At 70.1% G+C, this 57395-nt stretch carries 47 protein-coding genes, 1 tRNA gene and 3 pseudogenes (2 of these 51 cut by a window edge); 30 read left to right on the top strand and 21 right to left on the bottom strand.

Going from position 1 to position 57395, the window contains the following annotated elements:
* Positions 1-1078: the 5' portion of a hypothetical protein gene (locus tag ACFWBD_RS17785; protein WP_385667508.1), read on the bottom strand. Its footprint begins 203 nt before the window's first position; 1078 of the gene's 1281 nt are visible here — the first part of the coding sequence; the start codon lies at positions 1076-1078; its stop codon lies off the left edge, out of view.
* Positions 1079-1415: 337 nt separating this feature from the next.
* On the opposite strand from ACFWBD_RS17785, the gene ACFWBD_RS17780 reads away from it, so the two are divergent.
* The 6 genes from ACFWBD_RS17780 to ACFWBD_RS17755 all read left to right on the top strand — a co-directional run bounded on the left by ACFWBD_RS17780 (position 1416) and on the right by ACFWBD_RS17755 (position 9766).
* Complete coding sequence (locus tag ACFWBD_RS17780; protein ID WP_385667507.1) at positions 1416-4076, top strand: SulP family inorganic anion transporter; 2661 nt, start codon at positions 1416-1418, stop codon at positions 4074-4076.
* Between the two features lie 273 nt (positions 4077-4349).
* A complete protein-coding gene (gene acs, locus ACFWBD_RS17775) occupies positions 4350-6308 on the top strand; it encodes an acetate--CoA ligase (protein ID WP_385667506.1) in 1959 nt (652 codons plus the stop codon).
* A gap of 171 nt (positions 6309-6479) precedes the next feature.
* Complete coding sequence (nhaA, locus tag ACFWBD_RS17770) at positions 6480-7925, top strand: Na+/H+ antiporter NhaA (RefSeq protein WP_385667505.1); 1446 nt, start codon at positions 6480-6482, stop codon at positions 7923-7925.
* Between the two features lie 95 nt (positions 7926-8020).
* Positions 8021-8509: a phage holin family protein gene (locus ACFWBD_RS17765; RefSeq protein WP_385667504.1), complete on the top strand. Its 489-nt coding sequence runs from the start codon at positions 8021-8023 to the stop codon at positions 8507-8509.
* The gene (locus tag ACFWBD_RS17760; protein WP_385667503.1) at positions 8506-9456 is read left to right on the top strand and encodes an alpha/beta fold hydrolase; all 951 of its coding nucleotides are present in this window, start codon (positions 8506-8508) and stop codon (positions 9454-9456) included. Before ACFWBD_RS17765 ends, ACFWBD_RS17760 begins: the two co-directional genes overlap by 4 nt.
* A gap of 127 nt (positions 9457-9583) precedes the next feature.
* Entirely contained in the window at positions 9584-9766 is a 183-nt protein-coding gene (locus ACFWBD_RS17755) for a hypothetical protein (RefSeq protein ID WP_351764771.1), read from the top strand.
* 76 nt (positions 9767-9842) lie between these two features.
* On the opposite strand, the gene ACFWBD_RS17750 is transcribed toward ACFWBD_RS17755, so the two are convergent.
* From ACFWBD_RS17750 to nth, 3 genes are all read right to left on the bottom strand, one after another.
* Positions 9843-11042: a MarP family serine protease gene (locus ACFWBD_RS17750; RefSeq protein WP_385667502.1), complete on the bottom strand. Its 1200-nt coding sequence runs from the start codon at positions 11040-11042 to the stop codon at positions 9843-9845.
* A 120-nt stretch (positions 11043-11162) separates the two neighbouring features.
* Positions 11163-11858, bottom strand: coding sequence for a CoA pyrophosphatase (locus ACFWBD_RS17745; protein WP_351764769.1), 696 nt, complete (start codon positions 11856-11858; stop codon positions 11163-11165).
* Positions 11859-12105: 247 nt separating this feature from the next.
* The gene (gene nth, locus ACFWBD_RS17740) at positions 12106-13020 is read right to left on the bottom strand and encodes an endonuclease III (RefSeq protein ID WP_385667501.1); all 915 of its coding nucleotides are present in this window, start codon (positions 13018-13020) and stop codon (positions 12106-12108) included.
* Between the two features lie 329 nt (positions 13021-13349).
* Between nth and ACFWBD_RS17735 the strand changes: the two genes are divergently transcribed.
* Together ACFWBD_RS17735 and ACFWBD_RS17730 are read left to right on the top strand one after the other, a co-directional pair.
* Complete coding sequence (locus tag ACFWBD_RS17735) at positions 13350-14024, top strand: Crp/Fnr family transcriptional regulator (RefSeq protein WP_020129286.1); 675 nt, start codon at positions 13350-13352, stop codon at positions 14022-14024.
* A 364-nt stretch (positions 14025-14388) separates the two neighbouring features.
* Complete coding sequence (locus ACFWBD_RS17730; protein ID WP_385667500.1) at positions 14389-15144, top strand: nucleotidyltransferase domain-containing protein; 756 nt, start codon at positions 14389-14391, stop codon at positions 15142-15144.
* Here the strand turns inward: ACFWBD_RS17730 and ACFWBD_RS17725 are convergent.
* From ACFWBD_RS17725 to ACFWBD_RS17710, 4 genes are all read right to left on the bottom strand, one after another.
* Positions 15141-15983 (bottom strand): MBL fold metallo-hydrolase, encoded by an 843-nt coding sequence (locus ACFWBD_RS17725; protein WP_385667499.1) that lies wholly within the window; start codon positions 15981-15983, stop codon positions 15141-15143. The two genes, ACFWBD_RS17730 and ACFWBD_RS17725, sit on opposite strands and share 4 nt — an antisense overlap.
* A 166-nt stretch (positions 15984-16149) precedes the next feature.
* The gene (locus tag ACFWBD_RS17720; protein ID WP_385667498.1) at positions 16150-17064 is read right to left on the bottom strand and encodes an NUDIX hydrolase; all 915 of its coding nucleotides are present in this window, start codon (positions 17062-17064) and stop codon (positions 16150-16152) included.
* A 178-nt stretch (positions 17065-17242) separates the two neighbouring features.
* Positions 17243-17707, bottom strand: a complete 465-nt coding sequence (locus tag ACFWBD_RS17715; RefSeq protein WP_385667497.1) for a RidA family protein — start codon at positions 17705-17707, stop codon at positions 17243-17245.
* Positions 17704-17862, bottom strand: coding sequence for a DUF4177 domain-containing protein (locus ACFWBD_RS17710; RefSeq protein WP_319299652.1), 159 nt, complete (start codon positions 17860-17862; stop codon positions 17704-17706). The genes ACFWBD_RS17715 and ACFWBD_RS17710 overlap by 4 nt, the downstream gene beginning before the upstream one ends.
* A gap of 120 nt (positions 17863-17982) precedes the next feature.
* On the opposite strand from ACFWBD_RS17710, the gene ACFWBD_RS17705 reads away from it, so the two are divergent.
* Positions 17983-18960 (top strand): ArsA-related P-loop ATPase, encoded by a 978-nt coding sequence (locus ACFWBD_RS17705; RefSeq protein WP_385667496.1) that lies wholly within the window; start codon positions 17983-17985, stop codon positions 18958-18960.
* Positions 18957-20375 (top strand): ArsA family ATPase, encoded by a 1419-nt coding sequence (locus ACFWBD_RS17700; RefSeq protein WP_385667495.1) that lies wholly within the window; start codon positions 18957-18959, stop codon positions 20373-20375. Before ACFWBD_RS17705 ends, ACFWBD_RS17700 begins: the two co-directional genes overlap by 4 nt.
* Before the next feature lie 14 nt (positions 20376-20389).
* Here ACFWBD_RS17700 and wblA read toward each other — a convergent pair whose 3' ends face one another.
* Positions 20390-20728: a transcriptional regulator WblA gene (gene wblA, locus ACFWBD_RS17695; protein WP_020129278.1), complete on the bottom strand. Its 339-nt coding sequence runs from the start codon at positions 20726-20728 to the stop codon at positions 20390-20392.
* Between the two features lie 407 nt (positions 20729-21135).
* Between wblA and ACFWBD_RS17690 the strand changes: the two genes are divergently transcribed.
* Positions 21136-23412, top strand: coding sequence for a transglycosylase domain-containing protein (locus ACFWBD_RS17690; protein WP_385667494.1), 2277 nt, complete (start codon positions 21136-21138; stop codon positions 23410-23412).
* Between the two features lie 191 nt (positions 23413-23603).
* On the opposite strand, the gene ACFWBD_RS17685 is transcribed toward ACFWBD_RS17690, so the two are convergent.
* Entirely contained in the window at positions 23604-24068 is a 465-nt protein-coding gene (locus ACFWBD_RS17685) for a GatB/YqeY domain-containing protein (RefSeq protein ID WP_385667493.1), read from the bottom strand.
* A gap of 94 nt (positions 24069-24162) precedes the next feature.
* On the opposite strand from ACFWBD_RS17685, the gene ACFWBD_RS17680 reads away from it, so the two are divergent.
* The 3 genes from ACFWBD_RS17680 (at position 24163) to ACFWBD_RS17670 (ending at position 26195) form a co-directional block, all read left to right on the top strand.
* On the top strand, positions 24163-25089 hold the full coding sequence (locus ACFWBD_RS17680; RefSeq protein ID WP_385667492.1) for a metallophosphoesterase: 927 nt from the start codon (positions 24163-24165) through the stop codon (positions 25087-25089).
* Between the two features lie 204 nt (positions 25090-25293).
* Positions 25294-26079, top strand: coding sequence for a Pr6Pr family membrane protein (locus ACFWBD_RS17675; RefSeq protein WP_385667491.1), 786 nt, complete (start codon positions 25294-25296; stop codon positions 26077-26079).
* Between the two features lie 42 nt (positions 26080-26121).
* Positions 26122-26195: transfer RNA gene (locus ACFWBD_RS17670), tRNA-Pro, on the top strand.
* 116 nt (positions 26196-26311) lie between these two features.
* Here ACFWBD_RS17670 and ACFWBD_RS17665 read toward each other — a convergent pair.
* The 4 genes and pseudogenes from ACFWBD_RS17665 to ACFWBD_RS17650 form a co-directional block, all read right to left on the bottom strand.
* Positions 26312-26794 (bottom strand): annotated as a pseudogene (locus ACFWBD_RS17665) (tyrosine-type recombinase/integrase); the annotation flags it as partial.
* Positions 26761-26856 (bottom strand): annotated as a pseudogene (locus tag ACFWBD_RS17660) (Mobile element transfer); the annotation flags it as partial. The pseudogenes ACFWBD_RS17660 and ACFWBD_RS17665, both read right to left, overlap by 34 nt.
* A gap of 15 nt (positions 26857-26871) precedes the next feature.
* The gene (locus tag ACFWBD_RS17655) at positions 26872-27585 is read right to left on the bottom strand and encodes a DUF2637 domain-containing protein (RefSeq protein WP_385667490.1); all 714 of its coding nucleotides are present in this window, start codon (positions 27583-27585) and stop codon (positions 26872-26874) included.
* A gap of 87 nt (positions 27586-27672) precedes the next feature.
* A pseudogene (locus ACFWBD_RS17650) lies at positions 27673-28389 on the bottom strand (FtsK/SpoIIIE domain-containing protein); the annotation flags it as partial.
* Between the two features lie 576 nt (positions 28390-28965).
* Here ACFWBD_RS17650 and ACFWBD_RS17645 point away from each other — a divergent pair.
* Positions 28966-29718 carry a hypothetical protein gene (locus tag ACFWBD_RS17645; protein ID WP_385667489.1) on the top strand — a complete coding sequence of 251 codons (753 nt, stop codon included), beginning with the start codon at positions 28966-28968 and terminating at the stop codon, positions 29716-29718.
* Between the two features lie 88 nt (positions 29719-29806).
* On the opposite strand, the gene ACFWBD_RS17640 is transcribed toward ACFWBD_RS17645, so the two are convergent.
* Together ACFWBD_RS17640 and ACFWBD_RS17635 are read right to left on the bottom strand one after the other, a co-directional pair.
* A complete protein-coding gene (locus ACFWBD_RS17640; RefSeq protein ID WP_385667535.1) occupies positions 29807-30268 on the bottom strand; it encodes a hypothetical protein in 462 nt (153 codons plus the stop codon).
* Positions 30269-30273: 5 nt separating this feature from the next.
* The gene (locus tag ACFWBD_RS17635; RefSeq protein ID WP_385667488.1) at positions 30274-30918 is read right to left on the bottom strand and encodes a DUF433 domain-containing protein; all 645 of its coding nucleotides are present in this window, start codon (positions 30916-30918) and stop codon (positions 30274-30276) included.
* Positions 30919-31085: 167 nt separating this feature from the next.
* Between ACFWBD_RS17635 and ACFWBD_RS17630 the strand changes: the two genes are divergently transcribed.
* From ACFWBD_RS17630 to ACFWBD_RS17595, 8 genes are all read left to right on the top strand, one after another.
* Entirely contained in the window at positions 31086-32726 is a 1641-nt protein-coding gene (locus tag ACFWBD_RS17630) for a TIGR02677 family protein (protein ID WP_385667487.1), read from the top strand.
* On the top strand, positions 32723-34048 hold the full coding sequence (locus tag ACFWBD_RS17625) for a TIGR02678 family protein (RefSeq protein ID WP_385667486.1): 1326 nt from the start codon (positions 32723-32725) through the stop codon (positions 34046-34048). Before ACFWBD_RS17630 ends, ACFWBD_RS17625 begins: the two co-directional genes overlap by 4 nt.
* A complete protein-coding gene (locus ACFWBD_RS17620) occupies positions 34045-38301 on the top strand; it encodes a TIGR02680 family protein (protein ID WP_385667485.1) in 4257 nt (1418 codons plus the stop codon). The genes ACFWBD_RS17625 and ACFWBD_RS17620 overlap by 4 nt, the downstream gene beginning before the upstream one ends.
* Positions 38298-39569, top strand: coding sequence for a TIGR02679 family protein (locus ACFWBD_RS17615; RefSeq protein WP_385667484.1), 1272 nt, complete (start codon positions 38298-38300; stop codon positions 39567-39569). Before ACFWBD_RS17620 ends, ACFWBD_RS17615 begins: the two co-directional genes overlap by 4 nt.
* 186 nt (positions 39570-39755) lie before the next feature.
* A complete protein-coding gene (locus ACFWBD_RS17610; RefSeq protein WP_385667483.1) occupies positions 39756-41723 on the top strand; it encodes a hypothetical protein in 1968 nt (655 codons plus the stop codon).
* 8 nt (positions 41724-41731) lie between these two features.
* Complete coding sequence (locus ACFWBD_RS17605) at positions 41732-41902, top strand: hypothetical protein (RefSeq protein WP_385667482.1); 171 nt, start codon at positions 41732-41734, stop codon at positions 41900-41902.
* Positions 41903-42967: 1065 nt separating this feature from the next.
* Positions 42968-43144 (top strand): excisionase family DNA-binding protein, encoded by a 177-nt coding sequence (locus ACFWBD_RS17600; RefSeq protein ID WP_385667481.1) that lies wholly within the window; start codon positions 42968-42970, stop codon positions 43142-43144.
* A 939-nt stretch (positions 43145-44083) separates the two neighbouring features.
* Positions 44084-44569 (top strand): DUF4265 domain-containing protein, encoded by a 486-nt coding sequence (locus ACFWBD_RS17595; protein WP_385667480.1) that lies wholly within the window; start codon positions 44084-44086, stop codon positions 44567-44569.
* An 843-nt stretch (positions 44570-45412) separates the two neighbouring features.
* Here ACFWBD_RS17595 and ACFWBD_RS17590 read toward each other — a convergent pair.
* Positions 45413-45772 (bottom strand): excisionase, encoded by a 360-nt coding sequence (locus tag ACFWBD_RS17590; RefSeq protein ID WP_385667479.1) that lies wholly within the window; start codon positions 45770-45772, stop codon positions 45413-45415.
* A 68-nt stretch (positions 45773-45840) separates the two neighbouring features.
* Between ACFWBD_RS17590 and ACFWBD_RS17585 the strand changes: the two genes are divergently transcribed.
* Both ACFWBD_RS17585 and ACFWBD_RS17580 read left to right on the top strand, forming a co-directional pair.
* Positions 45841-46812: a Clp protease N-terminal domain-containing protein gene (locus ACFWBD_RS17585; protein ID WP_385667478.1), complete on the top strand. Its 972-nt coding sequence runs from the start codon at positions 45841-45843 to the stop codon at positions 46810-46812.
* A gap of 139 nt (positions 46813-46951) precedes the next feature.
* Positions 46952-48067, top strand: a complete 1116-nt coding sequence (locus ACFWBD_RS17580; protein WP_385667477.1) for an FAD-dependent oxidoreductase — start codon at positions 46952-46954, stop codon at positions 48065-48067.
* Positions 48068-48138: 71 nt separating this feature from the next.
* Here ACFWBD_RS17580 and ACFWBD_RS17575 read toward each other — a convergent pair whose 3' ends face one another.
* Positions 48139-48969, bottom strand: a complete 831-nt coding sequence (locus ACFWBD_RS17575; RefSeq protein WP_385667476.1) for a hypothetical protein — start codon at positions 48967-48969, stop codon at positions 48139-48141.
* Complete coding sequence (locus ACFWBD_RS17570) at positions 48959-49507, bottom strand: SigE family RNA polymerase sigma factor (RefSeq protein ID WP_385667475.1); 549 nt, start codon at positions 49505-49507, stop codon at positions 48959-48961. Before ACFWBD_RS17570 ends, ACFWBD_RS17575 begins: the two co-directional genes overlap by 11 nt.
* 263 nt (positions 49508-49770) lie before the next feature.
* Here ACFWBD_RS17570 and ACFWBD_RS17565 point away from each other — a divergent pair, with 263 nt between their 5' ends.
* The 3 genes from ACFWBD_RS17565 (at position 49771) to ACFWBD_RS17555 (ending at position 53848) form a co-directional block, all read left to right on the top strand.
* The gene (locus tag ACFWBD_RS17565; RefSeq protein ID WP_385667474.1) at positions 49771-50871 is read left to right on the top strand and encodes a sigma factor-like helix-turn-helix DNA-binding protein; all 1101 of its coding nucleotides are present in this window, start codon (positions 49771-49773) and stop codon (positions 50869-50871) included.
* A 212-nt stretch (positions 50872-51083) separates the two neighbouring features.
* The gene (locus ACFWBD_RS17560) at positions 51084-52763 is read left to right on the top strand and encodes a transglycosylase domain-containing protein (protein WP_385667473.1); all 1680 of its coding nucleotides are present in this window, start codon (positions 51084-51086) and stop codon (positions 52761-52763) included.
* Between the two features lie 521 nt (positions 52764-53284).
* Positions 53285-53848, top strand: coding sequence for a hypothetical protein (locus ACFWBD_RS17555; protein WP_385667472.1), 564 nt, complete (start codon positions 53285-53287; stop codon positions 53846-53848).
* A 42-nt stretch (positions 53849-53890) separates the two neighbouring features.
* Here the strand turns inward: ACFWBD_RS17555 and ACFWBD_RS17550 are convergent, their stop codons facing one another.
* Both ACFWBD_RS17550 and ACFWBD_RS17545 read right to left on the bottom strand, forming a co-directional pair.
* The gene (locus tag ACFWBD_RS17550) at positions 53891-55174 is read right to left on the bottom strand and encodes a HupE/UreJ family protein (protein WP_385667471.1); all 1284 of its coding nucleotides are present in this window, start codon (positions 55172-55174) and stop codon (positions 53891-53893) included.
* On the bottom strand, positions 55171-56382 hold the full coding sequence (locus ACFWBD_RS17545) for a DUF3500 domain-containing protein (protein WP_385667470.1): 1212 nt from the start codon (positions 56380-56382) through the stop codon (positions 55171-55173). Before ACFWBD_RS17545 ends, ACFWBD_RS17550 begins: the two co-directional genes overlap by 4 nt.
* A 124-nt stretch (positions 56383-56506) precedes the next feature.
* Between ACFWBD_RS17545 and ACFWBD_RS17540 the strand changes: the two genes are divergently transcribed.
* Positions 56507-57247, top strand: coding sequence for a response regulator transcription factor (locus ACFWBD_RS17540; RefSeq protein ID WP_385667469.1), 741 nt, complete (start codon positions 56507-56509; stop codon positions 57245-57247).
* Positions 57244-57395: the beginning of an ATP-binding protein gene (locus ACFWBD_RS17535; protein WP_385667468.1), read on the top strand. Its footprint extends 1330 nt past the window's final position; the window shows 152 of its 1482 coding nt (coding positions 1-152); its start codon is at positions 57244-57246; the stop codon falls past the right edge of the window. The genes ACFWBD_RS17540 and ACFWBD_RS17535 overlap by 4 nt, the downstream gene beginning before the upstream one ends.

The following is a 57395-nucleotide window of genomic DNA, read 5'->3' as shown; positions in this document are numbered from 1 at the left end:
TCTCGACGACCTCCTCGACGGCGCGCATGTACGTGCCGCCGTTCCAGGACTCGAAGTGGTTGCCGATGATCAGCGGTGCGCGGTTGCCGTAGTAGGCCCGGTCGAAGCCCTTGAGCAGACCGTCACGCATCTGGTGGCCCCAGAACTCGCGCTTGTCGGGGTCGCCCTGAGTGGCGGTGCCGGACTGGTTGACCATGAAGTTGTAGTCCATGGTGAGCTGCTCGTAGGAGTGCCCGGGGAAGGGCACGAGCTGCATCGACAGGTCCCACAGGCCTTGCTTCTTGCCGGGCCACACCTGGTTGTTGACGCCGCTGGTGTCGTAGCGGAAGCCCAGCTCGCGGGCGGCCTTCATGAAGTTCTTCTGGCCCTCGAGGCAGGGGGTGCGGGCGCCGATGAGTTCCTTGTCGTAGTCGAAGGGCAGCGGGGCCGCGTTCTTCATGCCGGTGTTGGTCTTCCAGGTCGTCACGAACTGCTTGGCCTGGTCGATCTCCTCCTTCCACTCCTCGACCGACCACTCGCCGACGCCACCGTTCTTCCCGCAGAAGTGGCCGTTGAAGTGGGTGCCGATCTCGTTGCCCTCCAGCCACGCCAGGCGCAGCTGCTTCACGGTGTCGGCGATGCCCTGTTCGTCGTTGAAGCCGATGTCGGAACGGCCCGGCGAGTGCTGCGGCGGCCGGTACAGGTCCGCCTTCTCCTCCGGCAGCATGTACACGCCGCTGAGGAAGTACGTCATCGTCGCGTTGTTGGCCTTGGACACCTGGCGGAAGTGGGAGAAGAGCTTCTGGCTGTCCTCGCCTGCGCCGTCCCAGGAGAAGACCACGAACTGCGGCGGCTTCTGGCCCGGCTTCAGCCGTTCGGGGCGGGGCAGGTGGGGCTGCGCTCCGGTGTACGCGGTGGAGCCGTCGCCGATCAGGCGGACGACACTCTTGGGGGCCGGAACCGGCTTGGCCTTCTGCGGGCCCGGCACTCCCTGCTCGGAACCGTGGGAGCCCCCGGCTCCCGTCGCGCAACCGGCGAGCGATGCGGCGACAGCCGCGGCGGCCACTGCGCCCGCGGCGATCCTCTGGGTGGCGGCCATCTTCCGCCCACCTTCTTCCTTCTCTCGGCCAACGCCGACGAGGGCGTTCTCTGGTGACGCGCCGGGACGAGCCGGCAGCGCCGTCAAGGTCGCATGGAGTCGAGAAGGAATTAATACGACAAGCCGACAAAAAGGCCACTTCACTCTCAGGGGTGATTAACTGCCCCATTTGCCGCAAAAATACAGGCTTGGCCTTTACTCTGCATTACGATCTGTTTACCGAGCGTTGATTTTTCATCCCGCCACTGCACGCCGTGACCCACGGCCGCGACCGCCCCCGCCCCAACCGGGGGACCACATGTTCCGCGACCGCGCTGCCCCGGAGGAGACGGGAACCATGTCCGCCTGTGCCCCCACCCGCACCGACCACTCGACGCGCACCGAGCGCATCCACCAACCCCACTGCCACCCACCGGCCCCGCACCGCCGCTTCCGCATCGCGGGCGCCGACGTGTCCGCCTCGATCGCGGTCTTCCTGATCGCCCTGCCCCTGTCCCTCGGCATCGCCCTCGCCACCGGCGCACCCCTCCAGGCAGGCCTCGTCGCCGCCGCCGTGGGCGGAATCGTCGCCGGATGGATCGGCGGTGCGCCACTCCAGGTCAGCGGCCCCGCAGCCGGCCTGACCGTGGTCACCGCCGACCTCATCCAGCGGTACGGCTGGCGGACGACATGCGCCATCACCGTCCTGGCCGGACTCGCCCAGCTGGGACTCGGCTGCCTGCGCGTGGCGCGCACCGCCCTCGCCGTCAGCCCCGCCATCGTGCACGGCATGCTCGCCGGCATCGGCGTCACCATCGCCGTCGCCCAACTGCACGTCGTCCTCGGCGGCACTCCCCAGAGTTCGGTCCTCGACAATCTCCGCGCTCTGCCCGCCCAGTTGGCCGGGCTACAGCCTGCGGCCGTGGCCATGAGCGCGCTGACCCTGACCCTGCTGCTGCTCTGGCCGCGTATCCCCGGCCGGGTGGGCCGCCTGGTGCAGAGAGTCCCCGCCCCCCTCGTCGCCGTCACCGGTGCCACCACCACCGCCGCACTCTCGGGCCTCACCCTGCCCAAGGTGGACCTGCCCTCCTGGAGCAGTCACGCGCTGGCCGGGCTGCCCGAGGGACCGGTGCTCGGGCTCCTGGCCGCCGTCCTCACCACCACTTTGGTGTGCAGCGTGCAGTCGCTGCTCGGCGCGGTCGCCGTGGACAAGCTGATCGCCTCGCGTCCTGGCCTGCTCAGCGACCGCTCCGCCCGTGTCGGCCGCTCCGACCTGGACCGCGAGCTGCTGGGCCAGGGCGCGGCCAACATCGTCTCCGGAGCACTCGGCGGGCTGCCGGTGGCGGGCGTGGCCGTGCGCAGTTCGGCAAATGTCCGAGCCGGTGCCGTGAGCCGGAACTCCACGATGCTGCACGGCGTTCTCGTAGTAGTCGCCGCGCTGCTGATGGTCCCGATCCTGGATCTCATCCCGCTCGCCTCACTCGCCGCCCTGGTGATGGCCGTCGGCATCCAGATGGTGTCCCTGCACCACATTCGCACGGTGACCCGCCACCGTGAGGTGCTGGTGTACGCCGTCACCACCCTCGGTGTGGTGTTCCTCGGCGTCCTGGAGGGCGTGACGCTCGGCATCGCCGTGGCCGTGGCCGTCGCCCTGCACCGCCTCGCCCGCACCCGTATCACGCACCACGAGCAGGAAGGAGTCCATCACGTACACGTCAGGGGCCAGTTGACGTTCCTCGCCGTGCCGAGACTGAGCCGCATCCTGCATCTCGTCCCTCAAGCCACCCATGCCGTCGTCGAGTTGGACGGCTCCTTCATGGACCACGCGGCATACGAGGCCCTGCAGGACTGGCAGAAGACTCACACCGCCCAGGGTGGCTCCGTAGAGCTGACCGGCCGCCGCTCCGGCACGGGGCTCGACACCGGAACCGACGTCGAGGTGGACGCCGAGGCAGGCGTCGGCTCCCACAGCAGCATGAGCACCGGCATCGCCGTCGGGGACGGTGACTCGACCGCTCCCCCGGCTCTCGATCCCGCTCGCGCCGGCGAAGTCCCGATCGCCGACTGCCGCTGCCGTCCGTGGACGCCGTGGCGCAACCACCAGTGCGAAGTCCCTAGGGAAACGACACAGACACCACAGACATCAACGACACCGACATCGACGCCACTGACAGCACAGCCGGCGGAGGCGACCGATGCAGCCTGCCCGGCGGAGGCGGCAGGGTCGCCCGGGACAGCCCAGGGGAGGGAGACGACACAGTCCACGGAGACAGCGAAGCTCGGCGAGCCGGGGCAGCCGGGACGGTCGGAGCAGGAAGGGCGGCCGGGGAAGCTCGTCGAGCCGGGTGGGCATCAACTGGTGCGTGGTATCAGCGCGTTCCAGCGCAACACCGCACCCCTGGTGCGCGGCGAGCTGGCGCGGCTGGCGCGCGAGGGCCAGCGGCCCACCCAGCTCTTCCTCACCTGCGCCGACTCCCGACTGGTCACTTCGATGATCACCTCCAGTGGTCCGGGCGACCTGTTCGTGGTGCGCAACGTCGGCAACCTCGTGCCGCCGCCCGGCGAGGAGCGCGGGGACGACTCGGTGGCGGCCGCGATCGAGTACGCGGTGGATGTGCTGAAGGTGCGGTCCATCACGGTGTGCGGACACTCCGGCTGCGGTGCCATGCAGGCGCTGCTCGACGCCGAACCGGGCGGTGTGCGGACCCCGTTGCAGCGGTGGCTGCGACACGGTGTGCCGAGCCTGCAGCGGATGGCCGACGACGACCGTCCACGCGCCCGACTGGCCGGGCGGGCACCGGTGGACGCGGTCGAGCAGCTCTGCCTGACCAACGTGGTCCAGCAGTTGGAGCACCTACGGGCCCACGAGTCGGTGGCCCGGTCCCTGCGGAGCGGGGCGCTGGATCTGCACGGGCTGTACTTCCACGTGGGCGAGGCGCAGACGTACCTGCTCACCGAGGCGGCCGAGGGCGACGGCGAGCTGTTCGGTCACGTGGGAGAGGTGGACATGCCGGCCTGAACCGGCGCGGCGCCTCCCCGTCGTCTCGCGGCGCGGGGCGGAGATGTGAAAGGCGTTACACCGGCTGAACTCCTTCCGCTCCGTGTCCGTGGGTACGGATGACCCCTGGGCCGGTCCAGGGGATGGCCTCTGGCCACCGGAAACAGGGTCGAGAAGCGGCGACCCCTACAGGTCTAAACCAATTTCTGGTCGGCCCTTGTCACCGCGCCCTGGGTCTGATGAGCTGTGGCCTGGGACACAACGGACACGGACACCCTTCGAGAGGGAGATGTCGTGAGCAACGAATCCTTGGCCAACCTGCTGCGTGAAGAGCGCAGGTTCGCGCCGCCCGCCGATCTGGCGGCCGACGCCAACGTCACGGCGGAGGCGTACGAGCAGGCCAAGGCTGACAGGCTCGGCTTCTGGGCCGAGCAGGCCCGTCGGCTGGCCTGGGCCAAGGAGCCGACCGAGACGCTGGACTGGTCGAACCCGCCGTTCGCCAAGTGGTTCAAGGACGGCGAACTCAACGTCGCCTACAACTGCGTCGACCGGCACGTGGAGGCCGGGCACGGCGACCGGGTCGCCATCCACTTCGAGGGCGAGCCCGGGGACAGCCGCGCCCTCACCTACGCCGAGCTCAAGGACGAGGTGTCGAAGGCCGCCAACGCGCTGCTGGAGCTGGGAGTCCGGAAGGGCGACCGGGTCGCCGTCTACATGCCGATGATCCCCGAGACCGCGGTCGCGATGCTGGCCTGCGCCCGGATCGGCGCCGCGCACTCGGTCGTCTTCGGCGGCTTCTCGGCGGACGCGCTGGCCACCCGCATCCAGGACGCGGACGCCAAGGTCGTCATCACGTCCGACGGCGGATACCGGCGCGGCAAGCCGTCCGCGCTGAAGCCGGCCGTCGACGACGCGGCCGACCGCGCCGGCAACGTCGAGCATGTGCTCGTCGTCCGGCGCACGGGCCAGGACGTCGCCTGGAACGGCGAGCGTGACGTGTGGTGGCACGAGATCGTCGAGCGTCAGTCGGCCGAGCACACGCCCGAGGCGTTCGAGGCCGAGCACCCGCTGTTCATCCTCTACACCTCCGGCACCACGGGTAAGCCCAAGGGCATCCTGCACACCTCCGGCGGCTACCTCACGCAGACCGCGTACACGCACCACGCGGTCTTCGACCTCAAGCCGGAGACCGACGTCTACTGGTGCACCGCCGACGTCGGCTGGGTCACCGGACACTCGTACATCGTCTACGGGCCGCTGGCCAACGGCGCGACGCAGGTCATGTACGAGGGCACGCCCGACACCCCCCACCAGGGCCGCTTCTGGGAGATCGTGCAGAAGTACGGGGTGACGATCCTGTACACGGCGCCGACCGCCATCCGTACGTTCATGAAGTGGGGCGACGACATCCCCGCGAAGTTCGATCTCAGCAGCCTGCGGGTGCTCGGCTCGGTCGGTGAGCCGATCAACCCCGAGGCGTGGATCTGGTACCGCAAGCACATCGGCGGCGACCGGACGCCCATCGTCGACACCTGGTGGCAGACCGAGACCGGCGCGATGATGATCTCGCCGCTGCCGGGCGTCACCGAGACCAAGCCCGGTTCGGCACAGCGTCCGCTGCCCGGCATCTCCGCCACCGTCGTCGACGACGAGGCGAACGAGGTGCCCGACGGCGGCGGTGGCTACCTGGTCCTCACCGAGCCGTGGCCGTCGATGCTGCGCACGATCTGGGGCGACGACCAGCGGTTCCTCGACACGTACTGGGCACGCTTCGAGGGCAGGTACTTCGCCGGGGACGGGGCGAAGAAGGACGACGACGGCGACATCTGGCTCCTCGGGCGCGTCGACGACGTGATGCTCGTGTCGGGCCACAACATCTCCACCACGGAAGTCGAGTCGGCGCTCGTGTCGCACCCGGCCGTCGCCGAGGCGGCCGTCGTCGGCGCGGCGGACGAGACCACCGGGCAGGCCATCGTCGCCTTCGTCATCCTGCGGGGCACGGCGAACGCCGAGGACGAGAAGCTCGTCTCCGACCTGCGCAACCATGTCGGCACTACGCTCGGCCCGATCGCCAAGCCGAAGCAGATCCACCCGGTCACGGAGCTGCCCAAGACCCGCTCCGGCAAGATCATGCGCCGTCTGCTGCGCGACATCGCCGAGAAGCGTGAACTCGGAGACGTCACGACCCTGACCGACTCCTCGGTCATGGATCTCATCCAGGCGAAGCTGCCGGCCGCGCCCAGCGAGGACTGAGCAGGCCGGGGAAGGGCACCCGGCGACGACCGCGCCGGGTGCCCTTTTCCCACCTAACGTGGAGATCACCGGATCCTCCTTGCGTACTTTAGGTAAGCTAAAGAAACTAGGTGCGCCGGGAAGTCTGGTCGGCATGTGTTCCGTGCTGCCCACCGACCGGAGGCCCCCACCGTGTCCGCGCCCCGCAACACCACCCCCCGCAAGGCCTTCGGACGTCTGTCCCTCCCCGAGCGCAACTTCGTCGCGGAGGCGCTGCGCACCGAGACCGTCGGCGGTGTGCTGCTGCTCGTCGCCGCCGTGGCCGCGCTGGTCTGGGCGAACGCACCCGGGCTGCACGACAGCTACGAGAGCGTCAGCCACTTCCACCTCGGCCCCGAAGCCCTCGGACTGAACCTCTCCGTCGCGCACTGGGCGGCCGACGGCCTGCTCGCGATCTTCTTCTTCGTCGCCGGCATCGAACTCAAGCGAGAACTCGTCGCCGGTGACCTCAAGGACCCCAGAGCCGCCGCGCTCCCCGTGGCGGCCGCGCTGTGCGGGATGGCCGTACCCGCGCTCGTCTACACGCTCACCAACCTCAGCGGCGGTGGCTCGCTGAGCGGTTGGGCGGTCCCCACGGCCACCGACATCGCGTTCGCGCTCGCCGTGCTCGCCGTCATCGGCACGTCCCTGCCGAGCGCGCTGCGCGCCTTCCTGCTCACCCTCGCGGTCGTCGACGACCTGTTCGCGATCCTGATCATCGCGGTCTTCTTCACGAGCACCATCGACCTCGTGGCGCTGGGCGGCGCGGCCGTCGGCCTCCTCGTGTTCTGGCTGCTGCTGCGCAAGGGCGTGACCGGCTGGTACGTCTACGTCCCCCTCGCGCTCGTCATCTGGGCGTTGATGTACAACAGCGGCGTGCACGCCACGATCGCCGGGGTCGCGATGGGCCTGATGCTGCGCTGCACGACGCGCGAGGGCGAGGAGCGCTCCCCCGGCGAGCGGATCGAGCACCTCGTGCGGCCCCTCTCCGCCGGCCTCGCGGTACCGCTGTTCGCCCTGTTCAGCGCCGGTGTGGCCATCTCGGGCAACGCGCTCGGGGATGTGTTCGGCAAGCCGGAGACCCTGGGCGTCGTCCTCGGTCTCGTCGTCGGCAAGACGGTCGGCATCTTCGGCGGGACCTGGCTGACCGCCCGCTTCACCCGCGCCTCGCTGAGCGATGACCTCGCCTGGGCGGACGTCTTCGCCGTCGCGTCCCTCGCCGGCATCGGCTTCACCGTGTCCCTGCTGATCGGGGAGCTCGCCTTCGAGGGCGACCCGGCGCTGACCGACGAGGTCAAGGCCGCCGTCCTGCTGGGCTCGCTGATCGCGGCGACCCTCGCGACGGTCCTGCTGAAGCTGCGCAACGCCGAGTACCGCCGGATGTGGGAGGCCGAAGAGCGCGACGACGACCTCGACGGCGTCCCGGACGTGTACGAGGAGGACGACCCGGCCCATCACCTGCGGATGGCGGAGATCTACGACGGCAAGGCCGCCGAGCACCGCCGCCGAGCCGAGGAGATCGCCCGCGAGAGCGGCCGGGAGGAGGCTCGGGGGGAGGCCGGCGAGGGGCCGACACGCGCCACGGGCCTGCCGAAGTGACGGGCGGGGCAGGCAAGGAGGGCGACCGTCCGGCATGATCTGACGGGACGGTACAAAAGAAGCCAGAACCAGCACAGCAGAAGAGGGAGAACGCGATGAGCGCACCCGACGGCAGCCCGGTCGGTGCCGAACGCAGCATCGGCCAGCTGTTCGCCTCGGCGACGACCGAATTGTCGGCGCTGGTGCACGACGAGATCGCGCTGGCGAAGGCGCAACTGAAGCAGGACGTCAAGCGCGGAGCGATGAGCGGTGGGGCGTTCTCGGTGGCCGGCGCGGTCCTGGTGTTCTCCCTTCCGATGCTCAACTTCGCGCTGGCGTACGGCATCCGGACCTGGAGCGACTGGAATCTCGCGATCTGCTTCCTGCTCTCCTTCGCGGCGAACGTGCTCATCGCGCTCGTCCTCGTCCTGATCGGCGTGGTCTTCGCGAAGAAGGCGCAGAAGGGCAAGGGGCCGCAGAAGGTCGCCGCGTCCATGAAGGAGTCAGCGGGCGTCCTCCAGAACGCCAAGCCGCACCCGCGGCCCGAGCTCCCGCAGGACCGGGTCCCGGAGGCCATCGAGGCTGTGGCACGCTCGTCGTCATGACGGACCCCGCCACTCCTCCGGCCCAGCCCGCTTCGGTCGTACGGCCGGACGCCGTCTGCGGCGTGCAGGTCACCCATCGCGAGGTCGCCGCGAACGGTGCCCGCTTCCACATCGCCGAGGTCGGCGACGGTCCGCTGGTCATGCTCGTCCACGGATTCCCGCAGTTCTGGTGGACGTGGCGGCACCAGCTGGTCGCACTGGCCGACGCGGGCTTCCGCGCCGTCGCGATGGACCTGCGGGGCGTGGGCGGCAGCGACCGTACGCCGCGCGGCTACGACCCGGCCAACCTCGCCCTCGACATCACCGGCGTGATCCGCTCCCTGGGCGAGCCGGACGCCGCGCTCGTCGGCCACGACCTGGGCGGCTACCTGGCGTGGACGGCGGCCGTGATGCGCCCCAAGCTCGTCCGGAGGCTCGCCGTCGCCTCGATGCCCCACCCCCGGCGCTGGCGCTCGGCGATGCTCGCCGACGTCCGGCAGACGACCGCGAGCTCCCACATCTGGGGGTTCCAGCGGCCGTGGATCCCCGAGCGGCACCTCACCGCCGACGACGGCGAACTGGTGGGCCGGCTGATCCGGGACTGGTCCGGGCCGCGGCTGCCGGAGGACGAGGCGGTGGAGGTCTACCAGCGCGCCATGTGCATCCCCTCCACCGCGCACTGCGCCGTCGAGCCGTACCGGTGGCTGGTGCGCTCGATGGCCCGGCCGGACGGCGTCCAGTTCTACCGGCGCATGAAGCGGCCCGTGCGCGTGCCCACGCTGCATCTGCACGGTTCCCTCGATCCGGTGATGCGCACCCGCAGCGCGGCCGGTTCCGGGGAGTACGTCGAAGCGCCGTACCGCTGGCGACTGTTCGACGGGCTCGGCCACTTCCCGCACGAGGAGGACCCGGTCGCGTTCTCCACCGAACTGGTCAACTGGCTGAAGGATCCCGAGCCCGATCGGTGACCGCCCCATCGCGCCCGGCACCCGGTCCTGAACGTCTGTACGACGAACAGCCAAATGCCCGGCGCATAGGCCAATTGGCCGCTCTGAGCGCGGTTATCGACCTTGGGGCAGGGGCAGACGTCGGTGTATGGGCTGGACGCACGACTACAGTGATGCAGCACGCAACCGCCGCTCGGCCAGTGGCCTGAGCCTCCACCGACGAGGTGCCGACCCGCAACTGCCGGGCTCCGACCTCCGAGTGGGCATTCCGCGCATCCTGCGCCGCCGGGCCCGCTGGGTCTCGGTCCGTCTGCGTCACCCTCGAGGCTGACCGGGCGAAGGATCTCCGAGGGGCCCTTGGCGGGGCCCCTCTGAGGACCCCTCAGAGGGATCTTTCCCAGGGCTTCTCAAAGGGCGCAGCTGTCGCTGTCCACCTGTTGGCCCGCGGTACGCCCCTGTGTGATGTCCTGCTCGATCTCGTCCGCGGTGAGGGCGTAGCCGGTTTCGGCGTCGTCGAGGGACTTCGCGAAGACCACGCCGTACACCTTGCCGTCGGGGGTGAGCAGCGGGCCTCCGGAGTTGCCCTGACGGACCGTCGTGAACAGCGAGTACACGTCGCGGCGCACGGTGGTGCGGTGGTAGATGTCGGGACCGTTGGCCGTGATGCGACCTCGCACACGCGCGGCACGGACGTCGTACGACCCGTTCTCCGGGAACCCGGCGATGATCGCGTCGTCGCTGCTCACCGCGTCCTTGGTGGTGAACTGCAGCACGGGCGCGTCGAGATCCGGTACGTCCAGGACGGCGATGTCGCGCTTCCAGTCGTACAGGACGACCCTGGCGTCGTACTTGCGGCCCTCGCCGCCTATCTGGACGGTGGGTTCGTCGACGCCGCCCACGACATGGGCGTTGGTCATGACGCGACGCTCACCGAAGACGAACCCGGTGCCTTCCAGGACCTTGCCACAGCTCTCCGCGGTGCCCATGACCTTGACGATGGAGCGCTGCGCGCGCTTGGCCACCACGCTGTTCGCCAGGGCCGGGTCGGGCGGCTGGACGTCGGTGATCGGCTCGTTGGAGAACGGGCTGAAGACCTGCGGGAAACCGTTCTGCGCCAGGACGGAGGAGAAGTCGGCGAACCAGGTGTCGGCCTGGTCGGGCAGCGCGTCGGACACGCCGTGCAGCACCTTGGAGCTACGGACCTCCTTGCCCAGCGTGGGCAGGGTGGTGCCGGCGAGGGCGGACCCGATCAGCCAGGCCACCAGCAGCATCGCCACGACGTTGACCAGTGCGCCGCCGGTCGCGTCCAGGGCGCGGGCCGGGGACCAGGTGATGTACCGGCGCAGCTTGTTGCCGAGGTGGGTGGTGAGGGCCTGGCCGATCGAGGCGCAGACGATCACGACGATGACCGCGACGACGGCGGCCGTGGTGCTCACCTCGGAGTTGTCGGTCAGCGCGTCCCAGATCACGGGGAGCAGGTAGACGGCGACGAGGCCGCCTCCCAGGAAACCGATCACCGACAGGATGCCGACGACGAAGCCCTGACGGTAGCCGACGACAGCGAACCAGACGGCCGCGACCAACAACAGGATGTCCAGCACGTTCACCGCTTCGCGCCTCGCCTCATCATTTCGCGGTCACCACAGGTCGGCCGGGGGTCCGACCCGCCGCGAAGCGGCGATGGGGCACAGCTTTCCCCGGGCGGACACAGCACGGTGGACACCCTGTCATGACCGCCAGTCGAGCGGGACCTGCTTCTCGCGGTCCCAGGGGTGCTCCCAGCCCGCGAAGTGCAGCAGACGGTCGATCACACCGGCCGTGAAACCCCACACAAGGGCGGATTCGACCAGAAATGCCGGGCCGCGGTGACCACTGGGGTGCACGGTCATGGCGCGGTTCTCCGCGTCCGTGAGATCCGCCACGGGAACGGTGAAGACGCGTGCCGTCTCCGCGGGATCGACGACGCCGACCGGGCTCGGCTCGCGCCACCAGCCCAGGACCGGGGTGACGACGAAGCCGCTGACCGGGATGTACAGCTTGGGCAGCACACCGAAGAGCTGGACGCCTGCCGGGTCGAGCCCGGTCTCCTCCTCGGCCTCGCGCAGGGCGGCCCGCAGCGGTCCGTCACCGTGCGGGTCGCCGTCCTGCGGATCCAGGGCGCCGCCCGGGAAGGAGGGCTGGCCGGCGTGGGAGCGCAGGGAGCTGGCGCGCTCCATGAGCAGCAGCTCGGGGCCGCGCTCGCCCTCGCCGAACAGGATCAGGACCGCCGACTGGCGCCCCGCGCCGTTCTCCGGCGGCAGGAAGCGGCTGAGCTGGAGCGGCTGGACCGTCTCCACGGCGTGCACCACCGGGTCCAGCCAGGCGGGCAAGCCCTCCTTGCTGAGCGTCACCGCACCGCCCTGCGTGTTGCTCGCGCGTGTCATCGCCACACCACCCCCCGTTCTGCCCTGTCCAACGCCCGGGAACCGACAGATCGTTCCGCGGGACGTCCCCCGATCGTGCGTGTCCTGCGGGTCGTACGTGCCGTGCGGGTCGTACGTGCCGCGGGTATGCGTACGGCGGGCTGCCCCGCGCCGGCCGTGCATCCGCCGGCCGCGCGTCCCGCATCGGCCGTCCGTCCCGCCTCGGCCCGTGCAGCCCGTGCGGCCCGGGCCGCCGTCAGCCCTTGCGTCATCCGGCCCCCAGCGGCGGGGCCGGCCTGCCGCCCGCGTCCAGGTAGGACTGGGGCGGGTTCAGGCGCTGGCCGGGGAAGCCGCCCTTCTCGTACTTCAGGAGCTTCTTCGCCTTCTCCGGGTCCGTCTCGCCCTCGCCGTACGCCGGGCAGAGCGGGGCGATGGGACAGGCGCCGCAGGCCGGCTTGCGGGCGTGGCAGATACGGCGGCCGTGGAAGATCACATGGTGCGAGAGCATCGTCCAGTCGCTCTTGGGGAAGAGCGCGCCGACGGCCGCCTCGATCTTGTCGGGCTCGGTCGCCTCGGTCCACCGCCAGCGCCGTACGAGCCGCTGGAAGTGCGTGTCCACGGTGATCCCGGGCCGGCCGAACGCGTTCCCCAGCACCACGAACGCGGTCTTGCGACCGACGCCGGGCAGCTTGACCAGGTCCTCGAGCCGGCCGGGGACCTCCCCGCCGAACTCCTCCACCAGGGCCTTGGAGAGACCCATCACCGACTTGGTCTTGGCCCGGAAGAAGCCGGTGGGGCGGAGGATCTCCTCGACCTCCTCCGGGTCGGCGGCGGCCAGATCCTCGGGGGTGGGGTACTTGGCGAAGAGGGCGGGCGTCGTCTGGTTCACCCGGAGGTCGGTGGTCTGGGCGGACAGGACCGTGGCGACCACCAGCTGGAAGGGGTTCTCGAAGTCCAACTCGGGGTGGGCATAGGGGTAGATCTCGGCGAGCTCGCGGTTGATGCGGCGGGCACGGCGGACAAGAGCGGTATGGGACTCGGGCTTCCTGGCAGCGGCACCCTTGCTCACGGGTCCCTTGTCCGCAGGGGCCTTGGTCGTACCGCGCCCGGCCGCGACCTTCTCGACGGCCGCTTTCCCGCTGTCGGCCGCTTTCCCGCTGTCGGCCGCTTTCTTCGCAGGCATCTCGTTTGTCACCTTTGCCGTTTTGCTACCACCGCCGGAGTCCTGTTCGCCCACAGCGGAAACGCGACGTACAACCACCCGCCCAGCCCCCTTGGCCTGTGCTCTCACCGGCGTTTTGGACACTCGGTCAGCCTAAAGCCCGGCACCGACATCCGCCCCGGACCCTGAAGATCGGCCCCCAATTGGACCCCTGCCGCTTACCTCGGGACACGTGTGCGGCATCCTTGTGACAGATCACACTGTTTGGACCGTCCAGCAAAACGGGGAACACGGTCCCCTGGTAAGCGGGGGAGCAAGATCCCCTGAGCAGGTCGACAAGGAGAGAACTCGTGGACGACGTTCTGCGGCGCAACCCGCTCTTCGCGGCACTCGACGACGAGCAGGCCGCGGAACTGCGCGCCTCCATGAGCGAGGTGACCCTGGCCCGTGGCGACTCCCTCTTCCACGAGGGCGACCCGGGGGACCGGCTCTATGTCGTCACCGAAGGCAAGGTCAAGCTTCACCGCACATCCCCGGACGGCCGGGAGAACATGCTTGCGGTGGTGGGTCCCAGCGAGCTCATCGGAGAGCTTTCGCTCTTCGACCCGGGCCCGCGCACGGCGACGGCCACCGCCCTCACCGAGGTCAAGCTCCTCGGCCTCGGTCACGGCGACCTCCAGCCCTGGCTGAACGCCCGGCCCGAGGTGGCCACCGCACTGCTGCGCGCCGTCGCCCGGCGCCTGCGCAAGACCAACGACGCCATGTCCGACCTGGTCTTCTCGGACGTCCCCGGCCGGGTGGCCCGCGCCCTGCTGGACCTCTCGCGCCGTTTCGGCGTGCAGTCCGAAGAGGGCATCCACGTCGTCCACGACCTGACGCAGGAGGAGCTGGCCCAGCTCGTCGGCGCGTCGCGCGAGACCGTGAACAAGGCGCTGGCGGACTTCGCCCAGCGCGGGTGGCTGCGCCTGGAGGCGCGGGCGGTCATCCTGCTGGACGTGGAGCGGCTGGCCAAGCGGTCGCGCTAGCCGCCGGCCGTTGTCCGAGGGGCGACGCCGGTCGGTGTGACCGTCCCTGGGGGCCACCGCCCCCAGGCCCCCGCCGTCGGCCCTGAACGGGCCTCGTCCTCGAACGACGGACGGGCCGTTCCGCGCCCCCGCGCCCCCCGCGCCCCCTGCGCCCCCTGCGCCCCTGCGCCCCTGCGCCCCTGCGCCCCGAAAACGGTCTGCCGGACCGCTCTCGGGGCAGCACAGTGACCCCATGGCAGAAACGCTTCCCTCCCAAGGCCTCGGCTCCCAAGGCCTCGGCTCCCGAACTCTTGCCTCCCGAGGTCTTGCCTCCCGAGGTCTCGACTCCGGAGGACACATCGCCCGCGAAGGCTCCTTCGCGCGCGTGGCGGATGCTTTCCGGCCGGTCGTCGTGGCGGCTCGGGAGCGGATTCCGGGCGTCTTCGGAGCCCGGCTGCACAGCGCGTACCTCTACGGGTCGATTCCGCGCGGCACCGCGCGCGTGGGCCGCAGCGATCTGGACCTTCTGGTGGTCCTGCGCGAGGAACCGACCGACGCGGACCGGGCCGACGGCCGTGCGCTCGACGAGGCCCTCGACAAGGAGTTCCCGCAGATCGACGGCGGCGGCACTCTGCTGGTCGGCCACGCGCGCGTGCTGAGCGACCTGGAGAGGCACGACCTGGGGTGGTTCCTGGCGTGCCTGTGCACTCCGCTGCTCGGCGAGGACCTCGCCGAGCGCCTCCCCCGTTACCGCCCGGACTCCCTGCTCGCACGCGAGACCAACGGCGACCTCGCCCTGCTCCTGCCGCGCTGGCGCGATCGCATCGCCTCGGCGGGCGACTCCGAGGAGGCCCGGCGGCCTCTCGTCCGGTTCATGTCCCGCCGCCTCGTACGCACCGCGTTCACACTCGTCATGCCCCGCTGGAACGGCTGGACGAGCGACCTGCACGAGATGGCGGAGGCCTTCGGCGCCTACTACCCGCAGCGTGCGGAGCAGCTACGGGCGGCGGCCGTCCTCGGGTACGAGCCGAGCGGCGACCGCGCCGTCCTGTCGTCCTACGTCGACGATCTCGGGCCCTGGCTCGCCGAGGAGTACGCGCGCGTGCACGGCGTGAAGGCCGACAGGCCGGAGGAGCCCTAAGCCAGGCCCTGGATGAGCCCGTGCTCCTTCAGGTACTCCAGCTGCGCCCGCACGGACAGCTCCGCCGCCGGCCACAGGGAGCGGTCGACGTCGGCGTACACATGGGCGACGACCTCGGCGGGGGTGCGGTAGCCGTCCTCTACGGCCGTCTCGACCTGGGCGAGGCGATGGGCGCGGTGGGCGAGGTAGAACTCCACCACGCCCTGTGCGTCCTCCAGGACCGGTCCGTGGCCCGGCAGGACGGTGTGGACGCCGTCGTCGACCGTGAGGGACCTGAGCCGCCGCAGGGAGTCCAGGTAGTCGCCCAGGCGGCCGTCGGGATGCGCGACGACGGTCGTGCCACGGCCGAGGACCGTGTCGCCGGTCAGCACGGCCCGGTCGGCCGGGAGGTGGAAGCACAGGGAGTCGGCGGTGTGGCCGGGCGTCGGAACGACCCGCAGTTCCAGCCCGCCCACCGTGATCACGTTCCCGGCGGCCAGGCCCTCCTCGCCCAGCCGCAGCGCCGGGTCCAGGGCCCGCACCTTCGTGCCGGTCAGCCCGGCGAAGCGGACGGCGCCCTCGGCGTGGTCGGGGTGGCCGTGCGTCAGCAGGGTCAGGGCGACGCGCTTGCCGGCCCGCTCGGCCGTGTCGACGACCGCGCGCAGATGTCCGTCGTCCAGCGGGCCCGGGTCGATGACGACCGCCAGGTCGGAACCGGGCTCGGAGACGATCCAGGTGTTCGTGCCGTCCAGGGTCATCGCGGACGCGTTCGGCGCGAGGACGTTGACCGCGCGCGGGGTGGCCGGGCCGGAGAGGACTCCGCCTCGCGGCTGGCCGGGGAGAGCGGCTGCGTCGGTCATGCGAAAGGGCCTTCCATAGGGCTGGACGGAACGTCACCTCGGCGGCCGAAGGACGGCACGGCGCATCGAGGTACTCCAGGGGGCGCGAGGGGCCCGGAAATGACCCGCTCTCCGCCACGCGGCCGGCTTCGAAGCTCGCTCGCGCGCGTCCGCCCACGGATGTCCGTCATGCGGGGCCCCCGCGCGCCGCCTCAGCCGCGCCGGTCACGCCGTCTACGCCGGTCGCCTCGATCGGGATGTGTTTGGTGAACTCGTCGTGTCCCGGCCACGACAGCACGACCTGGCTCTCCTCCAGGCGGGCCTCCGCCAGGACGGGCGTCAGGTCGCGGTCGGGTGCCGCGGCGAGCGCCTCGGCCGCCGTGCCGTACGGGACGAGCCGGCGCAGGGTCGCGATGGTGGGCGGCATCATCAGCAGCTCGCCCCTGTCGTACGAGGCCGCCGCGTCCGCCGGGCGGATCCACACCGTGCGGTCGGCCTCGGTGGAGGCGTTGCGGGTGCGCTGGCCCTCGGGAAGCGCGGCCACGAAGAACCAGGTGTCGTAGCGACGGGACTCGAACTCCGGGGTGATCCAACGCGTCCAGGCACCGAGGAGGTCGGAGCGCAGGACCAGACCACGGCGGTCGAGGAACTCGGCGAAGGACAGTTCACGGGCGGCCACCGCGGCCCGGTCGGCCTCCCAGTCGGCGCCCGTGGTGTCACCGACGACGGAGTCGGACGTCGGCCCCGCGAGCAGGACGCCTGCCTCCTCGTAGGTCTCCCGTACGGCCGCGCAGACGATCGCCTGGGCCGCCGTCTCGTCGACGCCCAGCCGCTCGGCCCACCACGCGCGCGTGGGGCCCGCCCAGCGGACGTGACGGTCGTCGTCGCGTGGGTCGACGCCGCCGCCGGGATAGGCGTACGCGCCCCCGGCGAAGGCCATGGAGGCGCGTCTGCGCAGCATGTGGACGACAGGGCCGCCGTCGGTGTCCTTCAGGAGCATGACGGTGGCCGCGCGCTTCGGGACGACCGGAGTGAGGGTGCCGTCCGCCAGCGCGCGGATGCGTTCCGGCCAGTCCTGGGGGAACCACTGCCCATTCGCCATGGGCGCGAGGCTATCCCGTGGTGCGCGAATGTTCGAGAGGCCCCCGAGGTCGGAGCGCGTTCACGGGGCGCCTGCGGGGACACCTCCGGGATTGCCGGCGTGGCACCCGGGAGAAGCGCCGGGAGAGGCGTCCGCGAGGCGCCTACGGAGTGAAGGCACCTGCGGGGGCGGAGGCCGCCTACGGGACGAGCTCCACCTGGATCTCGACCTCCACGGGCGCGTCCAGCGGCAGCACCGCGACGCCCACCGCGCTGCGCGCGTGCACGCCCTTGTCACCGAGGACCTCGCCCAGCAGTTCGCTCGCGCCGTTGAGGACGGCGGGCTGGCCGGTGAAGTCCGAGGCCGACGCCACGAAGCCGACGACCTTCACCACGCGCGCGATGCGGTCCAGATCGCCCGCGACCGACTTGACGGCGGCCAGGGCGTTCAGCGCGCAGGTGCGGGCCAGCTCCTTGGCCTCCTCCGGGGTGACCTCGGCGCCGACCTTGCCGGTGATCGGCAGCTTGCCGTCCACCATGGGCAGCTGGCCGGCCGTGTACACGTACGGGCCGGACCGCACGGCCGGCTGGTAGGCCGCGAGGGGCGGCACGACCGCCGGCAGGGTCAGCCCCAGCTCGGCGAGCCTCGCCTCGACCGCGCTCACGCCCTCGCCCGCTTCAGGTAGGCGACGAGCTGCTCCGGGTTGTTCGGCCCGGGCACGACCTGGACGAGCTCCCAGCCGTCCTCGCCCCAGGTGTCCAGAATCTGCTTCGTTGCGTGGACGAGCAGCGGCACGGTTGCGTATTCCCACTTGGTCATGGGGCCGACTGTATCCGCTGTCGCCCGAGGGCCCGTTCCACAGGCCATGTGGCCGATATCGACCCCTCTTGTCCACAGCCTCCCGATTGCCTCGGGCGCCGAATGGTTACGCTCGAAGACGTGAGCAGGCTCCAGGTCGTCAGTGGCAAGGGCGGGACCGGCAAGACGACGGTCGCCGCGGCCCTCGCGCTGGCCCTCGCCACGGCAGGGAAGCGGACGCTTCTCGTCGAGGTGGAGGGCCGGCAGGGCATCGCACAGCTCTTCGAGACACAGGCGTTGCCCTATGAGGAACGCAAGATCGCCGTCGCCTCGGGGGGTGGTGAGGTGTACGCGCTGGCCATCGATCCCGAACTGGCCCTTCTGGACTACCTCCAGATGTTCTACAAACTGGGAGGCGCCGGACGGGCCCTGAAGAAGCTCGGCGCCATCGACTTCGCCACCACCATCGCGCCCGGCCTGAGGGACGTGCTCCTCACCGGCAAGGCGTGCGAGGCGGTACGGCGCAAGGACAAGAACGGGCGGTTCGTGTACGACTACGTCGTCATGGACGCCCCGCCCACGGGACGCGTCACCCGCTTCCTGAACGTCAACGACGAGGTCGCCGGGCTGGCCAGGATCGGCCCGATACACAATCAGGCACAGGCCGTGATGCGGGTGCTGAAGTCCTCGGAGACGGCCGTGCACCTGGTGACGCTGCTCGAGGAGATGCCCGTCCAGGAGACCGCCGACGGAATCGCCGAGCTGCGGGCGGCCAAGCTGCCGGTGGGGCGGGTCATCGTCAACATGGTGCGGCCCGAGGTACTGGACGAGGACGGGCTGGAACTCGTACGGAACATGACTCGTTCTTCTGTCGCCCGGTCGTTGTCCGCCGCCGGGCTCGGCGGGGCGCGGCGCGGGGGCCATGCCGAGCGGCTGGTGGATCCGCTCCTTCAGCAGGCCGAGGAGTACGCCGAGCGGTACGCGCTGGAGCACGAGCAGCGCGCGGTCCTCGGCGAGCTCGATCTGCCGCTGCACGAACTGCCGTTGCTCGCCGAGGGCATGGACCTCGCGGGCCTGTACCAGCTCGCCAACGAACTGCGGAAGCAGGGGATCGCATGAGTCCGGACCAGGCTCACGACCAGGGAAGCACCCGGCGCCGTCTCTCCCCCGCGCCCGTGCTGGACCTCGATCCGCTGCTCGACGACCGGGCGACCCGCATCGTGGTGTGCTGCGGCTCCGGCGGCGTCGGCAAGACGACCACGGCGGCGGCGCTGGGGCTCAGGGCGGCCGAGCGGGGCCGCAAGGTGGTGGTCCTCACCATCGACCCGGCCCGCCGGCTCGCCCAGTCCATGGGCATCGACTCCCTGGACAACACCCCGCGCCGCGTCAAAGGCGTCGACGGGGACGGCGAACTGCACGCCATGATGCTCGACATGAAGCGCACCTTCGACGAGATCGTCGAGGCGCACGCGGACGGCGACCGGGCGGCCGCGATCCTGGGCAACCCGTTCTACCAGTCGCTCTCGGCGGGCTTCGCGGGCACGCAGGAGTACATGGCGATGGAGAAGCTGGGGCAGCTGCGCGCGCGGGACGAGTGGGACCTGATCATCGTCGACACCCCGCCGTCCCGCTCGGCACTGGACTTCCTGGACGCGCCGAAGCGGCTCGGGTCGTTCCTGGACGGCAAGCTGATCCGCGTCCTGCTCGCGCCCGCCAAGGTCGGCGGCCGCGCGGGGATGAAGTTCCTGAACGTCGGGATGTCGATGATGACCGGCGCGCTCGGCAAGCTGCTGGGCGGACAACTGCTGAAGGACGTACAGACCTTCGTCGCGGCCATGGATTCGATGTTCGGCGGCTTCCGCACGCGCGCGGACGCCACGTACAAGCTGCTCCAGGCGCCCGGCACGGCGTTCCTGGTGGTGGCGGCTCCCGAGCGGGACGCGCTGCGGGAGGCCGCGTACTTCGTGGAGCGGCTGGCCGCCGAGGACATGCCGCTGGCCGGCTTGGTGCTGAACCGCGTGCACGGCAGCGGCGCCGCCCAGCTGTCCGCCGAGCGGGCGCTCGCCGCTGCGGAGAACCTCGACCTCGTCCATGCCCGCGCTGCGGAAAATCTTGAAGAGTCCCGCATTGTGGATCAGGACGGCGGGAAAGCTGGTCTTCGTAACTCTCCCGACACGTACGGCAGTTCAGAATCTCCCGCAACCGATCCGGAGCGCGACGCCCCCACCGGCGCGAACCGGCCCACCGCCACCGACACGGACCGGACAGCGAGCGCCGACGCGAACATCGACGCCGACGCGGACCGGACCGTGGACGACCTCACCGCAGGCCTGCTGAGGCTGCACGCGGAACGCATGCACCTGCTCTCCCGCGAGCAGCGCACGCGTGACCGCTTCACCGCGCTGCACCCCGAGGTGGCGGTGTCCGAAGTGGCCGCGCTGCCCGGCGATGTGCATGACCTCACGGGACTGCGGGACATCGGGAACCGGCTCGCGGCCAACCGGCCGGAGCTGCCCGAGGCTGCCGACGCCTGAGCCGAGGGTTCCCCTCAGCCCACCGCCGCGTAGTTCTCGTAGATCTCGTCGTCGTCGAGCGGCAGGATGCCGGCCCCACGCTCGTACTCCGAACGCGCCGTCTCCAGGAGGCGGCGCCAGGAGGTCACAGTCGGACGCCTGCGCAGCAGTGCGCGGCGCTCGCGCTCGGTCATGCCTCCCCACACGCCGAACTCGACGCGGTTGTCGAGCGCGTCGGCCAGGCATTCGGTGCGTACCGGACATCCGGTGCACACCGCCTTGGCCCTGTTCTGCGCTGCTCCCTGAACGAACAGTTCATCCGGATCGGTAGTGCGGCAGGCGGCCTGCGCACTCCAGTCGGTTACCCAGCCCATACCGGCGCCGTCCTCTCCCGAATCGAGGCTCCCCCACGGCGGCAGCGGCATATTCACCGCCGCCAGTTGAGGACGTTACGGAAGGTGGGCACAGCGCAACACCCCCTTCGGGCCCAATCTTGAATGGCCCGAACGGACTATGCGTAAGCGGCAGATCACCCGGGGGAGTGAGCCCGCGACATATGCGACTTTCCCGGCAACCGGGACAGTTCAGTTGAGTCACAACGGACGCCGGGTGACACACAAGGCGGATTCGGACACGTCCCCACCAAAAAAGTTGGGGAACCTCCGGAACGATTCGGGGTCGCCGGACGTATTGATACGTAGTCCTGCTGCTGTGACAGTTGAGAGCAGCTTAGGCCAAGGCATTGACGCGTGTCCGGCGAATGAGAACGTAGGCTGCCCTCATGCCAAAGAAGCGCTCGGGCGGTGGTCTGTCGCCAACGCAGCAGGCCGCCAAGTTCCTCGGTGTCAGTGTGCTCGCGGGAGCCGTGCTGGCCGGTATCGCCCTGCCCGCGTTCGGCGCGCTGGGCCTCGCCGCCAAGGGGTCGGTGGAGTCGTTCGACGAACTCCCGGCCAACCTCAAGACGCCCCCGCTGAGCCAGCGCACCACGATCCTCGACGCCGACGGCGGCCAGATCGCCACGGTCTACTCGCGGGACCGCACCGTGGTCGACCTCAAGAGCATCTCGCCGTACATGCAGAAGGCGATCGTCGCGATCGAGGACTCGCGCTTCTACGAGCACGGGGCGATCGACCTGAAAGGCGTCCTGCGCGCGCTCAACAAGAACGTGCAGAGCAGCGGGGTCTCCCAGGGCGCCTCGACGCTCACCCAGCAGTACGTGAAGAACGTCTTCGTGGAGGAGGCCGGCGACGACCCGACGAAGGTCGCGCAGGCCACCCAGCAGACCATCGGCCGCAAGATCAACGAGCTGAAGTACGCGATCCAGGTGGAGGAGGAACTCGGCAAGAAGAAGATCCTCGAGAACTACCTGAACATCACGTTCTTCGGCGAGCAGGCCTACGGCGTCGAGGCCGCCTCCCAGCGCTACTTCTCCAAGCACGCCAAGGACCTCGCCCTCCCCCAGGCTGCGCTGCTGGCCGGCATCGTCCAGTCCCCTACCATGTACGACCCGGTGCAGCATCCGGCCACGGCCACCAAGCGCCGTAACGTCGTGCTTCAGCGCATGGCCCAACTCGGCGACATCTCCACCACCGAGGCCGCCACGGCGCAGCGAGCCCCGCTGGGGCTGAAGGTCAAGGAGCCGAAGAACGGCTGCATCACCGCCGTGAAGGGCGCCAGCTTCTTCTGCAAGTACGTGGAGCGCGTCTTCCTCAGCGACCCGGTCTTCGGCAAGACCAAGGAAGTGCGGGCGAAGCTCTGGAACCAGGGCGGCCTGACGATCCGGACGACGCTCGAACCGCAGTCCCAGAAGTCCGTCCAGGACTCGCTCAAGGACCACGTCTACAAGTCCGACAAGGTCGCCGCGGCCGCCACGCTCGTCGAGCCCGGCACCGGCAAGATCCTCGGCATGGGCCAGTCGAAGCCGTACGGCTACGGCAAGAACGAGACCGAGTACAACTACTCGGTCAACTCCTCCATGGGCGGCTCGAACTACGGCTTCCCGACCGGTTCGACCTTCAAGCCGTTCGTGGCCGCGGCCGCGCTGGAGGAGGGCCGCCCGGCGAACCAGAGCTACCCGGCGCCGTACGAGATGCCGTACCCGGCCACGGTCCAGACGTGCAGCAGCAAGCCGTGGACCAACCAGGGCAACGACAAGCTGGAGAACGAGAGCGAGTCCGAGAAGGGCCCGTACCAGCTGAAGAAGGCCATGGAGCTGTCGGTCAACACCTACTTCGTGCAGATGCTCGCCGACATCGGCATGTGCCCCGTGGTGAAGATGACCGACAAGCTGGGCGTGGTCCAGGGCAACGGCGACAAGGTCCCCGAGGTGCCCTCGTCGATGACCCTCGGCTCCACCGGCCTCTCCCCCCTGACGATGGCGACCGCTTACGCGGCCTTCGCCAGCCGGGGCATGTACTGCACCCCGGTCGCGATCGAGTCGATCACCCAGACCGTGGGCGGCACGAAGAAGTCGCTGGAGGTGCCGAAGTCGACCTGCTCGCGCGCGATGAGCGAGAAGACCGCGGACACCGTCAACACGCTGCTGAGCGGTGTGACCGACTCCGGTACCGGCAAGCAGGCCGGTCTGTCCGGCCGCGCCAACGCCGGTAAGACGGGTACGACGGACTCCCGCAAGAACGCCTGGTTCGTCGGCTACACCCCGAACCTCGCGGGCGCCGTCTGGGTCGGCAGCGCCACCCAGAAGGTCGAGATGACCAACATCACCATCGGTGGCGTCTACCACTCCCAGGTCTACGGCGGTGACACCCCGGGCCCGATCTGGCGCGACGCCATGACCGGCGCGCTCGAGGGCAAGGAAGCCCCGTCCTTCAACCTCGTCAACATCCCGAACCCGCCCGACAAGGACCGCGGCGACGAGGACGACGGTGACAACGGGGACAACAACGGCGACACCGCGGGCGACGAGGACGACGGCTTCCTCACCGGTCTGCTCACCAACGGCACGACGACCGGCGGCAACTCGACCGGCGGCACCGACGGAGGCACCTTCTTCCAGGGCCAGAGCAACGGGAACGGCAACGGCGGCGGACGCGGCTGAGACCGCTCCGACGACGGTCGGCCGGTCGGTCTTCCGGCCGGCCGACGGCCGTGAACATGGCGAACGGCCCCTGCTTCTCGTACGGGAACTCTTCTCGTACGGAGAGGCAGGGGCCGTTCGTCGTGCGGGGCCGGTGGCGCTCGGCGGAGGCTGATGCTCCGCGGCTCTACGTGGCCGTCGCGTGGCCGGGGTCAGCCCGCGAGCAGCTTCTTGACGACCGCGGCGACGCGACCACCCTCGGCCAGGCCGGCCACCTTCGGGTTCACGATCTTCATGACGGCGCCCATCGCCCGCGGCCCCTCGGCACCGGCCGCCTTCGCCTCCGCGACGGCCTGGGCGACGATGTCGTTCAGCTCCTCCTCGCCGAGCTGCCTGGGCAGGTACGTGGCGAGCAGCTCGCCCTCCGCCTTCTCCCGCTCGGCCGACTCGGCCCGGCCACCCTGCGCGAAGGCGTCCGCGGCCTCACGGCGCTTCTTCGCCTCCTTGGTGATCACCTTGAGCACCTCGTCGTCGGAGAGCTCGCGCTTCTCCTTGCCCGCGACCTCCTCCTTGGTGATCGCGGTGAGCGTGAGCCGGAGCGTCGAGGAGCGGAGCTCGTCGCGCCCCTTGATCGCGGCGTTGAGGTCTTCCTGAAGCTTCGACTTGAGCGTGGTCATGGGTTTGATTGTCGCAGGTGTCGGTGGCCGCACGCCCGCCGATTTAAGGGGCGGCAGGGCAAGGGCGGTTGGCGGCGTCTGACACGATGGACGTATGCGCGCGCGATACGCAGTACCTCTGTCCATTGCGGCGGCCGGCGCCGCCGGTCTGGTGTACTCGGCGGGTTTCGAAGCCCGCTCCTTCCGCCTGCGACGGGTGACGGTGCCCGTCCTCCCCGCCGGGATGCGCCCCCTGCGCGTGTTGCAGGTCTCCGACATCCACATGGTCGGCGGCCAGCGCAAGAAACAGCGCTGGCTGCGTTCCCTCGCCGGTCTGCGTCCCGACTTCGTGATCAACACCGGCGACAACCTGTCCGACCCCGACGGTGTGCCCGAGGTCCTGGACGCCCTCGGCCCGCTGATGGAGTTCCCGGGCGCGTACGTCTTCGGCTCGAACGACTACTACGGCCCGACGCTGCGCAACCCCGCCCGCTATCTCTTCGAGAAGGCCCAGGGACGCCACGGCCTGAACGGCAACGCGCCCGCCGTCGACGTGGTCCACAACCCATGGGAGGACCTGCGCGACGGCTTCGACACCGCGGGCTGGCTGAACCTGACGAACACCCGGGGCGTGCTGAAGGTCGAGGGCGCGTCGGTCGAGCTGACGGGCCTGGACGACCCGCACATCAAGCGCGACCGTTACGCGCGGGTGGCCGGCGGCCCGTCGGCGTCGTCCGACTTCTCGATGGGCGTGGTGCACGCGCCGTACCTGCGGGCCCTGGACGCCTACACGGCGGACGGCTACCCCCTGATCCTGGCCGGCCACACCCACGGCGGCCAGCTCTGCATCCCCTTCTACGGCGCCCTGGTCACCAACTGCGACCTGGACACGGAGCGGGTGAAGGGCCTGTCGACGCACACGGTGGAGGGACACACGTCCTACCTGCACGTGTCGGCGGGATGCGGAACGGGCCGCTACACGCCGGTGCGGTTCGCGTGCCCGCCTGAGGTGACGTTGCTGACGTTGGTCGAGAAGGAGTAGGGCGAGGAGCCCGAAGAGGTGGGGACGGGGTAGGCGGGGACGGGGTAGGCGGGGACGGGGTAGGCGGGAAGGGGCAGGAGGGAAGGAGCGGGGGGCGAAACGGGACGGAGACAGCGGCGGGTCGCAGGTAGCGGGGGCGACGGCGATTCCCTCGAACGGCCCTCCCGAATAGCCCCTTTTGACATGCTTGCCTAGCGTGAAGGTATGACCGCGCCGATACCCAGGGACATCCCGGATCTGCCCGCGATCCCGCGGACCCACGCGCTATTGCTCTCCTCCGTCCCCGCCTCGGCGGTGGTGACCCCCGCACGGCGTCCACTCGCCGCCGTCCTGCGTCTGCTGCTGGCCGGAACGGCGGCCGCGGGCGTGACGCTCGCCCTGTTGCTCGGCAGCCCCTTGCGGGTCCTGAGCCACTTCGCGATCCAGAGCAACATCCTGCTGGCCCTGGTCGCGCTGCTGTCCGCCCGCCGCGCGTGGACGGCCCGCCGACCCCTCCCCGCCGCCCTGACGGGCGCCGCACTGCTCTACGTCACGATCACCGGACTGGTCTACCACCTGCTCCTGGCGGACGCGGCGACCCCCTTCTCGGTGACCGGCACCGCGACCGCCCCCACGGGCTGGCACCTCGCCGCCGGACAACTCATCCACACGGTGACACCCACAGCCGCCGTCCTGGACTGGCTGCTGCTGACACCCCCGGGCCGGCTCCGCCTGCGCCGGGCCGTCACCTGGATGATCTACCCCGTGGCCTACCTGGCGCTCTCCCTCACCCGTGCCCAGCTGATCCCTGTCGGCACCCCGGGCCGCTACCTCTACCCCTTCTTCGACGTCGAGGCCCACGGCTACAAACACGCCCTCGCCAACGCCCTCCTCCTCGGCCTCTCCTTCTACGCCCTCGCGGTCCTCCTCGTAGCCCTCGACCACGTCCGCCCGAACCCGATCAGCCGCCGCCTCAAAACCGGATTTCGTCTCGGGCCACCGGTGGGCTAAAGTAAACGACGTCGCCGCGACAAGCAGGACAAGCAGCGACATCGGGGTGTAGCGCAGCTTGGCAGCGCGCTTCGTTCGGGACGAAGAGGTCGTGGGTTCAAATCCCGCCACCCCGACAGCTAAATAGCAGATCAGAGGGCCCTTACCGAGTCGGTAAGGGCCCTCTGGCGTTGCTGCGTGTCTAACTGCGTGACTATCGATTCCTGAGTGCTCGACTGCGTGACTACGACAGCTACGGCCGCCGCGGATCGGTGCCGAAGATACCGTCCATGGCGACCGCGCCAGTCTGGATGACGGGCCGGATCTGCTTCCGGTAGACCTCCTCCGTCACAGCCGTCCCAGAGTGCCCGACGAGCCGCGAAATCACTTCCAGCGGGACGCCCCGGTCCGAGAGCAGAGACACGAAGCTGTGCCGGAGCTCCCGCGGCGTCCACTCGTCGGCGTCGATCCCGTCGACGTCCTTGAGCGCCTGCCGGAAGGCGCGGCGGACGTTGGCGGCGTCGAGCGGCTTGCCGACGGCCGAGGAGAAGACGAGCCCGTGTTCCTCCCACTTCTCGTCGGCGGCGAGCCGATCCCAGCCCTGATCTTCGAATTGCTGCCACAGGGCACCGACGCAGCGCGCCGGCAGAGCAAGCGTGCGCCGGGACTTCCGGGTCTTGGTGTCCCCGCTCTTTCGGACCGAGCGCCACACGGCGATATGCGATTGCGGCCGCGGGCGATGAAGGAAGCAACCTGCACGGGGCCGATGCGGCGGACGTTACGGAAGCGCGAGTTCACGGTGTTCGTCCCCTCTCAGAGGTGGGCGGCGACGGAGGCCGTCATGGACGGGGGTAGGCCGAGCCGGGCGCGGACGGCGTCGGGGTCGGCGGCGAGACCGGTGGTGGCGCGGTGTTCCTCGGCCAGGGCCTGGGCGCGGTCGACGAGGGCGGGCGGGAGGGTGACGGCCAGGGCAGGCGTCGGGGCAGGGACGGCCGCGATTGGTTCGGGGATTGCGGCCAGCTCCGAATCCGAGTCCGGGCCGGTGACCAGGGCCGGAAGCGCGTCGTGTTGGGGCGTGTCGACCGCAGCCGGGACGTGGGCCGGTTCGGTGTCCGTCTCGGGTGTAGCCGTGGCCGTCGGTGCGTCCGGTGTGCGTGGCGTGTGGGCGAGCAGGGTCCCGCCGAAGAAGGCGACGGCGGGCCAGCCGGCCACCACGACGCGGAGCGACGCGGGAACGTCGTCCAGGTCGAGGAGCCCGGCAGTGGCGATGTTGGCCCCGAGGGATGCGGCCAGGGCGATCAGGAACCACAGCCGCGGTCCCCCGGCCTGCTGCCCGGCACGCTGCTGTTCGCGCATCCGGCGCCAGGCCGCGACGAGCAGCAGGTCGACGGAGACGGGATAGGCCCATGCCTTCCAGCCGCCCTGTCCGGCCGCGTCGGCGAGGTCGTGAAGGTGCGAGAAGGACAGGGCACCCGCGATGACGGCTTGGACGATCACGGCGTCCACACGGGCCAACTGGGCGCGCATCGGCTCGGGTTCCTTCCTGTTCGAGGCGTGGGAGGGGTAGGGACGCGGCGCGAGGCGGTCACGCCGGCCGTGGGGAGGGTGGTGCGGCTACTCGGTCACCGGGCGGGCGGCGGGCACGCCGGCCGGGGTGAGCGCCTTGGAGGACTCGATGGCGACGGTAGGCCGGAAGGAGTCGAGGCGGGGCAGTTCCGGCACCAGGGCGGCCGTGTCGCGGCAGATGGCCGCCGCCTCGTCGAGGGACAGGTGCGGTGAGCGGGCGCGGGACCAGCCGCCGGAGGAGTCGCCGACGATCGCGACGCCGGGACGTTCGGCCGGAATGGAGGTGGCGGCGAGAGCCGCTTCCGGCGAGATGTCGGCGAGCGCCATGTTCGCCGAGGACTCGTCATTGACCCGGTGGCAGATGCGGCCGGTGAGCTGGGCGCGGAGCATGGTCGCACCCTTGCCGAGTTCGGAGCCGAAGCGCTGCCCGCACACTTCGAGGTAGATGCCGGCCGCGCGGCCGAGCTGGGCGATCCGGATCAGTTTCGTGACCATGGCGTCGCGTCGCTTCTCGTCGTCGCGGCTCGCGGCGAGGAAGAGTTCCGCGACCTCGTCGACGACGACCACGACCGGCACCGGCCTCACCGCGTCAGGCAGCCCCCACACGTCCGAGGTGAGCACGGGGTCCGGGCCCGCAGCGGCCGAGAGACCGATAAGACGGAACCGTGCCTCCATCTCTTCCAGCAGGACGTCAAGGAGTTCGTTCGCCCGGTCCGGAGTGTCGGCGAGGGCGGACAACCGGGTTGCGAACGCGATCTCCTCCAGCCGCTGATCCGCGCTGCGCCAGTCATCCCGCTAGCGCGCCAACCGCCTCCCAGCGGAACTCCGCCGATCGCCGTTCGGTCCCTTCCATCACGTGGATGTCCCCACATCGCCCCCAACGATGGTGTCCCAACCGGCCACTTCGTCCATGGCATCAGACCCGTCGATCCCCAGGTAGGGCGGGACTTGGCCAGGGTCCCGCGGACCAGCCAGGTGCTGAAACAGCCAGGGGTATCACTTCCCGTGACGCCCACACTCAGATACGTGACCAGTCGTAGCGCTGAGTCACAGACGCTCCGCAAGTACCGGTTCGGGGCAGGTCACGGGGCTGGCAAGATTGGCCCTTGCGTCGTGTGCCCTGTCGTCCGTGCTCTCTGCAGTGCGGCTTCTGACCGCGTATCAAATCAGCAACCTCCGGCTGCCCGCTCCAGACGACACCAGTCGCCTGAAGGCCGCTTGCGATCCAGGTCCGATCACAGGTCGTCATCCGGGACACGGGCAGCCGGCGCACGGGGCGGCCACGCCAGCATGGATTCCACGGTCGTGCACGAGAACACGGTGCAGCGAAGGGTGAAGCCCATGGCCAAGCTCACGGAGGAGCAGAAGCGGCAACGAGCCGACAAACGTGCTCTGCGCTCGGCCCTCGATGCCGAAGCGGACGACCGTCGTCGCCGCGAGCGGGATGAACGGTGGAAGCGAGAAGGTACGTGCCTCAGCTGGGCGGAGTACGTGGCCGGTGAGCCCTGTCGCGGTTGCGGTCAGCCCATGCAGGATGAGCTGGGGGACTGGTATCCCCTCATGAGATTGTCCGAGTCGGAGAAGCGCGAGTACAAGGAAGCCACCCAGAGGTTCCGCGAGCGGCACGCCGACTGCCGGGATGCTCGGTGGTCCGTCAGCGGTTCTCGGGTGACGCACTGCTGCTTTTATTGCCCGCCACCGCCGATGGGGCCGAAGCAGATAGAGAAGCTCGCCAGCCTGTTCGCATCCTGGCCTTCACGGGAGGAGAGCAAGAAAGACCTCGATACTTGGGACCTCACTCTCCGTTGCGACCATGTGGTGCCCCACCGTCAGCATCGCGAGCACAGCCGCGTTTCCACCCGCGTCGTCGACTGCCCGGAATGCGGAGAGCGTCGCGGAGTAGTGAGCAGTGAGCGGGTAGGGCCCGCGTATCACGATGACGGAACCATCCGTGAGCGCACGGTTGCTGATCGAGAGCGGCTCGCCCGGGAACTGGCAGCCGCCGAGGCGAAGCTGACCCGTCAGCAGAAGAGCGCGGCGGCAACCCAACGGCGCATCGCCGAGCTCCAGGGTGAGCTCGGCAGCGAGTCTTGATGAGACGAAGCGCAGTCGGCGGCGCCGCGTCATTTCCCAGCATCGCTTCCCATGGGGTGCCGGCCGGGAGCCCTCGTGTGTCGAGGTGTCAGGACTCAGCGGCCGAATCACGCCCCGGCCAATGCTTCGGCGGAGTGACGGCCGGGTCCGTGATCTGGAGTCGCTTCTGCCGGGTCGGGTCGATCGACGTCAGGGCGACGAGACGCTGGCCGTCGGCTGTTTCGAGTTCGGACAGGGCGTGGGGAAGGGCCGCGCAGACGGTGGCGATCGCCGTGCCCAGGCCCACCAGGCCACCGTGCTTGTTGTTCTGGCGGTACTCGATGCGATGCAGGCCCGACTGTGCGATGGCCGCCACTTCGAGTGGCCGGCTGAGCTGCTTGGTGTCGTTGGTGATGACGACCTCGAAGCCGTCGGCCTTGGCTTTGGCGTACAGCTCGATGTCCTTCGTGCCCGTCCAGCCCTTGAGTTCGTGGACGTGGACGACCTCATGTGCCTTCAGCAGGATCCGCACGATCTCAGTCATGGGGCGGGGCACATTCTCGTCGAGCAACAGCTTCAAGCGACGACCTGCCGGGGCTCGCTGCTGCCATAGCTGTCGACGTACTCGCTGAAGTCGGCGGCGTCGCGCGCGGCCTCGGCCGTCACGCCTGGGTAGAACTCACCGATCTGGTCCGGTGGGACGCCGTCCCTCACGAGGGCTGCGACATCTGACGCAGGGATCCTTGTGCCTTGGATGACCGGTTCGCCGCCTCGGACCGACTCGTCGACCGCGACATGCTCACGGGGGGTGAGCAGAGCGGGAATGCTTCGACCGTCCTTGTAGAAGGGCGCGAGAACATCCACCATCTGGTGGATGACCACGTTGCCCCCCTTGATCAGGTCCACGGCGTGGTCGGGCTCGGCCAGGTAGATGGTGTCCGGGCCCGCGACGAGTTTGTACGAGGACAGGTGCTTCCACTCGCCGAGGTCTTCCCGGAGCGTGTTCAGCGCACGGCGGATCTTCTGCAACGAAGCCTCTTCGCGCAGCTGCACACAGATGCGGAGCGCGACAACATCGCGGAACGAGTAGAGGATCGGCCTCTCGCTGGAGATCTCGGGCACGAGCACGGCGCCCTTGGGCCCGGCGGCTCGGCGCCAGTGGGACAGCTGGCGCAGTGTCGCGCCGGAAAGAGCCGCGGCGAGTTTCGGTTCGTACGACACCGCGCGCGCCTCCTTCCGCCCCTGCCGATACGGGCCTGAACGTACCCCATTCTCCTGCAAGCCACTCGGCGCAGAAGCCGAAGGGCCCATTCAGGGGCCTGCCACAGGTCCGTGGCATTTCCGCCACTCACCGGCGGCACCCGGCTGCGCCGCGTAACCTCACGGACATGGAGGCATCAGCATCCGGCGCAGGTCAGGACGTCGGCGAGGGAGCGCGACGGCGGCTGGACGCGTACACGTACCTCAGCGCGCCCGAGCGACTGGAGCACCTCGCGATCATGCGGGTCTTCTGCGGAACGCTGCTGGCGGACCTTGCCGTCCCGGACATCATGGCGAAGCTACGCCAGAGCGGTGGTTCCGCCGCAGGGCTCGACGGCGACACTCTCACGGTCCGGCTGGAACAGCTGGTGACCTGGGGAAACCTGCTGCGCAGCAGCCACACTGTGAAGGCGTCCAGCATCAGCGAGTACCAGCGTTCTCGCTCGCGCTACCAGCTGTCGAAACTGGGCGAACGCATCCAGCGGGACGCGGATGGGGTCCTGTCCGAGGCCGACGCCGCCCGCGAGGTGAGCAACGAACTGCTGGCCCTGGTCGAGCGCGGGCTGCGGGAGCTGGCCGGCCTCGTGACCGCGCCGGGGGGCATCGAGCCGCAGGACGGACTGGAGCGGATCAGCACGCTGTTCGTGCAGTTCACCGAGTTCGCGGACTCCATACGTGACTTCTACGCCTACCTCGGCCAGGTGCTGTCCCGCTACGACCTGGACAGCGCCGAGTACCAGGGCTTCAAGGAACTGCTCCTGGACTACGTCGAGGCGATCACGGAGGACGTGGCGTTCCGCTCGCCCCGGATCTCGGCCGCACTGGACACGCTGTGGCCGCACATCCCGGCTCTGCTGGATCGGTTGGACGCCCACGCCCAGGGGCTCACCGGGCTGTCGGCGCAGGGCGAAGGACGCCTGGAGGTCAGGGTCCAGCGCAGCCGGGGCCGCGAGCTCGGGGACTGGGAGGGCCTGCGCGGCTGGTTCAGGGACACCGACGGTCAGGGCAGTCAGGTCGATCAGCTGCGGGACGCCACGCTGCGCGCGTTGCAGTCGCTGCTCGCCAACGCCAAGCGGATGCTGCGGTCGGCCACCGGGGAGATGTCCCGGCGTAAGGATCTGCTGCGGCTGGCCCGCTGGTTCGAGGAAGCGGCGCCGCAGGACGCGCACGACATCGCCGTCGCCGCTTTCGGTCTGTACGGCGCCCGCCATCTGGGCATACCCCCGGCCACCGACGAGGTGGTGCCCGCCTACACGAGCTGGTGGACCGGTCCGGTGGTCGAGGTGCCGGTGGCCCTGCGGGAGAGGGGCAGCCGTGCCCAGCGGGGCCGGGCCTCCGCGGTGGAGGACCACTCCGCGCAGAAGGAGCGGCTCCGGGAGGCCGCCCGCCAGCGGGCGGCGGCCCGGACAGCGGCGGCGGACGAACTGCGCAGCGCGTCGGGTCGGTTCGCCGAGGTGCGCCTCACATCGGCGGCGCTCGGGCTGCTCTTGGAACTGCTGGCCACGGCACTCGGAAACGCTCAGCTCAGGAGACTCGCCGATAGGAGCGGGGAGGGGACTGCGGGCTTCGACCTCGACTCGGCGCGCAGCGAGGACGCCGAACTGGGCATCCGGCTCACCGTGCGACGGACGGCGGGCACGCGGACGGTGCTGGACTCGGCCGACGGTGACCTGCTGCTGGACGACCTGGAGCTGGACATCAGCCGTATCGCCGCCGCGGTCGACGGTGAAGGCGTTGTCGACCGCGAGGCTGAGGTGAGCGTGTCATGACCCTTCCCTCGACTCACGACGTAGCCTTGGCCGCCGAACGCCGTTCCGCCGCCCGGCTGTTGCTCGCCCACCCTCTGGTCGCATCGGACGGCCCTCACGCCGACCTCTTCCCGCTGATCCGCAGGCATGCCGACTGGCTGGGCAAACGGTTCCAGCAGGTGCTCGGCTACCGCCTGCTGGTCGACAGCTCCTTCGCCCGGCTGTTCAAGGCGGGGCTGGGGGCAGGATCGGGTCACCGGCTGGAGCGCTCCACCGGCACCCCCTTCACCCCGCACACGTACGCTTGCCTCGCGCTCGCCCTGTCCGTGCTGGTGACCGCGCCCGAGCAGATGCTGCTTTCGCACCTGGTCGCCGACATCAGGGCCGCTGCCGCCGACGCGGGGATCGAGCTGGAGGAGACGGGCCGGGCTGCCGGAAAGCGGACCCTGGTAGCGGCACTGCGCCGGCTCGTCGAGTGGGGCGTCCTCGTCGAGACCGAGGGCCAGGTGGCTGCGATCGCGCAGGAGGCGGGCGGGGAAGCCCTGATCACGGTGGACCGGGAGCTGGCACGCGTGATCGTCGCCGGCCCGCTCGCGCAGGCCCGGGACGGCGCGGACCTGGTCCGACGGGCAGCGGACCCAGGGTTCAGCGGGCCGCGCACCTATGTGCGCCGGATGCTCGTCGAGACACCTGTCGTCCACCTCGACGAGCTGACCGACGCCGAGCGCGACTGGCTGCGCACCCGGCAGCGCCGCGAAGCCCAGGCTTTCTCGGAACTCCTCGGTCTGGAGATGGAGATCCGCGCCGAGGGCGTGGCCCTGGTGGACCCCGAGGAGGAGCTGACGGATCTGCACCTGCCGGGCACCGGGACCGTCGCACAGGCCGCGCTGCTGTTGGTGGAACGGCTCGTGGAACGGCTTCGGCCGCAGGAACCGGGGCATCCGGCGACCGGCGGAACGCTCGTCATCGGGGTGGCTGTCCCGGACGGCCTGGTGGACGAGGTGCTCGCCGAGCTCATCGCCGAGTACGGGCAGCGCAGCAACTGGCAGCGCGGCTACCTGGAGGACCTTCCCTCGCTGCGGGAGGCCGTGCTGGACCTGCTGGTCCGCATGCGGCTGATGGCCCGCGCCGGGCGGCTGCGCGCCGAGGGAGAAGGGCTGCCGGAGGGGTACGTCGAGGAGGCGCCGGAAGGACGCACGGTGACCGATGTCCATGGCGCACGGCCCGACGGCGAGGGCTGGGTGCTGCTGGCCGCGGCGGCGCGCTACGCCACCCTCGTGACCGTGCGCTCGGCAGCCAAGGCTCGCCAAGGAACCGATGTGCAAGAGGAGTTGCCGCTATGACCACCGACGCGCGTGGCCTCGTTCCGCTGCCGCGTTCCGGCGCTGCGACAACCACCGGCCCCGCGACGACCACCGGCACCCGCTTCCGACTGCACCGGGCAGGCATCCAGAACGTCTGGCAGTACGACGCTCAGGAGTTCGCCTTCGGTGACGGACGGCTGCTCCTGCGCGGCAAGAACGGCGCGGGCAAGTCCAAGGCCCTGGAGATGCTGCTCCCGTATCTTCTGGACGGCGACTCCCGGGCGCTGGACGCGACCGGCACCGGCCGCACCACGCTCCCCTGGCTGATGCTGGACGGGTTCGAGCAGACCAATCGTCTCGGGTACCTGTGGGTGGAGTTCCGGGGCACGGCCGAAGACGGCGGCCACCGCTTCCTGACGCTCGGTGTCGCCATCCGCGCGTCGAAGTCGACGCAGAAGGCGCTGCCGACGTTCTTCGTCACTCCGCTACGGATCGGTGAGGATCTGCACCTGGTCGAGGGCGGAAAGCCGCTGCCGGTCGACCGGCTCAAGGAGATCGTCGGCTCCGACAACACGACCGAGCGTGCCGTCATGCACCGCTCCCGGGTGGCCCGGGACCTGTTCGGCGTCACCGACGCGACGCGCTACCGCAATCTCACCCAGCTCCTCCACCGGCTGCGGCGCCCCACAGTCGGGGACCGCATCGAGCACGGGGGCCTGGCCTCCCTGCTCAGCGAAACCCTGCCGGGGCTCGACGAGGACGTGGTCGAGAAGGTGGCGCGCAACCTCCACGACCTCGACGCCGTACGGGACGAACTCGGCCGCCTGGAACGCACCGACACGGCACTGCGCACGTTCCTCACCAGTTACCGCGGCTACCTGGCCGGAGTCCTGCGTACCTCCGCGCAGCGAGTCAGCCACGAGCTGGGCGTCCTCGCGCAGCGGCGCCGGGCGGCCGGAGACGCCGCCCAGCGGACGAGCGACCTGCGGACGCAGGAGGAGGAGTCGGAGGGCCGGCTGGAGACCCTGCGCGAGGAAGAACAGGCAGCCCGGACCGACCTGGCCGCCTTGCACGCCAGTCACGCCTACCGCAGCCTGCGCGAACTGTCGGAACGCCGCGGCACGGTGGAGGCGATGCGCAGCGCCGCCGTGGCTGCCTTCACCACCCTGCGCAACGCGCACGACGCGGAGGAGAGCACGGCGGAGCGGCTGGCCGAAGGGGTCGAACACCTGGGGAGTCGGCTGGCCGAGCTGGGAACCGAACACCGGGAGCTGCTGACGCAGGCGGAGAAAGCCGGGCTCCCCACCGGTCATCTCGGCGAGGCGGTGGCTCTGTCACGCACCGTCCTGTCTCAGTCCACCGAGACGGAGTTGGCGACTCCAGACGGGGGGACGCGCACCGTACGGCACCGGTCGGCGGCCCGCGTGGACACGGTCACCACGCAGGAAGGACTGCGGTCCTGGCAGAACCAGCTGGAGGACGCCGAGACGGTCGCGAAGAACCGGGCCCGGATCGTCCAGGAAGTGACCCGCCTCATCTCGCGGGCGGACGCGGCCCGCGCTGGGGCGGCTCAAGCCGATGCCGAACGAGAACGGCTGGAGGGCGAGGCGGAAGAGGCCGCCGGCCGTCTAGACGTCAGCCGCCAGAAGGTCGCCGAGGAGAGCGGCACCTATGCCCGCAGCGTCGCTGAGTGGGCGGCGCACACGCGGACCGCGTTGGGGCCCGACTGCCCGTCGCTGGATGCCGTCCATTCCACGGTCGGCCACGAGACCTCCGCCGACGCGCCGTTCGCGGACCGCACTCTGTCACCCGACATCGACAGCCAGGCGTGGAGAACCGCTCAGGCCGCACTCGAACCGTACGGCGAGGAACTCATCGGACTCCGGGACGCACTGGCGCTCAGCGTCGGCCGACTCGATGAGGATCTCGACCGCCTGACGGAGCAGAAGCGGGACTGGGAGCAACGTACCGACCCTGAGCCGTCGGCCCCGCACCATCGCATCGCCGAGAGGGCGCCGGGCAGTGGAGCCCCCTTCTACCGGCTCGTGGACTTCGCGGACGACCTGGCACCGGTCGACCGGGCCGGTCTCGAAGGGGCGCTGGAAGCGAGCGGAATCCTGGACGCGTGGGTAAGCGCGGACGGCGTCCTTCTCGACCCCGGTACCCGGGACACCCTCCTCCAGCCCGGTCCCGTACTGTCCGACGGACCGACTCTCGCTTCGGCCCTGCGCCCGGCCCCTCAACCGGGGTGCGGTGTGACGTCCGAGCGCGTGGAGGGCCTGCTGGCCGCTATCGCACTCACACCGGCAGCGCAGGCCGCCACACACAACGCGGTGTATTACGACGGCAGTTGGCGTCTGGGCGTGCTCAGTGGCCGTCACGACAAGGGCGACACCGAGTACGTGGGGGCCGCCGTACGCGCCGAGACCCGGCGGCGCATCCTCGCCGAGCTGGAGGAGCGGATCACGCAGACGGAACAGCGGCTGGCCGACGTCCGCGAGGAGCTCGCCGTAACCGATGCCATGCGTCGGGCTCTCACACTCGCGGAACGGGACTTCCCCCGGGCGCAAAATCTCGCGAACGCATGGAGCAGGACCGAATCAGCCGAGAGGACCCTGCGTGACCTGACCGCCAAGGCGACCCGGGCGGCACGGCAGGCCGAGGAGGCCCGCGCTCTCGCGGTGTCGGCGCGTGCCGAGGCGGACGCCACCGCGACCGCCCACGACCTGCCCGGCGACCCTGACGCCTTGGACCGCGTACGCACCGCACTGGCTGCCCTGCTCAGCGGTGTGGGACATCTGCGCAGGGCAGTCGGCGGCACGGGCGAGCGGCTCGGCGCGAATCACACGGATGCCGAACGGTACGAGCGTGCCCGTGAGGATCGCCTGGCCGCGGAGGAGAGCTACCGGGTCCATCTCACCGGGTTGCGCACCGCGGAGCAGGACCTGCGGACCCGCGAGGAGGCCATCGGATCGTCCGAGGAGGAAATCCTCACCCGCGAGCAAGAGACCAAGCAGCGCATTGCGAACGCCGTCCGCGCCCTGCCTGGGGCACAACGAGCCCGCGACGACCTCCACGACCTGCGCGTGCGCGCGGAAGAGGACGAGAAGCGTCTGCGCGGGACCCTGGCGGACCAGGAGACGGAGGTCATCGACACCGGCAGCGCTCTTCGCGGTGCTCTCGGCCGACCGGAGGTGGTGCTCGGCGCCGGCCTTGATCGGTCCTCGCTGCCCGAGTACGTGTCGGACGATCCCTGCGTGGACGTCCGCAGCCGTCTGCGCGCGCTACGGGCTCTCGCCGAGGCCGTGGAGCAGGCACTGGGCCGTCCGAAGGGCGAGGTGTCGGACAGCACCCTGCTCAACCGGCACACCGATCTGCGCGACCAACTGGCCGGCGGATTCGACGCACAGCTGGAGGAACGCGACGGGATCAAGGTCTGCCGACTGGTCGACGACCACGGGTCCCATGACGTCGCGGCCGTCGGCGAGCGGATCGCGGGCCAGGCCGCGGAGGCCCGAGGACGGCTCACCGAACGCGAACGCGAAGTGTTCCAGCGGTTCCTGACCGGCGAGCTCGGTGACCATCTCTCGACACAGGTCATCACCGCGGCGAACCTGGTCGCGGCTCTCAACGACACCCTGCGGACCGTGCGCACCTCCCACGGTCTTGGCGTCGAGCTGCTGTGGAAGCTGGACGAAGACGTGGACGCGGACGTCCGGGCAGCCGTGGACCTGCTGCGCAGTCCGTCGAGCCTCCGAACGCGCGAGGAGACCGAGCAGCTCCGCGAAGTCCTGCAACGCCGGATCGAGGATGCCCGACGCGCCGATCCTTCAGCCGGTTACGCCGCCCATCTGCGAACCGCGCTGGACTACCGCGACTGGTTCCGCTTCCACGCCTTCGTCGTCGAGGACGCGGCTCCGGGCCGCCGTAGGAAGCTGACCGGCCGGACCGGGCTCAGCCAGGGCGAACAACGGGTGCTCTCCTACCTCGTACTCTTCGCCGCAGCCGCCGCCCACTTCACCAGCCTCGCCGAGTCGGCTCCGCACGCGCCACGGCTGATCCTCCTGGACGACGCCTTCGCCAAGGTCGACGAACCCACCCACGGTCGGCTGGGCCGTATCCTCGTCGACCTCGATCTCGACTTCGTCCTCACCAGCGAGCGTCTCATGGGCAACTGGCCCGAGGTTCCGTCCCTGCACATCTACGAGTGCCTCCGCGATCCCCATGTCCGAGGCGTGGCCACCCTGCACTACACCTGGAACGGCCGCCACCGGCGTCTGGTGTCCGTGTGAGCGCACTGCCCGCCGCGACGCGCGAATGGCTGACGGGCCCCGGGCTCACCCGACTCTGGGAGAGCGTACGCAAACGACTGGAGAGCAACGGCGTACAGGCCACCGGCTCCCTCCGGCTCACCGCGATGAACCCCCAGGAACGCAACGACCTGTCCCTCCTGCTGGGCAAACCTCTCACCGGTGCCGCCGTGACCGTACGGCTCGACGTACTCGACGCACGACTTCGTGCCTCGGCCGCCGGACTCGGGCTGAGACAGACCCTGGAGGAAATCGGCCAGCCCCTCGCCAACCGCCGTGCCGCCCGGGCGGACGCGACGGCGCGGCGGGAGCAGGTGTGGTCGTCTCTCGCTTCGTCACTGGACGCCTCCCCACTCGCCGGCCAGGAATGGCCCCGGCAGTGGTACGACCTGTTGCGCCGGGCCGGCGTTCCGCGAGGAGTGACGTCCGAAGCGGCGGTGTGGACACTCCAGCAGGCGGTCCAGGTCCTCACCACCCTCCTCGGACCCGAGCGGGGCTGTGCACGCGGCCGAGGTGAACTCGCCGCCATGGCGACCGGCTCCGCGCACGGCCTGGACGACGGCACTTGGCTCGCGCGCCTCGTCCAACGGGGTGTCGCCCTCGCCCATGGCACCGAGTTCCCCGACAACGCGGCCGGTCGACGCGCTCTGTGGCGGCTGGTGTCCGTCACGCCGGACGAGGTCTCCAGCACAGTGCTGACCTACGGGATGCGCCCCGATGGCGAGGGCTGGCAGGAGCGTGCCCTACGGGAGCGGGCCGACCATCACGCCGAATCCCACCTCACACCACGTGACCTGCACACCCTGCGGCTGCAACTCCCCACCGGAACACTCATCCACATTTGTGAGAACCCACGTGTAGTCGAAGCAGCGGCCGACGCAGCCTGCGTCAGGCCCCTCGTGTGCACGTCCGGCAGCGCCGCCACAGTGGTTTTCACGCTTCTCGACGCCCTCGCCGCCACGGGCTGCCGCTTCGCGTACCACGGCGACTTCGACTGGCCGGGGATCGCGTTGGCCAACCGGGTCATCCGCCGCTACGGAGCTCGGCCCTGGCGCATGGGCACCGCGGACTACGAGCACTTGGCCGCTCGCAGCCAGGCTGAGGGCATCCCTCAACTGGCGCTCGATGGCCAGCCGGTCAGCGCGGACTGGGACCCAGATCTCTCCCCTGCCATGATTGCCCTCGGCGTCGCGCTTCACGAGGAAGCAACCCTCGACCTCTTGGTGGCCGATCTGTCACGCCAGACGTAGAGACATTGGCGCCGTGCTGAACTCCGGGAGCCAATCTGCTCCGCAAGCCCCCTCCAGACCCGTATGTCCTTAACCGCTCGCGCTGTCAGTCCCTTTCGGCATGATTGACGCCCACACCTGGTACGTCACCGCGCCCGGGTGGGTCCGATCAGAGGCCAGGGGTGCGGTGTCGGAGATTGGAGTCCGATGGCCGCGGCGGAATCCCGTACGTCCCTACCTTTCGATTTCCTGCGTACGGTCATCGCACAGGCGTCCGACGACTCCCCGCCCACGCGCATGGCTGTCGAGGCGATACGCACAGCACCCCAGGGCACGGACCGGGACGGCCTGCTCATGGCCCTGCTCACGGGACCGCTCGCGCAGTCGGCACCCGAGTGGCTGTTGGCCACGGCGGTGGAGAGCGATCTGAATCGCGAACCGCAGCCGTACATGACGACCGACCGCATGGAGTTGACCCGCGTCGCCCTGTCGCACCCCGCCTGCCCGGACGCATACAGGGCACAGTTTCTACGGGAGTGCACTGAGGCGCGACTCGGTGTGCTTGGCCGGAGAGAGGGCGGGGCAGCGCTCATCCGCGCCGTCGTTGCTGAGCTCCACCGCCGCTCGGCAACGGGCCTGACCATCACCCCCGAGCTACTGACGGCTCCGACTCCCGCCCAGCTCGTACTCGGTGAACACGGCTTGCATGAGGACGTGTTCGTCGCAGCGCTCGACTGCCTCCCGTTCGGGCCGGACAAGCATGACGGCGAAGAAGACGTCGAAGCGTGGATGGAGCGCCACCGTGCCGCATCCGACGCTTGGGACAACATGTGGTCCGGCATCCTCCGGGCGCAGACGGAGCATCACCGCACCCTGCTGGCCTGGTCCGCGCGGCACCCCGCCGCCGATCGCGTGGTGTGCGAGCACCTGCTGGGCTCCTTGCCGTGGCACGTCGAACCGGCCTTGTTGGAGGAAGTCGCCGCACACGACCTGGAGTACTTCGGTCGAGCGGTCCTCCTCACCCGGATCTCCCGGTCCTGCCGGGACGGGCTGACGCCCGCGCAGGCACGGGAGCGCTACGCCGAGGAGCTGGCGGCTGCGTCCCAGGAGGAGCGGGACTACGTGGAGCGATTCCTCGACGAGGAGATGCAGTCCGGGTACCTCCAGACCATGGCCTGCCGCTCCGCTGTCGCCTGGGTGGAGCGCGCAAGCAGGCAAACCTGGCGGTTCCTCCTCAACCCCAGCGAGGCCCGGCGTCTCGGACGGCCCCAGGAATGGCGGGCGTCCGAAGAACTCGTCGCCGCCCTCGGCACCCGGTTCGCGACCATCTCCCTTACTGCCTTGAGCCTCTGGGAGCCGGACCCCGATTCGCGCTATCCGGTCGTGCGTGATCTCGGCTGGTTGCACGCACTCCTCGTGCATCTCCCCGAAGTCCCGGACGAGGCGCGGCAGAAAGCACGTCTCGTAGTGCAGGAAACCCGGAGGGCCCTGTCCGCCCGGTCCGGTGCGCACGGCTACTCCTCCTCCGGCCATTCCGCGTGGGAGGAGAACCGACGGGCCAATGAACTGATCGCCACCATCATGCCGCTCATCACCGATCCCGTCCCCGCCTTGCCGGGCCGACGCACGGCCTCCCTCGGCGACCCGCAGGACATCGGTTTCAAGAAGCTGGCGGACGCCGACGAGAACGTTCTCAGCGCCTACCTCGACCGGCACACGGGCAACGACACGCTCGTCGAGGAGGCCCTGCTTTCCTTCGCCGCCGGCTCCTACCGGAAGTCCCTCACCTTCGACGATGTACTGGCCCGCCACTCCGTCCCACAGCACACACTGCTCGATCTAACGCTGCACCTGCGTAGGCGCCTGGGCGGCGGACCAGACCTTCGTGGGCGCTGGGCCCAGATCATGCTGGCCCGGCCCGAGTGCCCTGCGGAGTTGCTCCGGCTGCTGCCTGCCTGGTCAGCGCTGAAGGCCCGTGGCCGTCGCTACGACACCACTCATCCCGCAGTCGCCGCCTACGTCACCCAGGCGCTCGGAGACCGTGACGAGGCGTGGCAACGGTTCGCGGCAAGCCCCATGTCGCACGCCGGCCCGGGCGCCTGGCATCGGCTCGGGGATCTCCTCGACGCGGCAGTTGAGGGGACCGCGTGGCCGACGCCTCCGCAGGGACGATGACAGGAGCCATGTTGATCGGTCTTAGTTTCGTGGGCATGATCCCCGAGTGCCTCGCCAAGTACATGAAGAACGTCAACGGCGATGTCCGGACGAGTGGCTCCTCGGGAGCCATCTGGGAGCCGACCCGCTCCCCGAGCCCCTTCGAGGCCACCCGAGACCACGACAGTCCGACCCTCTGACCAGGTAAAACATCATCCGTGCAGGCAAAATCAGCACCCGAACCTCATTCGGGAGCAAGCGGTCCAGGAGCAAAGTGTGACGCTCTCGCGCATCGCCAGTCACCGCAACAGGCAGTAGGGGCACCCCCTCGATTGCGAGGGGGCGCCCCTACTGCCTGGACGCTGAGCCCGCTGCGACCGTACCGTTCACCACTACCTTGGAGAGACTGCGGTGGTCGTACTCCGGCCTAACCGCCCCTGCCAGAGACACCCAGTTCTATGGCGCAGAGCAGCCGTCTACCGCCATGCTGGACCAATCATGCCGCCGCGCTCATCAGGGGGAGGCCAGCGTGGAGTGGTGGACAGCTTGCTTATGGGGGCTCGCGGGGTCCGCTGCGGTCGAGGCTCTGGAGCTGTATCGCGCGATACAGCGTGTGAAGGGCTTCCCGTGGAGGATGCCTGACGAGGTTCCGTTCGCCCCGTACCTAGTCGCGGTGGTCATACGGAACGCTCTCGGCGCCGGCCTAGCCGCAGCTTTCGGAAGCTCAGGTCAGATCGCGGGACCGCTGGGAGCTATCGCGGTTGGCGTGGCTGCCCCAAAGATAGTTGAGCAGCTCTTGCGGCAGGGACTCTCTCATCCAGCCGTCGAGCCTGTACCAAACCAGGTCACTCCGATGCCCCTAACACCAGCGGATCCAAACTCATCCGCTACCTCCCCAGCTCAGCCCACGCCCCCGATTGGAGGAGAGGCGGGTGTCGCCTAAGACCTTCGTTCGTCAAGTGCTCACTGCGCTTGCCCGCGAGACCGACGCCTTTCGCCCCAGCACGCAAGGGGTACGTCCGGGCGGCTCGGCTACCCAAGTCGTCGCTGCGCTTGCCCGCGTTCCAGTCGCGGTGCTTCCTGAACCAGCCCCACCCGCCAATGACTCCGGCGGAACGCCACCTCAGGACGACACCGAACAGATCAACGGATCGACGAGCGTTGACCACCCCTCGAGTGAGCAGGGTACGCATCCGCGGGTGCAGGTTGGTCTGTCAGGTCCTCCCCTCCCACAACCACGTAGGCCCAAAGGGGCAACGGTCCGAATGCTGTCAGTGGGAGAGGTCGCTACCAGGCTTGGCGTAACCAGTGGGGCCGTTTACCGGATGATCCGCCGCGGGAAGCTTCCTGCGGTCCACATGAGCGGGGGTATACGAGCTATCCCTGAAGCCGCTGTCGACAAGATGGCAATGGAGATGGACAGGCACTCAGACACGGCGTGATACCCATGTGGTGGTCCCATCTGGCCGGGGAAACGGCGGCTTACGAGGCGCACTATCCGGGGACCAAACAGGGGGCCAAAACGGTGCAGTCGCAAGAGGACGGCCCCGGACAGTAGTGGACTGCGTTGGAGCCGAACGAGCAGCCCTGATAGCTTGGTTGCTACGTCACGAGGGCCCTTGACCGCGTTCGGGACGAAGAGGTCCAACCGTCTGCGTCTGTATGTACATGCCAGACTTCCGCGCAGGGACCTAGGCAACCACCTCGCCGGGGGACCACCATGTCAACATCGTTTGCGGGTTTCCTGCTGCCGCTGCTGATTCTGGTCGGAACACTCTGGCTCGCCTGTGTTGTTCTCGGCCTACATGGCCTACTTCTCGGACGTATGCCGGGCCGATGGCTACAGCGCCACGCTCGACAGCCGAGACTTTGGGGAGCGGGCGCTCTACTCGTTGCAGGCGGGGGGTTCGAGCATCCATCGTTGACAGTGGTCGGAATCGGCCTTGTCGCCTTGGGTCATGTAATGAAGCCAACTTCCTGACGATCTGAAGTCAGGCGACGCGTGCCAGATGCATGCCAGGTCATGCGGGGAACCACGGGTAAGAGCGGGGAACACCATCGACCGTCCACCAGGCGTCCGCGCCCTCCGTCGCAGGTCAGGACCGGAGCGAACCGTAGGTACCCTCAGCTTCCCAAGCTGAGGGCTCAGGCACCGTTGTCACGGTCCGGCCAGCGCGGCTTGCTCTGGTCGACGGCACGGCAGCGCGGCTGAGGCCGATGGGGGTGCAGCGAGACACACGCGCGCCTGATCGGTCGGCGCATCCGCCGTCGTGGCTGACTGTCGTCGGCTGAGGCACAGGCAAACCGGTGTCCAACTCTGCGCAGACGTCTCCGGTCACCCACCTGCGGTCGGCGCGGCAGGGCTGTGCATCCTGGGCACCATGACGAACCCCGAAGGCACGTACGTGAAGGTGCACTTCCGGCTTGAGATCGAGGACGACTGGCCCCCGGCCTCGGTGGAGAGTCTGTGGGCCGTCGACCAGGGCGACGGCACCGTACGGCTCGACAACATCCCTTGGTTCGTGCGAGGCATCGCCTGCGGGGACGTCGTGGCCACCGAGCCCGACGAGGAGGGCGTGCGGTGGGCCGGCGAGGTGGTTCGGCGTTCCGAGAACTGCACCATCCGCCTCATCGTGCTCCGTGGCGGCGGCTCTGGAGCTGCCCGGCAGAGCGTACTCAACGCCTTTCACGAACTCGGCGTCTGTGGCGAGGGCATAGAACGCTTCCGCATGGTCGCCCTGGACGTCCCACCCACCGCCGATCTCGCCAAGGTGCAACGATTGCTCAACCACGGTGCGGCCAAGGAGTGGTGGGACATGGAACAGGGCTGCATCACCGCGCAGTGGCGGGCTGCCTCCGTCACCTGAGGCCGTTCATGTGATCCACGGCTGGGCCGTCCCTGGGCCGTCCGGGGTCGCTCGACAGCGGCCAATGACGACCACCAGGCGCACGGGCGCATCGCTCCCAAGCAGGGAAAACGCAGGTCACCAAGATCCGCGGTAGGACCCAGGGCAGGAAGACGGAGCCTTCGTGCCTCCAGTGGTCCTCGTTCGGCGACGCACGGCACGTGACTGTCGGGAGGGGCCGGGCGGCAAGGGGTCATCGTCGCCGCCAAGGTCTCTGGCGCGGTTCTTGGATAGGGGCAATTCCCGGGGTTCGGGGGCGAGATGCCCTCTTCCAACTGCCCCAGGCCCCCCACGAGAACCAGGCACTGACGACTAGGCCGCGGATGATGTTTGGGGCATCGTGTCCGTTTACGGCGCTGAGCAAGCCGCCGATGGCCCCGACGATGAGGAGCAGGGCAAGGAAGGACCAGATCGCGATCTTCATGTCGGGGAACGGTATCCGGCCCGCGCCGGACCTCCGGGCGTAGGGGGCAACACCCCGCCCCAGGGGTCACCGTCGTTCTTCCGCCGTGTTCGCCAGCCGACGCGCTGTTGGCGATGCCCAGCGAACCGAGCCTCCGATCGCGTACTGGCCCAGCTCAGCGCAGCCGAGTACGACCAGGCGGAGCGGCGCCGCAATGAGTGCCGCGGTACAGCAGCGGAGTACAGCGGCGTGGACGGCGGTGGTGTCGGCCGAGTGCTCCGAGCTCGGTGTCGGCTCGTCCCCTACCGGGCGGCGCTGGGCCGGCCGGCCCTACAGCCCGCAGGCGGATGCGGCGACGGTGGCACCGTTCCGGGCCGACGGCATGGTGGTGCTCGCGCCGGTCACTTCCGTTCCAGTGCGGCCAGCCGCAGCTCAAGCTGGTCGACCCGGTGCCGTAGCAGGGTTACTTGGGCTTCGAGGCTGACTTCCCGTTCCGCCCTGCGCTGGATGCGCGGTGACGCGGCGGCGCGCTCGATCACCGCGTCCAGCTGGACCAGGCGCTGCGGCCCGTTCGGGCCGTCCACCAGCCGGGACCGGATCTCGCCGTTGCGGTACCAGGAGCGCAGGGCCGAGCGGGAAACGCCGGTCTCGGCTTCCGCCTTGGCCAGCGTGACCCAGGGTGTCCCGTCCAGCTGCTCGAACAGCTCCAGCTCATTCTGCCAGCGCGCGAGCCGGTCCTCCCAGTCCGCCGGTGTCTCCATCACACCCTCCCTTCAGCATGGTGACCCTATTAATAACAGTGTATTGACATGGTTGGGAACATGGAGACATGCCATTCGAAAAGTTCACGGTGGAAGCCCGCAAGGTGGTCGTCACGGCTCAGGAGGAGGCGAGGCTGCTCAAGCACCACCACATCGGCACGGAGCACATCCTGTTGGGGCTGCTCGACGCACCGGACACCACGGCGGCGAAAGTGCTGCACCGGCTCGGGTACGACAAGGAGACGGCGCAGGGCGATATCGCGGCGGTGGTCAAGCCCGGCACACAGGAGCTGAGCGGCCATATCCCGTTCGCGCCGCGCGCGAAGAAGACGCTGGACCTCGCCCTGCGCGAGGCGCAGCAGCTGCACCACACCTACATCGGTACGGAACACATCCTGCTCGCGCTGGTCAGGGAAGGTGAGGGCGTCGGCGCGAAGGTGCTTGCCGAGCGGATCGATCCGATCAGCAAGATCCGTGCCGCGGTGCTGGCATCAGTGGAGGGCTCGCAGGACGTCGCGGCCGGCCCATGGCCGGCCGGCACACCTGCCACCGAGAACACCGTGTCCGCCGCCAGCGCGCTGGCCGGTGGCGCACCGGTCGGCAGCCATCACCTGCTCGAGGCGATGCTGCGGGCGGAGAACAGCATGGCGGCCAGGGTGCTGCGCGAGCTCGGGGTCGACCCGGACGCGGTCGCCGCCAAGATCGACGAACTGGATCCGGAGACGACCACGGACGCGAACCCGGAGGAGGCCGCCGCGCGCAGGATGGAAATCCGGCTGGTCGACGATGAGGTGCACCTGATCCTGCGGGACCCGACAACGGTCTCGATCGCCAGGAAGGTCACCGCGCTGTCCGCCGGCCCGATCCAGGGCGTGGGGCCGGTGGCCGGTATGTTCGTCCCGCTCTGGCGGTCGACCAACCAGCTGCTGCTGCAGATCCAGCGCGTGCTGGAACCGGAGCCGGGGGACGAGGACGGATCCGCCGCGAGCAACGTGGCCAAGGTCGTGCGCACGGTCCTCGCGCCCCGGCTTCGCCGGTGAACCGGCTGATCAGCGGTCCGGAAACTGTCGGTGGGGCAGGCGAGTCCGGGATCGCGTTCGGCGCCCCGCCGGTGGTGGCCCGCGCGCATCACGGGTCGGTCTCCCGCGAGCGGGCAATCCGGTGAATCGGAGGGCAACCATGACCGTCACCATCGTCGGAGCGGGCTTGGGCGGCCTGGCCCTTGCCCGTGTGCTGCACCTGAACGGCATCGACGCCGTCGTGTACGAACGGGAGTCGTCGCGCCGCGCACGCGGTCAGGGCGGCATGCTTGATCTGCACTCCGGGACCGGGCAGCGGGCGTTGCGCGAGGCCGGCCTGATCGGCCAGTTCCACGCGATTGCCCGTCGTGAAGGCCAGGACCTGCGACTTCTCGAGCCGGACGGCACCCTGCTGCTGCAGGAGGACACGCCCGACGACGCTCCGCTCGAGCGACCTGAGGTCGACCGTGCCGATCTGCGCGACCTGCTGCTGGACTCTCTCCCCGAACACGCGGTGCGCTGGGGGCATGCGCTCGAATCCGCCGACAAGGGCCTGCTGCGCTTCGCCGACGGCAGCGGTGCGACGTACGACCTGCTGGTCGGCGCCGACGGCGCGGACTCCCGGGTCCGCCCGCTGCTCACCGACGCCCGCCCGGCGCACACCGGCCAGAACGTCGTCGAGATCGGAATTCCCGACATCGACCGCACCCACCCCGACCTCGCGGCGATGGTGGGGCGCGGCAACTACTGGGTGCTCGGCAACGGACAATCCCTGTCGGCGCAGCGCAACGGCGACGGCCGCGTACGCATCGGCCTCAGTTTCTACAACACCGCCGAGGACTGGTTCGCGACCAGTGGGATCCCGTTCGGCGACCCAGCCGCCGCCCGGGCACGGCTGATCGACCTGTTCACCGGCTGGGACTCACGGTTCACCGCGCTGATCGCCGCCTGCGACGACACGGTGGTGCCGCGGTCGATCACCACTCTCCCGGTCGGCCTGACCTGGCCGTCGACGCCAGGCGTCACGCTGCTCGGCGATGCCGCGCACCTGATGCCGCCGGTGGGGCAGGGCGCCAACATGGCGCTGCTGGACGGCGCCCTGCTCGGCCTCGCGGTGGCCGCGCACCCGGACGACCTTCCCGCCGCCGTCGAAGAATACGAACGCGAGATGTTCGAGCGCACCAGCGCCGCCGGACGGCAGTCCGCCCATGTCCAGGAAATCCTGACGTCGCCGGATGCCAGTCGGAAAATGCTCGCGTTCTTCCAACCGGGCTGAAGGTGACCGCATACGACCGGGCAACCGGCCGCCCGGTCGGCCCCACTCGCCGTGCGGGCTCGGACCCAGCCCTAACCCACTCCTTCCCCGACGGGCACCGAAGCGCGGACAGGGGGTGCGACGTATGCCGCGGCGGACGGCGACGCCGTGGCGCCGGGTGCCATGGCGCCGGACGGCGTGGCGGCGGGTGCCATAGCGCCGGACGCCGTGGCGGCGGGTGCCGTGGTAGCGGCCGAGGGGGTGGCTGTCGGCGCCGTGCCGGTCGTCACCGAGATGCTGTCGCCGAGGCTGATCCGGGCGTAGAACCACTGTGCGTCCTCGGCGTCGAGGACGATCACACCGCCTCTGGCGTCGTATTCCCCCCGGGCCTCGATGTCCGGGGCGAAGGTGCCGACGTAGAGCGGGCCGCCCTCGCCGTCGCGCAGCTCGACCGCGTCGATGACGTTCACCGCGGTGGAGCCTTTGGAGGGCACGTCGGCGGCCAGCGCTATCCGGACCCGCTTCGCGACCACCGTCATCGGGGTCGTGTTCGTGGACCCGGGCAGGAGGTCGAAAGTCGAGAGGATCGGCATCACGCGGCCGCCGACCGTGAGGTCCCTCCCGGGCAGGTCGAGCGTGCCGGAGACGAGTGCCGGGGTGGCCGCCGACGGCGGGGCGGAAACCGGAGGTGTCGCGGCGGCGGTTCGAGGCCCGGCCGTGTGGTCCGGGTCCTCGCCGAGGCTCAGGGTCAGGGCGAAGCCCAGCAGCGCGAGGGCCGCGGTCCCCGCACCCAGGGTCGCGGCGGTCCGGCGGCGGCGCCTGCGGCGCATCGCCCGGGCACGTGTCGCGGGGCCGCCGACGACCGGAGCGGTCGCCCGGGTGGCGGCCAACTCACTTAGCGCGGCGGACAGTTCATCGGACACGGCGGCTCTCCTTCCGGACCGGCCGGTCGGCCTCGTCGACGCACCCGTCGGCCTCGTCGGCCTCGTCGTCCTCCGCAAGACGCTTCGCCAGCTCCGCCCGCCCCCGGAACAGCCTCGCCTTGACCGTCCCCACGGGCGCGCCGGTCTCGGAGGCTACCTGCTCCACACTCAGGTCGCACAAATGGTGCAGCACGATCGCCATCCGCTGAGCCGGGGGCAGTTCGCGCAGGGCGGCCACGAGGGCGGTGTGCTCGGGGCCGGGTCCCGGGGTGGAGTCGGGCGGCGGAGTGCGCCGTACGAGTTCCAGCCAGCGCCGCGCGCGCCGCCAGCGGCTCACCGCCAGCCGCATGGCCACCGTGCGGATCCACGCCTCGGGAGCGCTGTCCGACAGGAATTGCCGGCGCCGGTCCCAGGCCCGTACGAACGCTTCCTGAACGACGTCCTGGGCCTCGCCGTGGTCTCCGGTGAAGGCGTAGAGCTGTCCTGTCAGCCGGGGGAACGCAGTCGCGTAGAAGGCGTCGAACTCGTCCTCGGTCATGCCCCCACCGGAATCTCTGCCCTTTCCTTGCAACCTGGCCACCTCCGCCGTGCGTACAGGTCGCGTAGGTCGCGCCGGTCGCATCCAGCGAAGCGCAACCCCACCAGGAAGACGGCGCACACGGGTTCCAGGCTCCCTTTTCCCTGACGGTGTTGGCTCCCTGCCCGCTCAACCTACTTGCACGACCGAACGGTTGCCCGACCAGGACGGACGGCCCCATGCGTCCGGCCACGACCGAGTTCCCGAGCCGAAGGACCGCCCACGTGCCACCGCCCCCCGACGCACTCCCCCTCCCCGTTGTCCCCGCACTCCCCGTTCTCCCCGCAGGCCACGACTTCGCCACGTACGCCCGGACGCACTGGTCCCGGCTGGTCGTGACCGCTCGGCTGCTCACCGACGACCCCGGTGCCGCGGAGGAACTGGCGCGGAGAACGCTGGTGCGGATGTGCGCGCGGTGGCGACGTGTTCCGCGCAACGACGTGGATTTCCATGTGCGGCGCTGTCTGGTGCGCAACCACCTGCGCCGGCTGCGCGGACGGCGGGCCGCGCGCCGACGGGCCGTTGTGGTGCTGCGGGTCTGGGAGGGGCTGGCGGACGCGGAGATCGCCCAGTTGCTGGGCTGCTCGGTGGGGGCGGTGCGTGCCCATGCCAGGCACGGCCTGAAGGAGGCCGGCGCCGAACCCGGGCAGCTGGGCGAGGTGTTCACCCGTGCCGCCCGGGACATCGTCCCGTCCGAGGTACCGCTGGCCGGCCTCCAGGCAGGGGGCCGCATCCGGCGACGACGCCGCCTCGCCGTGGTCTCGGCCGCCTGCGCGGCGCTGCTCGCGCCCGTCGCCCTCCTCGCCGCCGACCGTCTCGGGGGTGACGGTGCGCAGGACGGGACCTCCGGCGCCCGGACAGAGGACGGCGGTCGTCAGGCCACGAGCCCGATCCGGGTCGTGGCACCGGGCGAGCGGGTGACCGCCGGGACGGGGGTACGGATGTGGCTGACCGCCGACGGCGGGCACTGGTCGGTGCCCGTGAACCTCCGCGGGGACGACGCCGGCCACCCAGTCGACGAACCGGGAGTATCCCTGCGCATGGACAGCGTGAACGGCGGGTTCTTCCTGTCGGGCCTCTTCCACGGCCTGAGCGGCGAGCCGGGCCGCGTCGAGGTGAGAACCGGCGACGGCGGCAGGACCACCGCGAAGGTCCTCGTCCTGGCGGGCAGTCCGGGGTGGGGCATCTGGTACGCGAGCACGCCACTGCCCGGGAAGAACGTGGAGGCGCTTTTCTCCCTGGGCGGGGACGATCGGATCGTCACGGTGTACGACGCCTCGGGCAGGGTCGCCGCACGGTCGGACCGCGAGTGGTGGCGGATATGAACGTGATCGGGGATGGGGATGGGGACCGGAACGGAAAAGGGACCGGGGATGGGGATGGGAACCGGAACGGGAAAGGGACCGGGGACCGGAACGGGAAAGGGACCGGGGACCGGAACGGGGACCGGAACGGGAAGGGGGCCGGGAACCGGGACGGGGACGGGCCGGGCAGGCTGCCGCGACCGGCGCGCGCGGCTCGGCGACCGAGGAAGGGGATGCTGTCGGAGCGCCGGCACCGCGAGCGCGCGCCGCTGCGGATCCGGTTCCGGCGCAACCGGGGCCGACGGCTTCGCCGGCTGTTCTACGCCTTCCTGACGCTGCTCGCGGCGCTGTGTGCGGCGGCCGTCGTGGCGTACCACCTGACGTCGATTCCGAAGCCACACCCCGAGACCGTCACCCAGAGCACCGTGTTCCTCGACTCGGACGGCGCCTATCTGGGCCGGCGCGGACCGGTCGACCGGCAGGACGTCCCCTTGTCCGCGGTCCCCCGGCATGTGCAGGACGCGGTGATCGCCGCGGAGAACCGCTCCTTCCGCACGGACAGCGGGATCTCGCCGCGGGCCATCACCCGGGCCATGCTGGCGACGCTGACGGGCGGCGACCCGCAGGGCGGCTCCACCATCACCCAGCAGTACGTGAAGAACGCGCTGCTGAGCCCGGAACACTCGCTGGCCCGCAAGGCGCGCGAGGCGCTCATCGCGATCAAGCTGGACCGCACCCGCACCAAGGACGAGATCCTCGAGGGCTATCTCGACACCGTGTACTTCGGGCGGGGTGCCGCCGGGATCCAGTCCGCCGCGCGCAACTACTTCGGCGTGGACGCGAAGAGCCTGACGGTCGCGCAGGGCGCCGCGCTGGCGTCCATCGTCAACATCCCCTCGTACTACGAGAAGGCGGGCTCCGATCCTGAGGTGACCGCGAAGCTGGAGAACCGCTGGGAGTGGGTGCTCGACGCGATGGCCGCGAGCGGGAGCATCACGGCGAAGCAGCGGGCCGCGGCGCGTTTCCCGGCGTTCCGGTTCTATCCGCCGGGCGAGACAGAGGGGCAGCGGCAGTATCTGATCGACGTCGCCGCGAAAGAGGCCGCCGACCGGCTCGGCATCACCGAGGACCGGCTCGCGAGCGGCGGCTACAGCGTGACGACCACCTTCGACCTGGCGCTGCAGGACAGCGCCACACAACTGGTGCAGGAGCATCCCGGGGGCAAAGGCGTGCGGGTGCACACCGCCGTCGTGGGCATGGTGCCCGGCGACGGAGCGGTGCGGCTGCTGTACGGGGGCTCGGACTATGCGCGGCAGTCGTTCAACGACGCGGTGAGCGGGGCGGTGGAGGCGGGGACGGCCCTGGACCCGTTCAGCGAGGTGGGGCGTGTGGGCGAGCCACTGGGCAAGCTGCTGAAGACGGCGGCGCCGACCCCGCTGAACCTGGCATCGGCGTACGCGACGGTGGCGGCGGACGGCAGGTACGCCACCCCGTACACCGTCGCACGCATCACACGGGAGGGCCGCACCGTCTACCGGGCGCGTCCCGATGTGCGGCGGGTCCTGGACGAGGAGGAGGCGCTGGTGGCGGGCGGGCGATCGGGGGCCGGACCGACGCCCGTCGCCGTCGACGTCGCCTCGGGCTCGGCGGAGGCGAAGGGTTTCGCCGTCGCCGGGGCGGGCGGCGGGATCACCCGGCGGACCGTGTGGACCACCGGGTACGACGGCCGACTCGCCCTGACCGTGGCGCTGTTCGCAGACCGGGCAGGCAGCAGGAAGGGCACGACGGTGCCCGCGCAGCTGCCGAACGAGCCGACGCCGACGGAGTTCGCGCGGAGGGTGGCGGCGAGCATCTGGGATGCTGCCACGAAGGGCGGGTCGAAGAGTGCCGCGGAGCGTGACGAGGCGAACTGACGTGGCGAACCGACGCGTGACGAGGCGAACTGACGCGGCGAACCGACGCGTGACGAGGCGAACTGACGCGGCGAACCGACGTGGCGAACCGACGCGGAGAGTGGCGGCGGGCAGCGCATGGGCGGTGGGCCGCTGTCGGCGGGACCGGGCAGCCGCTCCGGGCGGATTGCTTCTGTGAAGCTCGATCCGTGTCGCCGGTGGCCCTCCGGCGTCGCAAGGGCGGCTGTTCGGGTGCGGGCGGTCGGGGACACGGGTGTCGTGCGTCCCAGCGGTCGCCGAGGCTCCTCGGGGGCGTGTGCCGCTGCCGTTGCGGGAGGGTGAACCGGGAGACGCGGTTGCTTCAACGTGGCTTTTATTGCAGGTAAGTTGTGTTGTTCTCGGGCTGCGTGACGGTTCGTGAGGGCGTGGCCGAGACCCTATGCTGGCCCCGGCGAAACGTCGGCCGGCCACGGCCGGGACGGTGGCGAGGTGGCCCCGCGTTCGCCGTTCCCGTTGTCTTGTTCGTGAAGGGTTGTTCTGTCATGGCTTACCGCTCGCGTGTCCGCTCCATGTTCGTCGCCACGGCTCTGGTGGCGGGAGTGTTCTCGCTGACGGCCTGCCAGGAGGACGACGGGGCCGCGGCGTCGGACGCGGCCGGCTCGGCGAAGAGCAGTGCTACGGCAGGCGCCTCCGATGCCGCCTCGACCCCGGCGGCGGACCCGACCGGCTCGCCGGCCGGCGACTCTGCGGCGGGCGACTCCGACAACGCTTCGCCCGGTGGTTCGAAGCAGGACAGCACCCCGGCCCCCACGAAGGACACCGGGGAAGGCGACGTCACGACGGGCAAGGGCGAGGGCGTGAGCGGCACCTGGCTGGGCACGGTGTCCTACCTGGCCCCGGGGAAGTACACCGTGTCGGACATGAAGGACACCGAGCAGCAGTTCTGGCTGGCCGAGGACACGAAGATCATCGGGGCGGGCACCATGTGCGCGGCCGGCACGCGGTGCACCGAGGCGAAGCTGGAGGCCGCCGCGAAGGGCGGGAAGCTGGCGGCCACGGTGGTGGTCACCGACGGGATCGCCACCACCATCACCGAGGAGCCGTAGGACCGACGGGTCCCCCCATGCGACCCGCCACGCAGGCGGGGCTCACTTCCCGGCCGGCGTCCAGGGCACCCCGCAGCGGAGGCGGGCGACGGCGGCGAGTGCCGCGACTGCTCCGGCGACCAGCAGGGGGTGCCCGACCAGCCATGTCTGGACGCCCTCGAACGGGTCGCCGGCGGTCAGCGTCGCGCGTTCGAGCATCCAGGACACCGAGAACACGAGCCCGATGACGGCCACCCCGATGCGGAACGCGGGGTAGACGGTCGTGCGGGCCAGCACGACCAGGGACGGCATCATCAGGGCGACGACGAGCAACTGGGTCAGTTCGATGCCCAGGTTGAAGCCCAGCAGCGTGGTCACGAGCGATCCTCGGTCGAGGCCGAGGTCGCCGATGAGCGAGGCGAACGCGAGGCCGTGGACGAGCCCGAAGCCCGCGGCGATGAGCACCTCGCCGCGGGCCACCAGAGGCCGTATCGCATGGACCGCGGACACCGCGATCGAGAAGGCGATGAGCGTCTCGACCGGCCTTGACGGTACGTGGACCACTCCCGAGGCCGCCAGGGCGAGGGTGAGCGAGTGGCCCGCGGCGAACGCCGACACGACGTGCACGACGCGTACGAGACCGCGGCGCGGCGACGTGTCTCCGGTGCGCCATCGGCCGCCGGCCGCCACCAGCGGGGCGGGGATGAGCAGCATCAGCAGGAACAGCAGGTGGTCGGCGCCCTCTCCGACGTGCTCGATGCCCAGCTGCGCGGTGGTGGCGAAGCCCTTCAGCCAGGAACCCTCGTCGACCGGGACTCGTAGGCTCTGGGTGTCCCAGTCGAGGACGCCGAGTGTCTCGGCGTCGTCCGTCCTGAGGATGCCGCGGCCGAAGTCGTACCGGACGGTGGCGATGACCTTGTGGGTGAGGAGTTCCTCGACGATGACGTCGTAGCGCAGACGGAAGTCGGTGACCTGTCCGTCCGGCGGACTGATGGTGAGCGGGTAGACGAGGTGCGCCGTCCCGTCGATCGTCCGCACCGACCCCGTGCCGAGCACCACGGCCCAGGAGTCGCCGTCCTCGCCGACGGCGCTGATGTGCCGCGCCGTATAGCGCTTGAGGAAGGACCTGTCCTCGCCGAGCACGCTGGTGGGGGTGAGGTCGCGGGCGACGGCGATCGCCAGGCGGTCGACGGGCAGCTGCACCTCGCCCTCGACCCGGTCGTCACGGATGTCGAGCAGGACGGCCGAGGTGCTCATCGGGTGGGCGCCGGCCGGCGACGCGAGGCCGCCGACCAGCAGGAACGCCGCGAGCAGCAGGGCGGAGAAGAGACGGCGCACGGATGTCATTCCCAGCCGTAGTCGGAGGTCTCGTCCCGGAAGATCGTGTGCTGGTGGATCTCGTCGGTCGAGGCGCCGGGCTGGTTGGAGAACTCGATCCAGGCGGACGGCCCGTCGAGACGGACGTACGTCTGGTCGTTGTCGATGGTGGTTCCGCCGCTCCACCCGATGTACGTCTCGTCGTACTCGGAGACGTACTTGGCCAGGAGCCGCGCCGCGGCCTTCTCGTCCAGGTCGTCGACCCAGGTGCGCAGCATCGCGGTGACCTTGGCCTGCTGCTTCTTGGTGAGGCTGCCGACGAGGACGCCCTCGGGTTCGGTCGGGAAGGGGCCGTCGTTGCCCGGGCCGAGGTAGAGGTCGTCGAAGCTGCCGTCGATCTCGGCGGCGGCCAGTTCGTCGGCGGTGAGCGACTGGACGGCGCCGACCGTGGCGGCCCGCTTGTCGGCGAGCGGGGCGTAGGCCTTGTCGTCCCAGATGAACTCCTCCGGCTCGACCGCGGTCAGGGTGGGTGACATGGTCACGTTGTTCCCGGCGTAGGTGATGTTGTATGCCGCGTGGTGGCCGCCGTACTGGACGGTGAACTCGCCGGTCCTGCTGGGCTGTCCGAAGAAGGAGATGTAGTACCACTCCGAGCCGAAGTTGGCACCGCCGCCACCGCCTCCGCCGCCCGGCCCGCCAACGGTCCCGTCGGTCGGTGCGCCGGAGGGCGGCGTCCGCGTGGCGGTGGGCGTGGCGGTGGGCGTGGCCGACGACCCGTCCCCCGTGTCCGACAGCGAGGCGAGGTAGTCGTCCGCCTTGCGGATCTCGACGAGCTCCTCGTAACCCTGCTTGCTGAGCGCGGCCTCCATGACCTTCATGGCCGCCGCGTCCTGCGCGTCGGTGAGGTCGCCCAGCTTCAGGCCGTTGCGCTCGACGACGGGTGTCGGGAAGTTCGACCAGCCGGTCGTCTTCACCTCGTCGTCGAAGTCGTAGAGGACGGCGTCCTTCTGTTCGTCGGACAGCGTCGCGAGGAAGGCGCCTGCGGCCTTCACGACCTGGGCGGTGTTGGCGCCACCGGCTCCGGTGCGGGCCGCGGAGGCCGGGATCGCCTGCTTGGCGACCGCGGCCGAGGCGGACCCCGGGTCGAACGCGAGATAGCCGACCGTGCCGAGGACGACGCTGAGGCACGCGGCGAGCACCACGGGCCGGCGCAGAACGGGGCGGGTGTGGGAGGACATGGGACTCCTGTGGCGTGAGGGTGGTGGAGTTCTCCATCGTGGGAGAGCGGTCTCAGAGCGCGGCCGGAGCCAGTCCGGAATTGGATGAGAAGCGGCTCACAGGACGCTGTGCGACCATGCGCGCATGCCGGAGCGTGTCCTCGTCGCCGACGACGATCGTGCCGTCCGCGAAGCCGTCGAACGGGCGTTGGAGCTGGAGGGGTACGACGTCGTCACCGCACGTGACGGTGTGGAGGCCCTGGTCCTGGCCCGCAGGGACTGCTTCAGCGCGCTCGTCCTCGACGTGATGATGCCGCACATCGACGGGGTGGCCGTGTGCCGTGTGCTGCGCGCCGACGGTGACCGCACCCCCGTGCTGCTGCTCACCGCACGGGCCGGGATCTCCGACCGGGCGAACGGCCTGGACGCCGGCGCCGACGACTACCTGCCCAAACCCTTCGAAGTGCCCGAACTGCTCGCGCGTCTGCGGGCACTTCTGCGTCGGGCCGTGCTGACGGCGCCGCCCGCCACGCCGACCTCGCCGGCCGAGGAGAACGAGAAGGGCGAGAAGGGCGAGCGCCCGGTCGACGTCCTGCGGATGGCGTCCCTGCGGGTCTCCCCCGGCACGCGACGCGCCTGGTGGGGAGCGGCGGAGCTCCGGCTGACCAGAACCGAGTTCGACCTGCTGGAGCTGCTGGTGCGCGACGAGGGTCTCGTACTGGACCATGCGGCGATCTACCGGAGCGTCTGGGGTCCTGACGCCGGCGTGGACACGAAGAACCTCGCCGGGTACATCGGCTACCTGCGGCGCAAGCTCACCGATGCCGGAGCACCCGACCTGATCCGCACGGTACGCGGCGTGGGTTACGCGGCGCGGCGGCCATGAGCCTGCGCTCGCGGTTCGCGCTCGCCTTCGCCGCCGTCGGTGCCGCGGTGGCGGTGACGGTCGGTGCGCTGAGTTACCTCGCCGCCTCCGACAGCGTGTTCGCGGAGGTCGACCGGACGCTGCGGTCGACCACCGTGGCCCTGACCCG

The sequence above is a fragment of the Streptomyces sp. NPDC060002 genome (genome assembly GCF_042737245.1).
Lineage (GTDB): Bacteria > Actinomycetota > Actinomycetes > Streptomycetales > Streptomycetaceae > Streptomyces.
Note: the sequence above shows the minus strand (reverse complement) of the source record. Positions and strands in the feature narration are given on the sequence as shown.

Coding starts and splice junctions, on each gene's coding strand:
- ACFWBD_RS17590 (WP_385667479.1), bottom strand. CDS start 45,772: ATGGAGACACCGGCGGACTGGGAGGACCGGCTCGCGCGCTGGCAGAAT.
- ACFWBD_RS17595 (WP_385667480.1), top strand. CDS start 44,084: ATGACGAACCCCGAAGGCACGTACGTGAAGGTGCACTTCCGGCTTGAG.
- ACFWBD_RS17580 (WP_385667477.1), top strand. CDS start 46,952: ATGACCGTCACCATCGTCGGAGCGGGCTTGGGCGGCCTGGCCCTTGCC.
- ACFWBD_RS17550 (WP_385667471.1), bottom strand. CDS start 55,174: ATGACATCCGTGCGCCGTCTCTTCTCCGCCCTGCTGCTCGCGGCGTTC.
- ACFWBD_RS17645 (WP_385667489.1), top strand. CDS start 28,966: ATGGCCAAGCTCACGGAGGAGCAGAAGCGGCAACGAGCCGACAAACGT.
- ACFWBD_RS17560 (WP_385667473.1), top strand. CDS start 51,084: ATGCTGTCGGAGCGCCGGCACCGCGAGCGCGCGCCGCTGCGGATCCGG.
- ACFWBD_RS17630 (WP_385667487.1), top strand. CDS start 31,086: ATGGAGGCATCAGCATCCGGCGCAGGTCAGGACGTCGGCGAGGGAGCG.
- ACFWBD_RS17545 (WP_385667470.1), bottom strand. CDS start 56,382: ATGTCCTCCCACACCCGCCCCGTTCTGCGCCGGCCCGTGGTGCTCGCC.
- ACFWBD_RS17725 (WP_385667499.1), bottom strand. CDS start 15,983: ATGACCGACGCAGCCGCTCTCCCCGGCCAGCCGCGAGGCGGAGTCCTC.
- ACFWBD_RS17690 (WP_385667494.1), top strand. CDS start 21,136: ATGCCAAAGAAGCGCTCGGGCGGTGGTCTGTCGCCAACGCAGCAGGCC.
- wblA (WP_020129278.1), bottom strand. CDS start 20,728: ATGGGCTGGGTAACCGACTGGAGTGCGCAGGCCGCCTGCCGCACTACC.
- ACFWBD_RS17700 (WP_385667495.1), top strand. CDS start 18,957: ATGAGTCCGGACCAGGCTCACGACCAGGGAAGCACCCGGCGCCGTCTC.
- ACFWBD_RS17585 (WP_385667478.1), top strand. CDS start 45,841: ATGCCATTCGAAAAGTTCACGGTGGAAGCCCGCAAGGTGGTCGTCACG.
- ACFWBD_RS17540 (WP_385667469.1), top strand. CDS start 56,507: ATGCCGGAGCGTGTCCTCGTCGCCGACGACGATCGTGCCGTCCGCGAA.
- ACFWBD_RS17680 (WP_385667492.1), top strand. CDS start 24,163: ATGCGCGCGCGATACGCAGTACCTCTGTCCATTGCGGCGGCCGGCGCC.
- ACFWBD_RS17720 (WP_385667498.1), bottom strand. CDS start 17,064: ATGGCGAATGGGCAGTGGTTCCCCCAGGACTGGCCGGAACGCATCCGC.
- nth (WP_385667501.1), bottom strand. CDS start 13,020: ATGCCTGCGAAGAAAGCGGCCGACAGCGGGAAAGCGGCCGACAGCGGG.
- ACFWBD_RS17620 (WP_385667485.1), top strand. CDS start 34,045: ATGACCACCGACGCGCGTGGCCTCGTTCCGCTGCCGCGTTCCGGCGCT.
- ACFWBD_RS17610 (WP_385667483.1), top strand. CDS start 39,756: ATGGCCGCGGCGGAATCCCGTACGTCCCTACCTTTCGATTTCCTGCGT.
- ACFWBD_RS17755 (WP_351764771.1), top strand. CDS start 9,584: ATGGGCTGGACGCACGACTACAGTGATGCAGCACGCAACCGCCGCTCG.
- ACFWBD_RS17625 (WP_385667486.1), top strand. CDS start 32,723: ATGACCCTTCCCTCGACTCACGACGTAGCCTTGGCCGCCGAACGCCGT.
- ACFWBD_RS17655 (WP_385667490.1), bottom strand. CDS start 27,585: ATGCGCGCCCAGTTGGCCCGTGTGGACGCCGTGATCGTCCAAGCCGTC.
- ACFWBD_RS17760 (WP_385667503.1), top strand. CDS start 8,506: ATGACGGACCCCGCCACTCCTCCGGCCCAGCCCGCTTCGGTCGTACGG.
- ACFWBD_RS17710 (WP_319299652.1), bottom strand. CDS start 17,862: ATGACCAAGTGGGAATACGCAACCGTGCCGCTGCTCGTCCACGCAACG.
- ACFWBD_RS17780 (WP_385667507.1), top strand. CDS start 1,416: ATGTCCGCCTGTGCCCCCACCCGCACCGACCACTCGACGCGCACCGAG.
- ACFWBD_RS17745 (WP_351764769.1), bottom strand. CDS start 11,858: ATGACACGCGCGAGCAACACGCAGGGCGGTGCGGTGACGCTCAGCAAG.
- ACFWBD_RS17570 (WP_385667475.1), bottom strand. CDS start 49,507: ATGACCGAGGACGAGTTCGACGCCTTCTACGCGACTGCGTTCCCCCGG.
- ACFWBD_RS17675 (WP_385667491.1), top strand. CDS start 25,294: ATGACCGCGCCGATACCCAGGGACATCCCGGATCTGCCCGCGATCCCG.
- ACFWBD_RS17555 (WP_385667472.1), top strand. CDS start 53,285: ATGGCTTACCGCTCGCGTGTCCGCTCCATGTTCGTCGCCACGGCTCTG.
- ACFWBD_RS17605 (WP_385667482.1), top strand. CDS start 41,732: ATGTTGATCGGTCTTAGTTTCGTGGGCATGATCCCCGAGTGCCTCGCC.
- ACFWBD_RS17685 (WP_385667493.1), bottom strand. CDS start 24,068: ATGACCACGCTCAAGTCGAAGCTTCAGGAAGACCTCAACGCCGCGATC.
- ACFWBD_RS17600 (WP_385667481.1), top strand. CDS start 42,968: ATGCTGTCAGTGGGAGAGGTCGCTACCAGGCTTGGCGTAACCAGTGGG.
- ACFWBD_RS17765 (WP_385667504.1), top strand. CDS start 8,021: ATGAGCGCACCCGACGGCAGCCCGGTCGGTGCCGAACGCAGCATCGGC.